The organism is Parapedobacter soli (assembly GCF_025460835.1).
Lineage (GTDB): Bacteria > Bacteroidota > Bacteroidia > Sphingobacteriales > Sphingobacteriaceae > Parapedobacter > Parapedobacter soli.
The window spans coordinates 57672-115342 of record NZ_JAMXAY010000006.1 but is presented as its reverse complement, the minus strand read 5'-3'; the positions used below and the strand labels follow the sequence as shown (position 1 = coordinate 115342).

General features: G+C 50.2%; 50 protein-coding genes (2 of these 50 cut by a window edge). 22 read left to right on the top strand and 28 right to left on the bottom strand.

The window, feature by feature from the left end; translation table 11 throughout:
* Positions 1-259, bottom strand: the 5' portion of a protein-coding gene (locus tag NGM62_RS04655; RefSeq protein WP_262246170.1) for a hypothetical protein. The gene continues 17 nt to the left of window position 1, outside the view; 259 of the gene's 276 nt are visible here — the first part of the coding sequence; the start codon lies at positions 257-259; its stop codon lies off the left edge, out of view.
* 469 nt (positions 260-728) lie between these two features.
* Between NGM62_RS04655 and NGM62_RS04650 the strand changes: the two genes are divergently transcribed.
* From NGM62_RS04650 to NGM62_RS04620, 7 genes are all read left to right on the top strand, one after another.
* Complete coding sequence (locus NGM62_RS04650) at positions 729-3872, top strand: SusC/RagA family TonB-linked outer membrane protein (RefSeq protein ID WP_262246169.1); 3144 nt, start codon at positions 729-731, stop codon at positions 3870-3872.
* Positions 3873-3900: 28 nt separating this feature from the next.
* A complete protein-coding gene (locus NGM62_RS04645; protein WP_262246168.1) occupies positions 3901-5508 on the top strand; it encodes a RagB/SusD family nutrient uptake outer membrane protein in 1608 nt (535 codons plus the stop codon).
* 338 nt (positions 5509-5846) lie between these two features.
* Positions 5847-7184 carry a tRNA lysidine(34) synthetase TilS gene (gene tilS / locus NGM62_RS04640; RefSeq protein ID WP_262246166.1) on the top strand — a complete coding sequence of 446 codons (1338 nt, stop codon included), beginning with the start codon at positions 5847-5849 and terminating at the stop codon, positions 7182-7184.
* Positions 7185-7188: 4 nt separating this feature from the next.
* The gene (locus tag NGM62_RS04635) at positions 7189-7671 is read left to right on the top strand and encodes a hypothetical protein (RefSeq protein WP_262246164.1); all 483 of its coding nucleotides are present in this window, start codon (positions 7189-7191) and stop codon (positions 7669-7671) included.
* Between the two features lie 148 nt (positions 7672-7819).
* Positions 7820-8116: a DUF4834 family protein gene (locus tag NGM62_RS04630; protein WP_262246163.1), complete on the top strand. Its 297-nt coding sequence runs from the start codon at positions 7820-7822 to the stop codon at positions 8114-8116.
* Positions 8117-8149: 33 nt separating this feature from the next.
* Positions 8150-9268, top strand: a complete 1119-nt coding sequence (gene recF, locus NGM62_RS04625) for a DNA replication/repair protein RecF (protein WP_262246162.1) — start codon at positions 8150-8152, stop codon at positions 9266-9268.
* A complete protein-coding gene (locus NGM62_RS04620; RefSeq protein ID WP_262246160.1) occupies positions 9261-9551 on the top strand; it encodes a DUF721 domain-containing protein in 291 nt (96 codons plus the stop codon). The genes recF and NGM62_RS04620 overlap by 8 nt, the downstream gene beginning before the upstream one ends.
* On the opposite strand, the gene NGM62_RS04615 is transcribed toward NGM62_RS04620, so the two are convergent.
* From NGM62_RS04615 to sucC, 6 genes are all read right to left on the bottom strand, one after another.
* Positions 9543-10253, bottom strand: coding sequence for a response regulator transcription factor (locus tag NGM62_RS04615; protein ID WP_262246159.1), 711 nt, complete (start codon positions 10251-10253; stop codon positions 9543-9545). The genes NGM62_RS04620 and NGM62_RS04615 overlap by 9 nt on opposite strands.
* A gap of 8 nt (positions 10254-10261) precedes the next feature.
* Positions 10262-11692: a sensor histidine kinase gene (locus NGM62_RS04610; protein ID WP_262246158.1), complete on the bottom strand. Its 1431-nt coding sequence runs from the start codon at positions 11690-11692 to the stop codon at positions 10262-10264.
* Positions 11693-11967: 275 nt separating this feature from the next.
* On the bottom strand, positions 11968-13134 hold the full coding sequence (nhaA, locus tag NGM62_RS04605; RefSeq protein ID WP_262246156.1) for a Na+/H+ antiporter NhaA: 1167 nt from the start codon (positions 13132-13134) through the stop codon (positions 11968-11970).
* Positions 13135-13179: 45 nt separating this feature from the next.
* Positions 13180-13800: an L-threonylcarbamoyladenylate synthase gene (locus NGM62_RS04600; protein WP_262246153.1), complete on the bottom strand. Its 621-nt coding sequence runs from the start codon at positions 13798-13800 to the stop codon at positions 13180-13182.
* A gap of 9 nt (positions 13801-13809) precedes the next feature.
* Positions 13810-15255, bottom strand: coding sequence for an asparagine--tRNA ligase (gene asnS / locus NGM62_RS04595; RefSeq protein WP_262246151.1), 1446 nt, complete (start codon positions 15253-15255; stop codon positions 13810-13812).
* A gap of 89 nt (positions 15256-15344) precedes the next feature.
* On the bottom strand, positions 15345-16535 hold the full coding sequence (sucC, locus tag NGM62_RS04590; RefSeq protein WP_262246149.1) for an ADP-forming succinate--CoA ligase subunit beta: 1191 nt from the start codon (positions 16533-16535) through the stop codon (positions 15345-15347).
* Between the two features lie 80 nt (positions 16536-16615).
* Here sucC and NGM62_RS04585 point away from each other — a divergent pair, with 80 nt between their 5' ends.
* The 5 genes from NGM62_RS04585 (at position 16616) to NGM62_RS04565 (ending at position 21026) form a co-directional block, all read left to right on the top strand.
* Complete coding sequence (locus tag NGM62_RS04585; protein WP_262246147.1) at positions 16616-17272, top strand: ABC transporter ATP-binding protein; 657 nt, start codon at positions 16616-16618, stop codon at positions 17270-17272.
* A gap of 13 nt (positions 17273-17285) precedes the next feature.
* Positions 17286-17774 (top strand): hypothetical protein, encoded by a 489-nt coding sequence (locus NGM62_RS04580; protein ID WP_262246144.1) that lies wholly within the window; start codon positions 17286-17288, stop codon positions 17772-17774.
* A gap of 32 nt (positions 17775-17806) precedes the next feature.
* The gene (locus tag NGM62_RS04575) at positions 17807-18457 is read left to right on the top strand and encodes an HAD family hydrolase (RefSeq protein WP_262246142.1); all 651 of its coding nucleotides are present in this window, start codon (positions 17807-17809) and stop codon (positions 18455-18457) included.
* Positions 18454-19908 (top strand): S41 family peptidase, encoded by a 1455-nt coding sequence (locus NGM62_RS04570; protein ID WP_262246140.1) that lies wholly within the window; start codon positions 18454-18456, stop codon positions 19906-19908. Before NGM62_RS04575 ends, NGM62_RS04570 begins: the two co-directional genes overlap by 4 nt.
* A gap of 107 nt (positions 19909-20015) precedes the next feature.
* The gene (locus NGM62_RS04565) at positions 20016-21026 is read left to right on the top strand and encodes a LacI family DNA-binding transcriptional regulator (protein ID WP_262246138.1); all 1011 of its coding nucleotides are present in this window, start codon (positions 20016-20018) and stop codon (positions 21024-21026) included.
* 118 nt (positions 21027-21144) lie between these two features.
* On the opposite strand, the gene lpdA (NGM62_RS04560) is transcribed toward NGM62_RS04565, so the two are convergent.
* Positions 21145-22533, bottom strand: coding sequence for a dihydrolipoyl dehydrogenase (gene lpdA / locus NGM62_RS04560; protein ID WP_262246136.1), 1389 nt, complete (start codon positions 22531-22533; stop codon positions 21145-21147).
* 181 nt (positions 22534-22714) lie between these two features.
* Here lpdA (NGM62_RS04560) and NGM62_RS04555 point away from each other — a divergent pair, with 181 nt between their 5' ends.
* A complete protein-coding gene (locus NGM62_RS04555; protein ID WP_262246135.1) occupies positions 22715-23017 on the top strand; it encodes a DUF3817 domain-containing protein in 303 nt (100 codons plus the stop codon).
* A gap of 2 nt (positions 23018-23019) precedes the next feature.
* Here NGM62_RS04555 and NGM62_RS04550 read toward each other — a convergent pair whose 3' ends face one another.
* The 8 genes from NGM62_RS04550 to NGM62_RS04515 form a co-directional block, all read right to left on the bottom strand.
* Complete coding sequence (locus tag NGM62_RS04550) at positions 23020-23409, bottom strand: acyl-CoA thioesterase (RefSeq protein ID WP_262246134.1); 390 nt, start codon at positions 23407-23409, stop codon at positions 23020-23022.
* A gap of 19 nt (positions 23410-23428) precedes the next feature.
* Positions 23429-24835: a dihydrolipoyl dehydrogenase gene (gene lpdA, locus NGM62_RS04545; RefSeq protein ID WP_262246132.1), complete on the bottom strand. Its 1407-nt coding sequence runs from the start codon at positions 24833-24835 to the stop codon at positions 23429-23431.
* A 91-nt stretch (positions 24836-24926) separates the two neighbouring features.
* A complete protein-coding gene (locus tag NGM62_RS04540) occupies positions 24927-25466 on the bottom strand; it encodes an azurin (RefSeq protein WP_262246130.1) in 540 nt (179 codons plus the stop codon).
* A 145-nt stretch (positions 25467-25611) separates the two neighbouring features.
* The gene (locus tag NGM62_RS04535) at positions 25612-27225 is read right to left on the bottom strand and encodes a response regulator (RefSeq protein ID WP_262246128.1); all 1614 of its coding nucleotides are present in this window, start codon (positions 27223-27225) and stop codon (positions 25612-25614) included.
* Positions 27226-27227: 2 nt separating this feature from the next.
* Positions 27228-27842: a chemotaxis protein CheB gene (locus tag NGM62_RS04530; protein WP_262246126.1), complete on the bottom strand. Its 615-nt coding sequence runs from the start codon at positions 27840-27842 to the stop codon at positions 27228-27230.
* A complete protein-coding gene (locus NGM62_RS04525) occupies positions 27835-28647 on the bottom strand; it encodes a CheR family methyltransferase (RefSeq protein ID WP_262246125.1) in 813 nt (270 codons plus the stop codon). Before NGM62_RS04525 ends, NGM62_RS04530 begins: the two co-directional genes overlap by 8 nt.
* A gap of 10 nt (positions 28648-28657) precedes the next feature.
* A complete protein-coding gene (locus NGM62_RS04520; RefSeq protein ID WP_262246123.1) occupies positions 28658-31606 on the bottom strand; it encodes a hybrid sensor histidine kinase/response regulator in 2949 nt (982 codons plus the stop codon).
* Positions 31607-31679: 73 nt separating this feature from the next.
* The gene (locus NGM62_RS04515) at positions 31680-32846 is read right to left on the bottom strand and encodes a hypothetical protein (protein WP_262246121.1); all 1167 of its coding nucleotides are present in this window, start codon (positions 32844-32846) and stop codon (positions 31680-31682) included.
* Between the two features lie 199 nt (positions 32847-33045).
* On the opposite strand from NGM62_RS04515, the gene floA reads away from it, so the two are divergent.
* The 3 genes from floA to NGM62_RS04500 all read left to right on the top strand — a co-directional run bounded on the left by floA (position 33046) and on the right by NGM62_RS04500 (position 35714).
* Positions 33046-34053, top strand: coding sequence for a flotillin-like protein FloA (gene floA / locus NGM62_RS04510; RefSeq protein ID WP_262246120.1), 1008 nt, complete (start codon positions 33046-33048; stop codon positions 34051-34053).
* Positions 34054-34614: 561 nt separating this feature from the next.
* Positions 34615-35139 carry a KdsC family phosphatase gene (locus NGM62_RS04505; protein WP_262246117.1) on the top strand — a complete coding sequence of 175 codons (525 nt, stop codon included), beginning with the start codon at positions 34615-34617 and terminating at the stop codon, positions 35137-35139.
* Positions 35136-35714: a Maf family protein gene (locus tag NGM62_RS04500; RefSeq protein WP_262246115.1), complete on the top strand. Its 579-nt coding sequence runs from the start codon at positions 35136-35138 to the stop codon at positions 35712-35714. The genes NGM62_RS04505 and NGM62_RS04500 overlap by 4 nt, the downstream gene beginning before the upstream one ends.
* A gap of 36 nt (positions 35715-35750) precedes the next feature.
* Here the strand turns inward: NGM62_RS04500 and NGM62_RS04495 are convergent, their stop codons facing one another.
* The 4 genes from NGM62_RS04495 to NGM62_RS04480 all read right to left on the bottom strand — a co-directional run bounded on the left by NGM62_RS04495 (position 35751) and on the right by NGM62_RS04480 (position 41224).
* Positions 35751-38312 (bottom strand): TonB-dependent receptor domain-containing protein, encoded by a 2562-nt coding sequence (locus NGM62_RS04495; RefSeq protein ID WP_262246113.1) that lies wholly within the window; start codon positions 38310-38312, stop codon positions 35751-35753.
* 110 nt (positions 38313-38422) lie between these two features.
* Complete coding sequence (locus tag NGM62_RS04490; protein ID WP_262246111.1) at positions 38423-38770, bottom strand: hypothetical protein; 348 nt, start codon at positions 38768-38770, stop codon at positions 38423-38425.
* 164 nt (positions 38771-38934) lie between these two features.
* On the bottom strand, positions 38935-40518 hold the full coding sequence (locus NGM62_RS04485) for a flotillin family protein (RefSeq protein ID WP_262246109.1): 1584 nt from the start codon (positions 40516-40518) through the stop codon (positions 38935-38937).
* 106 nt (positions 40519-40624) lie between these two features.
* Positions 40625-41224 (bottom strand): hypothetical protein, encoded by a 600-nt coding sequence (locus NGM62_RS04480; protein WP_262246107.1) that lies wholly within the window; start codon positions 41222-41224, stop codon positions 40625-40627.
* Between the two features lie 155 nt (positions 41225-41379).
* Here NGM62_RS04480 and NGM62_RS04475 point away from each other — a divergent pair, with 155 nt between their 5' ends.
* Positions 41380-41829 carry a PepSY-like domain-containing protein gene (locus NGM62_RS04475; protein WP_262246105.1) on the top strand — a complete coding sequence of 150 codons (450 nt, stop codon included), beginning with the start codon at positions 41380-41382 and terminating at the stop codon, positions 41827-41829.
* Here the strand turns inward: NGM62_RS04475 and trpA are convergent.
* The 8 genes from trpA to NGM62_RS04435 form a co-directional block, all read right to left on the bottom strand.
* Positions 41810-42592 carry a tryptophan synthase subunit alpha gene (gene trpA, locus NGM62_RS04470; RefSeq protein ID WP_262246194.1) on the bottom strand — a complete coding sequence of 261 codons (783 nt, stop codon included), beginning with the start codon at positions 42590-42592 and terminating at the stop codon, positions 41810-41812. The two genes, NGM62_RS04475 and trpA, sit on opposite strands and share 20 nt — an antisense overlap.
* Before the next feature lie 3 nt (positions 42593-42595).
* On the bottom strand, positions 42596-43780 hold the full coding sequence (gene trpB, locus NGM62_RS04465; RefSeq protein ID WP_262246103.1) for a tryptophan synthase subunit beta: 1185 nt from the start codon (positions 43778-43780) through the stop codon (positions 42596-42598).
* Positions 43773-44399: a phosphoribosylanthranilate isomerase gene (locus NGM62_RS04460; RefSeq protein ID WP_262246102.1), complete on the bottom strand. Its 627-nt coding sequence runs from the start codon at positions 44397-44399 to the stop codon at positions 43773-43775. The genes trpB and NGM62_RS04460 overlap by 8 nt, the downstream gene beginning before the upstream one ends.
* 51 nt (positions 44400-44450) lie before the next feature.
* Entirely contained in the window at positions 44451-45437 is a 987-nt protein-coding gene (trpD, locus tag NGM62_RS04455) for an anthranilate phosphoribosyltransferase (RefSeq protein ID WP_262246100.1), read from the bottom strand.
* A 267-nt stretch (positions 45438-45704) separates the two neighbouring features.
* Positions 45705-45926 (bottom strand): DUF2795 domain-containing protein, encoded by a 222-nt coding sequence (locus tag NGM62_RS04450; protein WP_002996718.1) that lies wholly within the window; start codon positions 45924-45926, stop codon positions 45705-45707.
* Positions 45927-46146: 220 nt separating this feature from the next.
* Positions 46147-46905 carry an ABC transporter ATP-binding protein gene (locus tag NGM62_RS04445; protein ID WP_262246088.1) on the bottom strand — a complete coding sequence of 253 codons (759 nt, stop codon included), beginning with the start codon at positions 46903-46905 and terminating at the stop codon, positions 46147-46149.
* Between the two features lie 43 nt (positions 46906-46948).
* Entirely contained in the window at positions 46949-47614 is a 666-nt protein-coding gene (locus NGM62_RS04440) for a lysophospholipid acyltransferase family protein (protein ID WP_262246086.1), read from the bottom strand.
* A 101-nt stretch (positions 47615-47715) separates the two neighbouring features.
* Entirely contained in the window at positions 47716-49089 is a 1374-nt protein-coding gene (locus NGM62_RS04435) for a dipeptidase (RefSeq protein ID WP_262246083.1), read from the bottom strand.
* 1169 nt (positions 49090-50258) lie between these two features.
* Here NGM62_RS04435 and NGM62_RS04430 point away from each other — a divergent pair.
* The 5 genes from NGM62_RS04430 to NGM62_RS04410 all read left to right on the top strand — a co-directional run.
* Complete coding sequence (locus NGM62_RS04430; protein WP_262246082.1) at positions 50259-53057, top strand: outer membrane beta-barrel family protein; 2799 nt, start codon at positions 50259-50261, stop codon at positions 53055-53057.
* A 5-nt stretch (positions 53058-53062) separates the two neighbouring features.
* The gene (locus NGM62_RS04425; protein WP_262246081.1) at positions 53063-53845 is read left to right on the top strand and encodes a GLPGLI family protein; all 783 of its coding nucleotides are present in this window, start codon (positions 53063-53065) and stop codon (positions 53843-53845) included.
* Between the two features lie 131 nt (positions 53846-53976).
* Positions 53977-54921, top strand: a complete 945-nt coding sequence (locus NGM62_RS04420) for a homoserine O-succinyltransferase (protein WP_262246080.1) — start codon at positions 53977-53979, stop codon at positions 54919-54921.
* A gap of 82 nt (positions 54922-55003) precedes the next feature.
* Positions 55004-55393: a hypothetical protein gene (locus tag NGM62_RS04415; protein ID WP_262246078.1), complete on the top strand. Its 390-nt coding sequence runs from the start codon at positions 55004-55006 to the stop codon at positions 55391-55393.
* A 106-nt stretch (positions 55394-55499) separates the two neighbouring features.
* On the top strand, positions 55500-57671 hold the 5' portion of the coding sequence (locus NGM62_RS04410; protein WP_262246077.1) for a TonB-dependent receptor. The gene runs 123 nt beyond the window's last position; 2172 of the gene's 2295 nt are visible here — the first part of the coding sequence; its start codon is at positions 55500-55502; its stop codon lies off the right edge, out of view.

Below are 57671 nucleotides of genomic sequence, written 5' to 3'. Positions count from 1 at the left end.
TATCGTCTTGGCTTAGCGGTTTGTTTACCTCAAAAGAAGGGTCGTCGGTTTCATATTGCTCGTCAAGATGCTTCTTTTTGGGCCGCCGGCCCACCAAGAACCCTACCACTGCACCAATAAAGAACATTGTACCCAGTACGGCGAGCTTCGGGACAGATCGCGTGCCGAATATCCAGAAGTCCACTTCGTCCATATTTTTCATTAAGATGACGGTAACCAACACGGTCAGTACGATGATGGAAATGGTTTTTGCGCTCATGGCTTTCTTTTGAATTTTATTACCAAAGTAACAAAATCTTTATCGAATACGGCCCCATAGCGTTAACATTTTTTAACTTTTTTGCTATTGATAATTTGATTATATGGCTAAACATCGTATTTTTGCAGAAGCGATAGAATTAGACACACATAAAGCACATTTTTAAGCACGCATTGATTGGATTCTTTCACTGATTTACTGTATAAATCGTTTGCCTGATGAATCAGATTGATTTGGTGGGATTGGTGCTGGTATATTAAAGCCAGCCTTTCGGCTTAGGATTGTTGCGTTGCACCTTAGGTTAACGTGAAGACAATGTTCGAAGAGAAATTTGCGGCGCCCGTATCATTGGCGGTGTCACAATTTCAGTTAAGATTTTATTCACTTATTATTAAACCCGGCGAGTAGGTCGCTGTGGTTAAATGATATTATTCTCAATTTTTTATTTTTTAACCAAATTCACAAACGCATGAAACAAAAATTACTATGTTTCTTTATGTTGGGGGTACTGCTGATCGGATCGGCGTATGCCCAAGACAGGAGAATCAGCGGGAGGGTTACGTCATCAGACGATGGTGAACCGATTGCTGGTGTATCCGTATTAGCTGTTGGCGCAAGCGTAGCCAGTCAAACCGATGGACTGGGTACATTTTCGATTACAGTCCCCTCTACCGTAAAGGCACTGGAATTTCGTTATTTGGGATACGTTTCCCAAACGGTTAACATCGAGTCCAGTGACTACGTAACGGTTGCCCTAGGCACCGATGCCACGACGTTGGAAGAAGTGGTGGTGACAGGTGTTGGTGTTGCCACTGAGCGTAAGCGGGTGGCGATAGCTGTTGAGTCTCTGGATGCTTCGGATTTACCGCAGGCACCCCAAGGATCATTGGACCAAGCGCTCGTCGGTAAAATTGCTGGTGCACAGATATCTGCAACTTCTGGCCAGCCTGGGCAACAGGCGTCGATTTTACTGCGTGGAATCAATACCCTGCAGGGAACACAACCTATGATTCTTGTTGATGGCGTGCAGATCAATGCAGGCGGTTCGACCATCGGGTCTGACCAAAACGTTTCTTCGCGTCTTTCCGATCTGGATTTGGCCAACGTTGAACGTGTGGAAGTGATCCAGGGTGCGGCAGCGGGAACGATATACGGAGCTCAGGGTGCAAATGGCGTAATCCAGATTTTCACCAAGCGGGGGAAAAGAGGGCAACGCCCGTCAATCACCATTAATTCGAGGGCTTCCTTTGACAATGCCCTTAGAGGTAACCTGGATTTTGCAAAAAAACATCGATACAATGTAGATGCGCAAGGGTATATCCTGGATGCATCTGGAAATCGGATCGTAAGAGACGATAATGGCGGATGGTCAATCCCAGGTAACCCGACCATCGATGGCGAATTGAAAAACGATAAGCCTTATATGGAACAAACTTATGACCACTTGGGGCAATTGTTTATATCGAACGCATTAACGCACAATACCAACGTAAGTATTGCCGGCGGTGGAGATGCAATTGATTACGCTGTCACTCTGTCCCACTTGAATCAACAAAGTATTGTTTATGGGAAAAACAAACGGTACAATGTTTCTACCAATTTGGGTGCCGAGCTGTTCAAGAATTTCACGGTGCGGAGCATTACGCAATTGGTACATGGCAATAATACAACCGGAGGGGTTACAGGTGCTAATAACATCTACAGTGGTATCGGCTCGGCCTCGTTGGCAAAGCCATATTGGGATCTGACCTTCAAGAATGCTGATGGACATTACGTTGCCGATCCCGAGAATTCGAACTCTGTAAATCCGTTTTACACGCAGCAGTTTAATCCATTGACGGGTGTTACCAACCGGATTGTACAGAACTTTAATCTTAACTATAAGTTCGAACGTTTTTTGGAGTTGGACTATAAGTACGGTATTGACAATACCCGGTTTGATTATACCGATTTTGTCAAGTACCAAGAAGATGTGCAAACACCGGGGGCCAAAATCCCCTCCACGACCGGTGCACTCATGCATCGGAATGACAATGATACTTATCAGAACTCATTGCTGAGTGCCTTTATCAGGACTGATTTTCAAAAAGACTTCGGCTCTGACTTGCCGATCCAAACCAGTACACACCTCGCGTTTGATTGGAGAAAAACCGATGAAAGCAGGATAACAGCCCAAGCATCGGGTTTTGCTGCGTTTCCGCCGTACACACTCCGTTCAGGCGATGAACAGTCTGTAGATGAATTTATTGGCGAATTCATTACGTATGGTTATTTAGTTAATCAGCGTATCGATTATGGTTCGCTGTTCGGTGTATCCGGCGGACTACGTGTTGACTATGCGTCTACGTTTGGTGGTGCGGATTTCAAGCCGTTTGTATTCCCCCGTGCAGACGCCTACTTCAATGTGGCTGATCTGATCAATTCTTCTTCCTTATATGAGTTGAAACTGCGTGGTGCATATGGTGCTGCGGGTACACAACCGGATTTTTATGCACGGCAAATCACCTTGGGACAGGGTAATATCGGAACTTCCGGATTTTTAGCCCTTGAATCTACCGCTAGGAACCCGAACCTCCAGGTGCAATCGTCTTATGAAACAGAGTTCGGATTTGATTTGGGTGCAAGGCTCAGTAACGGTGACTGGTTTAAGCGTTTGACGCTCAATACGACATATTGGTTCAGGACGAGCGAAAACGTGATTAGAACGATCGACCTGCCGCCATCTTCGGGTGCAACAGGTATTTTTGACAACGCAATTACCTTGAAGAGTGACGGTATCCAGATAGCACTCGACCTCGATGTGTTGGACAAGCCCAATGTAAACTGGACATTCGGAACCCGTTTCGGTGCCAGCAAAACCGTTGTAGATCAGATTTCTAACGGCAAGGATATTATTTTGGGATCGGGTGGTTCCGGTCAGTTTGTTCTACGTGAAGGTGCTCAGGTATCTACGTTCTTTGGATATAAGCCATTGAGCAGCATCGATGAAACGAATGCAGATGGAGAAAGGTATATCCCTGAGGCACAAGCAGGTGACTTCGAGGTGGTTAACGGTATCGTAGTCAATAAGAGTACGAAAGCGGTGCGGTTCACATCAGAAAATGTTGAAATAGGGAACCCTACCCCTTTATTTACAGCTACTTTTCTGAATAATCTGACGTTGTATAAAAACCTGAACGTCGGCTTCCAGTTGGATTGGTACTTTGGAAACGATATCTATAATCAGACCAAGCAATGGTTGTACCGTGACTATTTACATGCTGACCTAGACAAGGCGATTACTGTGAATGGTCAGAGCGGTGCATATGTAAACTATTACAACAGTTTGTACAATACCAACCAAAACAATGCTTATTTTGTTGAAGACGGAAGTTTCCTGAGGCTGCGTGATTTGACAATATCTTACAACTTTACCGATCTGTTAAAGAATACCAATGTATTCAAAAACCTTCAGTTATCAGTGACGGGAAGGAATTTGTTTACCATCACCAACTACACTGGCATTGACCCGGAAGCATCTGCATCATTTAACAGTGCTACAAGAAGAGGGTTGGATTTGCATTCGTTCCCGAACGTTAGGAGCGTTCAGTTTGGTGTGATGCTTGGGCTGTAAGATGTATAATTTGACAACAGAAGACATTATGAAAAAAATGAAATATTTGTCACTTGCCTTTGCAATGGTAATTGGAGCAAGTGCGTGTAATAAAGACAGCCTGGATTTGGTCAATCCAAACAGTCCGGGTATGGCATCCCTGCAAACGGAGGAAGGCATACGGCGTGCCGCATTGGGCGTGTATGATAAATTTGGTTTGGAATACTGGTGGCTCGCATTGCAAAATCACGACTTAATGGGTGATGCCTATTTTGCATCCGTCGGAAATTTTGGCTGGCGTTGGCTTAATCAGCCGACCTCTATGACATTGAGTAATGGAACAGTGCTTACACCGCCCCAGGGTGGTTCACAAGTCGATGAAGTGCTTAACCGTAACGGTAGAGCTTTCGGTGAAGATAATGCGCTGCAATACGAATGGCAAGCTATGTATTTGGTAAATAACCAGGCTAATCTGATTCTTGCGGCATTGGAAGACCCGAATTTGAGTTTTTCTGCGAGCGGCGAGATGAAAACAAATGTATTGCGTGCATGGGCGTATTGGTGGAAAGGCTTTGCCTATTCTAGGATCGGCTCACTTTATATTGCGGGTATTATTGCCAATACGCTCAACGAGACGAATAGTGACTTCGTGACACATGAGGAAATAATCGCTGAAGCCAACCGTAATTTTGATCAGGCAATTAGCGTACTCAACGGTATGCAGGGCGGCGAAGCATATAATGATTTCTTCACTTCGATTATTCCTTCTTTCACAAACGCAGGCAAAGGCGGTGCGGTATCTCCCCAGGAATGGATTCGGAATATCAACACTTACAAAGCGCGCAATTTAGTGGTAAACAAAGAAGTGTCTGAAATGACAAGTGCAGACTGGCAGCAGGTATTGACATTAACCGAAAGCGGTATGCAAGCTAATGACAAGACATTTACCATGCGGTCAGCTTTGCAGAACGACTTGGTGTCTGAAACAGCTTGGCAGCCCTTTCGGTCAACGGTTGATTTGTGGTCGCACATCAGTGAGCGCCTGATCCAGGATTACAAGCCTGGCGACAATCGGTTCGAACGTAATTATACGACGGAATACCCCACGTATCCAATTATTAATGCCCAGGCAAGAGGGTTTAACTACAGTACGCGCTATGGCTTTATCCGTATAGAGGACGGCGGTGATTATTCCACCCAGGTGGCTGGATTAGCTGAAATTACCATTGCAGGTGCGTATGAAGAAAATCAGTTGATGCGTGCTGAAGCATTGATCAGGACCGGGAACATTGACGGTGGATTGGAGTTGATCGATGAGGTGCGTGATTATCAAAATGCGCAGCTGGATGCCGTTGCCGGTACTGGATTAACTGAAGCTGAAGCTTTGGAAGAACTTCGCAGTGAAAGGCGGGTAGGCTTGTTGAATAAAAACGTTGCGTTCTATGACGCACGCAGATGGGGTGTTTTGAAACCTGTTTCAGAAGGCGGCGGCCGGAGCGGGGCGGTGGTATTGTATATTCCCTCAGGGGCTACTTCTTATGTTGTAGACGAGAATGCGACTATCGATTACAATTATTTAAGCTGGTGGCCAGTGCCTGATAACGAGATCGACCTGAACGAACCATCGGTCGGATCTGCCCCGGTGACTGTTCGGTAATTAGATTCCTGGCATTTTGCTCTTAGAGCAATGGCTATATAAGGGTGTCCGGCCTAGGCCGGACACCTTTTTTGTGCACCCAGCATGAGAGAACAGCTCTTGGGTGTAAATTCCTCACTTGCCTTTGCAGTGGGAAATGCTAGTCCAATGAAACCTGTCCGTCTACTTCATACTATTCCGCTTACAACGTAATACAAGCACCTCGGGAACTTTATCTGGTACAGGAAACCGGTCACTGGACGTATCCCGAACAGCAATCGAAGATACGGGAATGGCTCTTGTCGAAAAAATAAGCCCTATACATTGCCTTATACCCAATATGCTGTACCTTTGGTCGTATGAGTGTGCAGGAGCGATTTACCAGATACCTTGTTGAGGGGCAGCTTTGCAAAGCAGGTGAACGCATCTTATTGGCCGTGAGCGGTGGTAAGGATTCGGTACTGATGGCCCATCTTTTTGCTGACTCAGCCTGCGCTGTGGGCATTGCACATTGCAATTTCCGGCTGCGCGGTGCTGAGGCCGATGCCGACGAGGCGCTGGTGAACCGCCTGGCACGGCAGTTAGACGTACCGTTCTATGCCACGGCGTTCGATACAGCGGCTTACGCCGGCCAGCGGGGTATCTCCATCCAAATGGCTGCGCGCGATCTGAGGTATGAATGGCTGGAGACGATCCGAGCATCACAAGGGTATGATTACATCGCCATCGCACAACACCAGAATGACCACGTGGAAACACTGTTGCTTAACCTGGTGCGCGGTACCGGGCTGGGCGGACTCCGTGGTATCCAACCCAAGCGTGGCCGTATCATCCGGCCGTTACTCTTCCTCACCGCTGCCGAGGTGGCCGCCGAGGTATCCCGGCGGGGATTGGCTTACCGCGATGATGCGTCCAATTTCTCTACCAAGTATGCCCGCAACAAAATCCGGCTGGACGTCATTCCCAAGCTGAAAGAACTGAACCCAGCCCTGGAGCGGACGATAGCTGCAAATATGACCCATTTCTCAGATGCTTATATCGTATTGCAGCGGCATCTGGATGACTTACGAAGCCGGTTGTTCGTGGTGCACGAAGTGGAAGGGGCGGAGGAATGGCACATCCCCGTAGCCGAGCTGATGGCCCTTGATCCGCAACCGTTTTTACTGTATGAACTGTTTAAGCCTTATGGATTCACGGAAGCGGTGCTGGGCGATTTGGCGGCGGCGCTGCCGGGGATATCAGGCAAGCGATTTTCATCGCCGTCACATACACTGTATATAGACCGTGATAACGTAGTGATGCGGCGGAACCGCGCTGCGGCCGACGAAGTGGTGGCCATCGGGAGTGTTGGTGATCGTGTATCTTGGGGCGGGCACCGCTTCGAAGCAGCAATATCTACCGATATGGCTATACAAACTGACGCGGATGTTGCCCAGTTTGATGCCGGCCGCATCGTGTTTCCCCTGCAGATCCGCTCATGGCGTGCTGCCGATGTTTTTTATCCGCTGGGGATGGCAGGTAGAAAGAAACTCAGCGATTTTTTCGTGTCGTTAAAAATTCCGGTGTACCGCAAACATGAGGTGCCCGTGGTGGTGAACGGTAATGGTGATATCATTTGGGTGGCCCCTTACCGGATGGACAATCGGTATAAAATTACAAGCGAAACGAAAAAAGTGTTTACATTAGCACGTCTTTAATGCCATGGAGGAAGAAAAGCCGATTTATGTAGAAAACCAATACCTGGGGCGCGACCGCGGTTGGCTGAGCGTGCGGCTGGTGCTTGCCCTGTTTTGCTTCACCGCTTACTACATCAACATTGAGCGCGAGAGCGAAAGCCAGCTGTTCCTGTTGGTGGGCATTGCCATCCTATTCGTTTCCATTGTGATGATGTATATGTTACAATACCGCATCACGGTGAATAAGGGTTGTGTGAAACTGAGCGGACTATGGACTACCCGCTTGGTGAAGATAGACCTCAATAGCATTACGAAGGTGGAGCGCAAGCCGTACAGCAAGTTTTTCATCAACAACCCGGTTTATAACCTGCACCAAAAAGGGCGGATTAAGTTTTATGCCGGAGGGAAGGATGCGGTGTGGCTTACAGACCGCGACGGCCTGCAGTATATCATCGGTACGCAACGGCAAGTGGAGCTTGAGCAGGCCATCCTTAAGGCGAAGAGGTAGAGCTTGGTTAAATACTGGTCCCAAAGCACACCTCACTGCCGAAAGGTGCGGAATAGGTGGGTAAATGACGGCTTCGTAGCGGATTGCAGGCATTTGAAATACATCTTCGCTTGCATGTAAAACCATTTTTACCTAAGTTTGTATCAATATGGGATTGTTGAAATTTTTATTCGTCGCAATAGCCGTCCTGTGGTTGGTACGTGTGGTAGCACGGCTCCTTTTCCCATGGGCGATGCGTAAGATGGCAGAAAAGGTAATGGGCAACCCCCAAAGCCAATACCAATATCGAAACACGACCTTCCGTGGTGCGAAACCCGATGAACGGCAGCAACCCGATGGCAAGGTACGGATAGACTACATGCCACCGCAAAGCAAACCAAAAAACGGCGCCAAAAATGCTGGTGAATTTGTGGATTTCGAGGAAATCAAATCAACTAGTGAGTGATGGTAACGGAAGCCGTATCCTAAATCTAAAGTCGTGTGGCTGAAACAACTGGCTGTACTGAATTTCAAGAATTATACCGAAGTTACCCTGCACTTTGCGCCGGAGGTGAATGCATTTACGGGTGCCAACGGTGCCGGTAAAACCAACCTGCTGGATGCCATCCACTACCTGTCGCTATGTAAGAGTTTTTTCAACCCGATAGACTCCCAGCAAATCCGCCGGGATGCCGATTGGTTTATGGTGCAGGGCGAATTCGATAAAGATGGCCAGGCCGATACGGTGGCATGTAGCCTTAAACGCAACCAGAAAAAGCAATTCAAGAAAAATAAGAAAGCATATAGCCGACTGGCCGATCATATCGGGCAGTTCCCGCTGGTCATGGTGTCACCCAGCGATTCGGCCATCGTTACCGATGGGAGCGAAGAGCGCCGCCGCTTTGTGGATAACGTGATCTCGCAGACAGACCTTGCGTACCTCGATGGGCTGATTGCCTACAACAAATGCCTGGCCCAGCGCAACAGCTTGCTGAAACAGGCCGCCAGGGGCAGTAAGTTAGACAGCAGCTTGCTTGAAGTGCTCGATATGCAGCTTGTGGAATTCGGCGTGCCGATTTTCGAAAAACGACGGGCATTCATGGCAGAATTTATCCCTGAGTTCGACAACCACTACCGGTTCCTTACAGACACTGCCGAAACGGTGTCGCTGGTGTACGAATCGCAGCTGATGCACGCGCCGTTCGGCACGCTGCTGGAGCAATACTTAGATCGCGACCGGCTGCTGGAGCGGACAAACGTGGGTATACACAAGGACGATCTGCTCTTTACCATACATGGTGATATGCCACTCAAGAAATTTGGCTCACAGGGGCAGCAAAAGTCGTTCCTTATCGCACTTAAGCTGGCGCAGTATAGTTTCCTGCACCGCCAGAAGGGATTCAAACCACTGCTGCTGCTAGACGATATCTTCGATAAGTTGGACGATCACCGCACACGGAAACTGATGCAGATGGTATCGGCAGATGATTTCGGACAGATATTCCTAACCGACACGGATTCCATGCGGATAAACCGTATCTTTGATGAGATAAACCGCCGCGTCCGTATTTTTGAAATAAACAGCTGTACGGCACGCCAATTGGAAAAGAATGGGTAGGGGTGACGACATGACCATCAAGGAAGCCATCGAGAAAATGCTCGAGGTATACAAACTACGGCGCAAGTTTGATGAAACCGCGCTGGTGTCAGCATGGCCGCAACTGATGGGGAAAGCCATTGCCAACCGAACCAAACAACTGTATATCCGCGATAAGAAGCTCTTCGTAAAGGTAGAATCGTCGGTCATCAAAAACGAGTTGGTGCTGATGCGGTCACAGATCATCGGCCGTTTGAATGAGCACGTGGGCCATGTGGTGATCGAAGATCTGGTACTACTCTGACGCTGGAATGGAAAGGATAAACCCTACACCGTAAATATTTTCGATCCGCGCTCCCGACGATGAATACCGGAGGAGCTTGCGGAGCCTGGAGATGAACACATCCAGACTGCGCCCCATGAAGTAGTCGTTTTCGCCCCAAAATCGGATCAACAGGTCTTCGCGCTTTACAATGGTGTTACGGTGGGTATATAGATACTCCAACAGTTCGGCCTCGCGCAGCGTTACGGTGGTTTTTACCTGGCCATCCACCGAAAGGCTCAGCGCTTCTTTATTCAAGGTGATGTTGCCGATTTCAACCATCTCTGAAACCCGCTCCGGCTCGGCCGTATTACCCTTGCGCCGCACGATGTTGCGGATGCGCAATACCAGTTCGTCGATATCGAAAGGCTTGGTAATGTAATCCATTGCCCCCATGTCCAGCCCCAGCAGCCGATCCTTTTTTTCCTTGCGTGCGGTGAGGAACAGGAAATAAGCGTTTTTGTCGTGTGCCACGATTTTTTTGGCCAGATCGAAGCCATTGAAATCGGGGAGTTGGATATCAATGATGACCAAGCTGTAGTTCTCGTCTTGCCGTAAATACTCCTGGTAGGCGCTTTTGGCATCCACGCACCACGTGACGTCAAAGTTCATAGCCTCCAGGTATTGTTTGGTCACATTGCCCAAATCTACTTCATCTTCTACATATAGTAACTTCGGATTCATTGCATGCACTAACTTTTATAGGGTATGTGGATGGTGAATTGACTGCCTACATGCTCCTTGCTTGTTACGGATAGCGTCCACCCATGGCTTTTTATGCATTGGTAGGTGTAATATAGCCCCAGCCCCAATCCGGAAATATGCTGGGTGCCCCGTTGTTGGAAGCGGTAGAATTTCTCGAATACGTGCTCGATTTCCTTGTCGGGGATGCCCGTGCCATTGTCGGATATACGTAAATCAATGGTGTTGCCCGCAACCACGGTGTCTACTGAAATTTGCTTGTGCTCGCTATGGTTGTATTTGATGGCATTGTCAAACAGGTTCAATAGCATCGTGGTGAAGAAAAACTTGTTGAGCTCAACATGGAGCGGGAGAGGAACAGTATGCAAGGTGACAGCCGTGTTTTGCACGGATAGCTTCATGTTATAGTCCGTAATGATTTCGGCAAGCAAGTTGTTTAGCTCATGCGGCTCCTTTTGAAGGGTGGAGTTATCCATCGTGGTGATGTCCATCACCTGCTCAAAGAGCTTCTGCAAGCGCAGGGATTGCCGTTCGATGATTTTGGTGAGCGGCTTGATGTTTTCAGCGTTTGCCAGGATGTTGTCGTTCTGCATGTTCTTATTGGCCACGATGATGGTAGAGAGCGGCGTGTTGAACTCGTGTGTGATACTATTGACAAAATCCGACTTCATTTCGGCCAGTTTTTTCTGGCGTAGCCAATTGCGGTAGGTGACATAGTAAATAGATACCACACAGCCAATGGCGAATAAGGCGATGAGGAACGTCGGCATCATCAGTTTCATGATGCGCCACGAACGGTTACGGTGGTCGGCATGCAGCGAGAACGACATCCAGTAGTTGTAGTCTTCGGCGTTGCTGACCGTGATCTTGGCAATTTCGTTTTGCGGAAGCGGCGTTTTAAGGGCGCCGCCGATGTTGATGCCGATGGGCGTGTTCAGACTGTCGGGAACGAAAGGGGGCGGACTGCTGGCATGGTAGGCATTGACAAGCATCATGTTTTTGAAAACCAGCTGTATTGCGTTGATGGTAAGTAGGTATTCGAGGTCTTCATCCAGGCCGTACTCAGCTTTCACCGTTTCAAAGAGGCTGTCCATGGTGTTGCCTTCCCGGAGGGCTACGAACATGCTGTCCAGTACGAGGTTCTTTTCGTGCTCGAAGCGATCCGGGCCGCTGTGGTACGCGGCCTCCAGGGCGTGGATGTTGGTCATCAGGTACCTGTCTATGATGTCTACGCCACCCGGAAACACCTTATCGTTGCGGATACGCTGGGTGTACCGTTCGTTGATGAGGGTCTTCTCTACGGCTTGGTACTGTTCGTCTTTCAGCTTAAAAGTGTTGAAGGTAAGGTAGAATACCACCGAGGCCAATAAAATAAGCCCCATCAGCGAAACACCCTTATGTGTTGTTAATGAATACCGCATGTATTTGGTCTACCTGTTCTAATATGAGCGAATATAATAATGAAATCATGAGAATAAGTATCGTATGAGGGGGTATTTGGTTTTCATTAACATTTTGTTGGGCATTTGTTAACAGGCTCCGGTGAGCGAATGTATTACTTTTGTTATGTAAATGTAATTGTACCCTATCAAAACAAAATATATCCAAGTGTGGAATGGGCAGCTTTTGTTAATACAAAGGTTGCCCATTTCAATTTCGGTAACCGCCACCGGCATGGCCATGCACCGTAATTGGTTTACCCGGTAACGTATTTTTTCCCGATACTGCGCAGTACCACGTACCCGATAGTTCCCGAAAGGGCCGAAGCGACGAGGATGGCAAATTTGGCCTCTGTTTGATGGTACACGTCGTCAAACGACAAGAGTGCGATGAATATAGACATCGTAAACCCGATACCGCCCATTAAGCCGATAGCGAGAACCTGGAACCATTTGGTACCCTTGGGTAGTTCGCTAAGCCCCAGCTTCACCGAAATCCAGGAAAGCAACGTTATCCCGATAGGCTTGCCGATGAACAGCCCGGCAATGATGCCCATGCCCAACGGGCTGGCGAGGCCTTCCACCATACCGCTCTCAAATCGGATGTTGGTATTGGCCAGCGCAAACAATGGCATGATGATGAAGTTTACCGGTGTGGCGATTGCATGTTCTACCGTCTGAATGGGGGAAGGACCTCCCGTTTTACCTTTGATAGGAATGGCGAATGCCGTAAGCACGCCCGCAATGGTGGCATGGATGCCGGAGTGGTGGATGAAATACCAAATGAAGACACCGGGGATAAGGTAAACCCATACCGATTTGACGCCGATGCGGTTCAGCAACAGCATCGCGGCGAATATGCCGAACGCATAGAGCAGGTAGGTAGTGTGGAGCTCGGTGGTGTAGAAAATGGCGATAACAAGGATAGCCCCGAGGTCATCTGCAATGGCCAACGCGGTAAGGAGCACTTTCAGGGCGATGGGGACCCGTTTTCCCAATATAGACAATATGCCGATGGCAAATGCGATATCGGTTGCCATGGGGATGCCCCAGCCGTGGGCGGTCTCGGTGCCGGTATTGAACAGGGCATAGAGGCCTGCCGGAACCAGCATACCACCCAGAGCGGCGAAGATGGGCAGGGATGCCTTTTTTGCCGACGAAAGCTGCCCATGGGCCAGTTCCTGTTTGATCTCGATGCCCACCATGAGGAAAAAGAGGGCCATCAGGCCGTCGTTGATCCAAAGGAGCACGGGGTATTTAAGGTGAACCTGCGGTGTTTCAAAGCCGATTTGCTGGCCAAGCAGGGATTCAAAGCCCGGTCCCAAAGGGGAATTGGCAATAATCAGTGAGATAACTAAAAATACCAGTAGGGTGATACCGCTTGCGGAATCGGCTTCGAAAAACTGCTTGATCTGTTTGCGCATCTGTGAAAAATAATTATCGGTTACTGCTTAATCTGCTTCTTTCTGCTACATGAAAAGGCTGATATCACCCTTGCCCTCACGGATGATCTCGAACTCGCCCGATGTAACGTCTACCACCGTAGAGGCGATGTTGCCGCCGTAACCACCATCGATCACCATGTCCACCAGGTTGCCGTACTTCTCGTGGATGAGTTCGGGATCGGTGGAATATTCCACGATTTCGTCCTCATCATGGATGGACGCTGATACGATGGGGTTGCCCAGTTCGCGCACAATTTCCCGTGCGATAAGATTGTCTGGAACCCGGATACCCACCGTTTTCTTTTTGGAGCTCAGTAGTTTGGGTACTTGCCCACTGGCGTTGAAGATAAATGTGAATGGCCCCGGTAATGCTTTTTTCAATACCCGGAACGTGGTCGTATCAAACGGCTTGGTATATTGCGATATGCCGGTGAGGTCGTAGCAGATGAACGAGAGGTTAGCCTTTTCAGGCTTTATTCCCCGCAGTTCACAAACGCGCTCGATGGCTTTGTGGTTGTTGATGTCGCAGCCCAAGCCATATACGGTGTCGGTAGGGTAGATGATCAGTCCACCACGCCGCAATACCTCAGCCACCTGCTGGATAGCCTTAGGGTTGGGGTTTTCTTCGTAGATACGCAGTAACATCGTTAACTATCAAAATTCCGCGTTGTGCGGCGTGCGCGGGAAGGGGATGACATCGCGTATGTTGGTCATCCCGGTGACGAACAGCACGAGGCGCTCGAAACCGACACCGAATCCGGAGTGTGGCGCTGTTCCAAACCGGCGGGTATCCAGGAACCAGTCCATCTCGTCTGCCGGTATGTTCATCTCCTCCATCCGCTGTGTTAATTTGTCCAGCCGCTCTTCGCGCTGCGATCCGCCCACCATCTCGCCGATGCCGGGGAACAGGATATCCATGGCGCGGACGGTGTGCCGTCCTTCGGCGTCGGGCTCGTTCTGCCGCATGTAAAACGCTTTGATGTCTGCCGGGTAATCGGTGAGGATAACCGGTTTTTTGAAATGCTTTTCGACCAGGTACCGTTCGTGTTCCGATTGGAGGTCGGCTCCCCAGCCCTCGATGAGGTATTTGAATTGCTTCTTCTGGTTGGGCTTGCTGCGCTGGAGGATGTTGATGGCCTCCGTGTAGGTGAGCCGCTCGAAGCTGTTGTCCAAGCAGAAATTGAGTTTGGACACCAAGTCCATTTCAGACCGTTCGTTCTGCGGCTTGCTTTTCTCTTCTTCGAGCAGTCTGTTGCGTAAAAATTCGATTTCGTCAGGGCAGTGGTCGAGCGCAAATCGGATGACATATTTGAGCAGTTCTTCGGCCAGGTCCATGTTGTCTTCCAGCTCATAGAATGCCATTTCGGGTTCAACCATCCAAAACTCGGCAAGGTGGCGAGTGGTATTGGAGTTTTCGGCACGGAAAGTGGGGCCGAAGGTGTAGATATTGCCCAGGGCCATAGCCGCCAGCTCACCTTCCAACTGCCCCGATACGGTGAGGTTTGTCGGCTTCCCGAAGAAATCCTCGCTGTAATCTACCGACCCGTCGGGATTGCGTGGTATATTGTCGAGGTCGAGCGTTGTTACCTGGAACATCTCACCTGCACCTTCTGCATCCGACCCGGTGATGATGGGCGTATGCAGGTACACAAACCCGCGCTCGAAGAAAAACTGGTGTATTGCAAACGAAAGGGCTGTCCGTACCCGGAAGATGGCATTGAAGGTATTGGTGCGGAAACGTAGGTGGGCAATTTCACGTAAGAATTCGAGGCTGTGCTTCTTGGGCTGCAACGGGAACTTATCCGGGTCGCTGTCGCCCAATATCGCTAACGTCTCCACCTTTATTTCCACACGCTGACCCTTGCCCAGCGATTCAATCAACGGCCCGGTGACCGAAATCGCGGCTCCGGTAGTGATGCGCTTCAGCAGGGCTTCGTCTGTGTTCTTGAAGTCGACCACAGCTTGGATATTGCCTAGGGTAGAACCATCATTGATGGCGATGAACTGATTGTTGCGGAATGTCCGCACCCACCCTTTTACGGTAATCTGATGGCCGTAGTCGGTGGAGTTTAACAGGTCTTTTATACGAGTATGTTTCATTGTTGGCTAACGAGTATTGGGTATTGAGTTAAAAACAAAAACCTCCACGTGTTAACTGGAGGCTTTGCTGGAATATCTACAATCGTCAATTAAGACAAGACTTTCGTAACCAAATCGGCAGCTTCCTTGAGTAGAATCGCGGAGTATACCTCCAATCCGGATTCGTCAATCAGCCGTTTAGCTTCTTCTGCGTTGGTACCCTGCAACCTTACGATGATGGGGACAGGGATGTTGCCGATTTCTTTGTAGGCATCGATAACACCTTGTGCCACACGGTCGCAACGGACAATCCCACCGAAGATGTTGATCAGGATAGCTTTCACATTCGGGTCTTTCAGGATGATGTTGAATCCTGCTTTGACTGTCTGTGCGTTTGCGGTGCCACCTACATCGAGGAAATTGGCGGGCTCACCACCGGCCAGTTTGATGATGTCCATGGTAGCCATAGCCAAGCCGGCACCGTTTACCATGCAGCCTACGTTGCCGTCGAGTTTCACATAGTTGAGGTTAGACTCGCCCGCTTCCACTTCCGTGGGATCCTCTTCGGTAACATCACGCATGGCAGCATAGTCCGGATGGCGGAACAGGCCATTTTCATCGAGGTTCACCTTGGCATCAACGGCCAGTATCTTGTCGTCAGAGGTCTTCAGCACCGGATTGATTTCAAACAATGAGGAGTCGGTCGATTCGTATGCTTTATAGAGTGCGGCAACGAATTTTGTCATGTCCTTGAACGCCGCACCGTCCAGCCCTAGGTTGAATGCAACCTTCCGGGCCTGGAAGGGACGAAGGCCTACCTTCGGGTCGATTTCCTCTTTGAAAATCAGGTGGGGGGTCTTTTCAGCCACCTGCTCGATGTCCATTCCCCCTTCGGTGGAGTACATGATGATGTTCCGGCCCCGAGCCCGGTCGAGCAGTACGCTCATGTAAAATTCTTTCGTTTCACTTTCGCCGGGGTAGTATACGTCTTGTGCGATTAACACTTTGTTTACCTTCTTGCCCTCAGGTCCGGTCTGTGGCGTGACCAACTGCATGCCGATGATATCGGTAGCGCGTTGCTTCACTTCATCAAGGTTTTTGGCAAGCTTGACCCCACCGCCTTTTCCGCGGCCACCGGCATGGATCTGGGCTTTTACCACCACCCAGTCGGAATTGTAGTCTTCCTTCAACTTTTTGGCTGCTTCCACAGCTTGTTCGGGTGTTTCGGCTACGATACCTTCCTGTACCCTAACGCCAAAACTTTTCAGTATTTGCTTACCTTGATATTCGTGAATGTTCATTTGTGTGAAATTTGCCGTAAAAGTAGGGTTTTAATCGCGAATGGTCAAGCTAAACCACTAAAAATCCATACCTTCGCACCATGTTAAGCGCAAGGGGTATATACAAATCGTATGGCGCACTGCCCATTTTGAAAGGGGTGGACCTGGAAGTGGCTACCGGAGAGATTGTCAGCCTCGTCGGCGCGTCTGGTGCGGGTAAAAGCACCCTTCTCCATATCATCGGTACATTGGATAGGCCCGACCGTGGCACGGTATCGCTCCAAGGTACAGATATCAGCACGCTCACGCCTAAGCAGCTGAGCGCGTTCCGCAACGAGCACATCGGATTTGTCTTCCAGTTTCACCACCTGCTGCCCGAGTTTACGGCATTGGAGAACGTATGTATCCCGGCTTATATCAAAAAAGTATCGCCCAAAGCGGCTGAACAGCGGGCCATGGAATTGCTAGCGCTGCTGGGTGTGGCCCACCGGAAGGGCCATAAGCCGGGCGAGCTCTCCGGCGGTGAGCAGCAGCGTGTAGCGGTGGCGCGGGCACTGGTGAACCGGCCAGCGGTGGTCCTCGCCGACGAGCCGTCGGGCAACCTCGATTCGGAGAATGCCGCCGCGCTGCACCAGCTGTTTGTAGACCTACGCACACAGCTCAACCAAACGTTCGTGGTGGTGACCCACAACGAAGAGCTGGCCAGCATCGCCGACCGCATGGTGCATATCAAAGATGGGGTGATCCAACCGGACTAGCAGTGGGATACGTATGTCAGGCAGGATATTGATAACACAGGGTACTAGGCCGTTTGCCCAACGCGTGGGTAAACTGCTGCAGGTACAGTACGAGGTGCTGTTCGGCGCTGCGGATGAGATTCCGCAGGTGCTGCTGCGTACCGGAAATTACATGCAGTTTCCGCAGGTAAATGCAGCGGCTTTCGAGCATGTGATGCTACGGACCTGTTTGGACGGTGGGGTGGACGTGCTGATCCCGCTTGGCGAGCAGGAAATCCGCGCGCTGGCCCGCACACAGCAGCTTTTTGCTGAATATGGCATAGCGGTATGGGTTCCCGATGCCGGACACTTAGACGAACTTGGCATGATGAGGAACCCCGGCCGGCACTACCCGCTACTCGTGCTCGACCGCGGGACAGCCGTTGTGGGCGAACAGCCGCCAACGCTAACCCATACCATGTCGGGCGTGTTTGCCCGACTAGATTCCGCCCATGAGTTGGCATGGTGCTGCATTGCCGATTAAACCTATGTGAATGTTTTGAATCAAACTGATATATGTTGACTTACGCAAATATCGATGCCGGTAAAAAGGCACTGCTTTTTGAGGTGGACAATGTGTTGTTCCCAAAAAAGGATTATTTGCTGCAGGTGTATTACCTGTTTGCCAATTTGCTGGAATATACCGAGACCGTGCCGCCTGCCTCGGAACTCACGGGGTTCCTTAAAACAGCTTATGAGCACCATGGCGAAGCCGGGCTTTTTGAACGTGCGGCGGAAGCATTCGGCATTGACCCCAAGTATAAAACGCAGTTTGAGCGTATGCATCACACCGCGCGCCTCCCGGTAAAACTCTTGCTTTACCAAGCGATGCTCGACCTGATGCGTGACGCCCACGGTGACGGAAAAAAACTGTTCATTTTTACGGACGGCAACCCTGCCATTCAATTGAATAAGCTACAGTATGTGGAATGGAACGGATTGGAACGGGCGGTGACAGTATATTTCCAAGCGGAGCTCCGGGCAAAGGGGTACGAGCCGATCGACCATTTATTGAAAAAAAACGGACTGAAAAAAGACGATGTGCTCTATATCTACGCTAGCGACAGCCCCGGTATGGCCGCAGCCTTGGGTATAGACCATATTGCTGCCGCCCGTTTTCTGGAAACCTCATCGTCTGAGCAGCGCGCTTACCCGGATAAACAATGAACATGACCAAATTTATGCGCCTCGCAGCCGTGTTGCTGCTATTGGGTACCTCAGCCGGTTGCAACCGCCAGACGGTAGTACCCGAGCTGGAACGGCCCGCCCGACCAGACACCGACGAAGACCTGTTGAAGGACTCGGTGTACTATTACACCTACGGATTTTACTTGTGGCAGGCTGACCTGCCCGATTGGTTTAGCGACATACGCGGCCATACCCGCCAATATAACTCGGCAGACGCCGTATTGGAGGCATTGAAAGGGTATGCACGCGACGGTAGTGGCAACCCATACGACCGGTTTAGTTTCTTAGATCGGTGGGGTACTATAAATGCCGAAATACAGCTGGGATATGCGGGTAACTTTGGGTTTGATGTGCGCTACAATAACGATACGGACCTCTATGTGAAAAAGGTGGATACGGGCTCGCCGGCTTACCAGCGCGGCATTCGGCGCGGCTGGCAGATCGTGTCAATAAACGGCGTGAGCGACCTGTCGCTATCATCTATGGAGCAGGATAACTTTACTTTCCTCTTCGATGCATTGGATGCCAGCCAGATCAACCTCGTGCTCCGGACGCCCAATGGCGAAGAGGTAAGCGTAGGTATGCAACGGGCTAACTACCAGATACAACCTATCCTGAGTCAGGGGGTATACAGTGTGACAAACAAAAAAGTGGGGTATTTTGCTTTTGACTCGTTTGTATCTACGGTCAACAGTCGCGGCGGCACAACCTATGTGAAGGACCAGCTCGACCAATTGATAGCCCAATTTGAGGCTGAAGGTGTTGATGAGTTGATCGTAGACCTGCGGTATAATGGGGGTGGAGCAGTGGTGACCGCCGAGTACCTCTCGGACCTCCTTGCCCCTACGTCGGTTGGAAACGGCGTGATGTACACCAACAAGGTCAATAATGGCCTCGACGCTTTTCTGCGGAGCCAGGGTATTCGCGTCGATTTTTCGCCAGTGAATTTCAATAAGACCAATGGGTTAGACCTCGATAGGATTTACTTTTTGGTAACCGAAGGTACGGCGTCGGCAAGTGAGCTGCTCATTAACAACCTGACCCCCCATATCGATGTGAAACTGATCGGTGAACATGCAACTTATGGTAAACCCGTAGGTTTCTTCAACTGGGATATCTTGGGGGTAGACCTCTACGCGGTATCGTTCCAGACATTCAATTCGATTGGATATGGCGACTATTTTTCAGGGCTACATGTTGATAAGCTGGTGTTTGATGATTTGACACGGGACTTCGGCGATCCACGGGAAGATATGGTTGCGGAAGCACTGTACTATGCTGAAAATGGCAGGTTTTCATCGAATACACAAAGCCAGCAGTTGAACGGACTGGCACGCTATGGGACAATGCGCGCCCGCGAAATAAACCGTACGCTCGACCGGCATGGCGTGAAAGGGATGTATACTTTCAGCGCGCATGTAACTCCGTAACACGAACGTTGCCAGCGAACGTTGCCTCCCCTGTGCGGGCCTTCCGTCAATAATTCGTATATTGCGCTTTCCAACGGGGGTTGGACTGACCACTAAAGGGAAAGCTGATGAAGGAAAGTAAACCGGCAACGATTAAGGAGATAGCGAAACGGTTGAAGATTTCACCGTCTACGGTCTCAAGGGCACTGAATGACCATCCGAGTATCGGTTTGGTAACAACCATGCGCGTGAAGAAAATGGCCGAGGAACTGAACTATGAGCCTAACCAGACAGCTATTTTCTTTAAGCAGCGTAAAACATTTACCATCGGTGTGGTATTGCCGAGCCTATCGGAACCTTTTTTTTCTGCGGCCATCAGTGAAATTGAAAATGTGGCCAACGATAAGAATTATACGGTCATCATGGGGCAGTCGCTGGATGATGCCGACCGTGAATTCCGTATCCTGCAAACGCTGAAAACACACCGGGTAGACGGCGTACTGATGTCGATCGGTAAGAATACCCGCGAATACCCCTTCATGGAGCTGCTGGAGGCCGCCGGTATACCCGTTGTCTTTTTCGACTGCGTGCCCGATCTGGATGACATCAACAAGGTGGTGAGCGATTTGGAAACCGGCATGCTGGAAGCAATTGACATGTTTGTTTCCTGCGGCCACCGTGCCATATCGCTTATCAACGGACCACCGCTGCTGCCGGCAAGTGTTGAACGCATGCGCGCCTACTTGAAGGGGCTCGAAAGAGCAGGTATTCCGTTCAAGGAAGAGTATGTGGTAAATACCGACCTTACTACAGAAGGCAACGAGGCTGCGATATCGCAATTACTGGCCCTGCCGCAGCGTCCGTCGGCCGTGGTCTCTTTCAATGACTACGTGGCGCTTGATGTCATGAAGTTGGTCCGCGAAAGGGGGGTAACCCTCAATCAGGATATCCATTTCATCAGCTATGCCAATTACCCGCTTTGGACATATATGGAAAACCCACCCATGGCATCCATCGAGCAGTTCCCTGGAGAACAGGGGAAAAAGGCTGCGGAGCTCCTCTTCGAACTAATCGATGCCCCAGAGCGGCCGGAACCGGTGAAAGTTACCTTTAAATCGCACCTGGTGAGTAAGGCGTAGCGGTATTTAGGTGTTTAGTATTTAGTATTTAGTATTTAGTAAAGTCGTAAGTCATCCGTGGCCGGCCTTTTGGGGTGCTTGTGGTCAGGAATGACTTACGACTAAAAAACACGAAAAGCTACAAATGGATTACTTCGCCATAGGCGTCTGCAGCAGCCTCCATGATAGCTTCGCTCATTGTGGGGTGTGGATGCACCGCTTTGATGATTTCATGTCCGGTGGTTTCCAGCTTGCGTGCGACCACTACTTCACCGATCATCTCGGTCACGTTGGCTCCGATCATGTGCGCCCCTAGGAATTCACCATATTTAGCGTCAAAAATCACTTTGACAAAACCGTCTTTTGCCCCGGCGGCGCTTGCCTTACCCGATGCGGAGAATGGGAATTTACCCACTTTGACTTCATATCCCGCTTCCTTGGCCGCCTTTTCGGTATAACCCACTGATGCTACTTCGGGCGAGCTGTAGGTACAGCCGGGTATGTTGTTGTAGTCTATGGGAGATACGTCTAACCCTTTTATCTTTTCAACACAGGTGATGCCTTCGGCCGAAGCGACGTGGGCGAGGGCCTGTCCTTTTACTATGTCGCCGATGGCGTACACGCCCGCTACATTGGTCTTGTAGAAGTCGTCGACCACCACACGGCCTTTTTCGGTCTTGACACCGACTTCTTCCAACCCTAAGTTTTCGATGTTCGGTGTGATGCCTACGGCCGATAGCACGGTCTCGGCCTCGATGGTTTCCGTGCCTTTGGCGGTCTTGACCTGTACCTTGCACAGCTTGCCGGAAGTGTCTACCGACTGTACTTCGGAGCTGGTAAGGATAGTTATCCCAGCTTTCTTAAGGCTGCGTTCCAACTGTTTGGAAATCTCTTCGTCTTCTACCGGGACGATACGGTCGAGGTATTCCACCACGGTGACCTTCGTGCCGATAGCACTGTAGAAATAGGCAAACTCAACGCCGATAGCTCCCGATCCGATAACCACCAAGGATTCGGGTTGCTTTTCGAGGTTCATGGCCTGCCGATACCCGATGATGCGCTTGCCGTCCTGTTTCAGGTTGGGGAGCTCACGCGACCGTGCCCCGGTGGCCAATATCGTATGTTTCGCCGTGTATGTCTTGGTGCTGCCTGCGTCGTCCTTCACTTCAACCTGGCCACCTTTTTTGATTTTGGCGGTGCCCATGATTACATCGATCTTGTTTTTCTTCATCAGGAACTGGATGCCTTTGCTCATCCCGTCGGCGACACCGCGGCTACGCTTCACAATTGCACCGAAATCAGCTTCACCGCCACTTACCTTGATACCATAATCTGCGGCGTGGTTGAGGTATTCGAATACCTGGGCACTTTTGAGCAACGCCTTGGTGGGGATACACCCCCAGTTAAGGCAGATGCCGCCGAGTGATTCCCGTTCTACAATAGCAGTTTTTAACCCAAGCTGTGAGGCCCGGATGGCGGCCACATAGCCACCCGGCCCGCTTCCGATTACAATGATGTCGTAGTTCATATATTTTAGTTGCTTTCTTGAGATTGATTCACGTTTCAGTTGCTATTCCAAACCTTTATAGTGGTTACAAACTTACATAAATTTTTTTAAGAATATCTTACCGTCACATTTCAGTCAAAGCGATCCGCCAATCTTATTCGGGGCGGATAATTGGCTATCTTGCGGCCCAAAATGATGAACGATGCGTATAACGAAACAAACCTTGAAATGGTTCTGTAATATTGCCCTCATCGAGGGGATATCGATGGTGGTGCTGGTCATGTTTTCGGTATTGAAGCGCACCACCGACTACGACTGGGCGGTATTGGGGGTAAAATATGTCGGCTGGGCCCACGGTGCCCTATTTATTGCCTACGTATACCTGCTCTGGGCCTGTATGGACCGGTATAAATGGAAAATAGGCCGGGTAATCACATTCTTTTTGGCATCATTGATTCCCTTTGCTCCCTTCTTTGTAGAAAGGAAGCTGCGGCATGAAGGATAGCGCTAGGGCTTGTTGGCGGAATTGGCATAGGTGATTTCCGTCTTGCCATGCGGCGTGGGATTGCCATCTACATCGAGGTTTACAAACACCAGTTTGTCGATCGTCAGAATGCTTTTACGGGTGATTTTATTGCGCACCTGGCACGTCAGCGTGATGGAGGTGCGCCCGAAATGCGTGGCGGTGATGCCGAGCTCGATGATATCGCCTTTGCGTGCCGAACTCACGAAATTGATTTCGGAGATAAACTTGGTAACCACATGTTGGTTGCCGAGCTGCACGATGGCGTAAATGACGGCCTCTTCGTCAATCCATCGGAGCAACGTGCCACCGAAAAGTGTCCCGTTGGGGTTTAGGTCTTCGGGTTTGACCCATTTTCGGGTATGGAAATTCATCGTGGGATCAAGCTTAAACTTACATGTGGATGGCACGGTTATCCGTGGCGGCAAGCGCTGCTTCCCGGAATGCCTCCGTGTAGGTAGGGTGGGCGTGACAGATCCGCGCAATGTCTTCGGCCGAGGCCCGGTATTCCATGGCTACGGCAGCTTCGGCAATCATATCGGCTGCGCGCGGCCCGATCATGTGCACACCGAGTATCTCGTCGGTTGCGGTATCAGCCAATACTTTTACGAAGCCATCGGTATCGCCGCTGGCTTTGGCGCGGCCACTGGCTTTGAACGGGAACGACCCCGCTTTATATCGGTGCCCCTCCGCCTTCAGCTGCTCTTCGGTTTTACCAACACTGGCAACCTCCGGCCATGTGTATACCACACCGGGAATAAGGTTGTAATCGATATGCGGTTTCTGGCCGGCCAGCCGCTCGGCAACATATACGCCTTCGTCTTCTGCTTTGTGGGCCAGCATGGCACCCTTTACCACGTCGCCGATGGCATAAACACCTGCCACGGGAGTTTCGAGGTGCTCGTTTACGGGTATCTTTTTACCCCGGTCCTCCAGTGTGATACCGATATTTTCGAGTCCGAGCCCCTCCGTATAAGCGGTACGGCCCACGGCTACAATGCAGTAGTCACCTTCCCACTTAACGGCCTCTCCCTTGGCATTTTCGGCATTCACGGTTACTTTCTTCCCTTTGGCCGTGGCGCCCGTTACCTTGTGTCCCAGGTAAAACTCCATGCCAAGCGATTTCTTCAGTACGCGCTGCAGCTCCTTACCCAGGCCACCGTCCATTGTGGGGATGATGCTTTTTTCATATTCCACTACCGATACCTTGGCGCCGAGGCGTGCGTATACCGAGCCAAGCTCCAGCCCGATAACCCCTCCACCGATGATGATCAGGTGGTTGGGCACTTCGCTGAGTGCCAGTGCTTCCGTAGAGGTGATGATTCGTTTCTTATCGATAGGCAGGAAGGGGAGTGCCGTGGGTTTAGATCCCGATGCAATGATTACGTTTTTGCCCGTGATCTGCTCCTTTTTTCCGTCGGACGTGGTGATCTTCACCGTGTTTTTGTCGACAAATGAGCCAACGCCAACGAAACTATCGATTTTGTTCTTCTTGAAGAGGAACGCGATCCCGGCAACGTTCTGGGCAATGACATCATCTTTCCGGGCAACCATCTTCTTCATATCTACCTCCAGGTCGCTGAGGTTGATGCCGTGCCCCCCGAAATGGTGGGCCGCATTATGGTAATGCTCCGAAGAGTCCAGCAATGCTTTCGATGGAATGCAGCCTACGTTGAGACAGGTGCCACCAAATGTGTTGTATTTTTCGATGATAGCGGTTTTCAAACCCAATTGGGCACAACGGATGGCGGCTACATACCCACCCGGCCCGCTGCCGATGATGATGACGTCGTATTGCATGTGATGAAATTATTCAATTCGATTTCCCAAAGATACACAAAAAAAGACAGCCGATTGACTGTCTTTTCAATATTTTATGCTGAGTAATCGGCTATTCAGCAACGATTTTACCTTGCATTACACCGTAGTGGCCGGGGAAGCTGCAAAGGAATGGATATACACCCTTACTATCCAGTGTGAATTCGATTGCGTCCGTTTCTCCAGGGCCCAGGAGTTTGGTGTGAGCAACGATAGACGAGGAGAACGTTACGGGGATGTATTCGGAATCGACAGCTTTGATGGCTTCGCCACCAAACGCAGGTAAATCCGTTCCGGGCTGCAGCACAACAACGTTGTGGCCCATGGATTCCTTAGGCATTTCGCCCACATTCTTAAAGGTTAACTTCACGGTCTCACCGGCTTTAACACGGAAAAGTGTTTTGTCAAATTGCATCAGGTCGTTACCTTCCAGTGCGATCTCGTTGCTAACGGCAACATCTTCCAAACCGGGGATGTCTACTGCAGGCGCTGCTTGCTCGGTAGCCGCGGTTTCCGTTGTTTCAGTTGATGATCCTTCATTGGATTGGTTACCTCCGCAAGCGGCGGCGAGAACTGCTCCCGCAACCACGGGGATTAAAAAAAACTGTTTCATTTTTTGTTTAAATCTAGTGTTCAGATAATGCTTTATCTATATTAACAATGCAACCTGTTGTTTGTTTGCGCCCCAAAGGTAAGCGAATTTGGAATGCAACAAAAGTGTATTTATCACTAAAATGTAATTTAATGCATTTTTAATATCATGCAGTGGTTTCATTTTTCGTTTCTGTAAGCGTTCTGATGAGCTGATACAAGGCCACGGGGTCAAAAGGCTTGCCTACCACGGCGTCGGCCCCTGCAGCATAAGCCGCTTGCTGTTCGCGTTGGAGCACCGATGCCGAAATAGAAATGATGGGGATCTGCCGGATGTGCTCCCGCTTGTCTTCCCTGATTGTCCGGATGGCTTCGAAACCGCTCATCACGGGCATGTGGGCATCCATGAGGATCAGGCTGTATGGGGTTGTTTCGACCTTGTCTAGCGCTTCTTTCCCGTTTTTTACCGTGTCTACCACGATGCCCCACGTTTTCAGCATGTGAGTCACCATGAAGCTGTTCAGCTCATTGTCTTCGGCCAATAGGATAGTGACGTCGTTGAGCGGTGCCAGATCGGTGTATTGTTTTTTGTCTGATTTCGGTGCCGTATCCGAATCGGCCTCGTCAAACCAGCAGGTGAATACGAATTCGCTGCCTTTACCCAGTTCGCTGTAGGCGTGGATTTCACCCTGGTAAAGGATAACCAGCCGTTTCACGATAGCAAGCCCGAGGCCGGTGCCGCCGAAACGTTTGGTAATCCCTTCTTCGCCCTGTTCGAACGATTGGAAAATCTTGTCGATGGCATTGCTGTTGATGCCGATACCGGTATCTTTTACAGAAAACTGGATATGGACACGTTGATCCTCGCAGCCGAGCAGTTTGGCTTCCAGTATTACGCTGCCCTGTTCGGTGAATTTGATGCCATTGGAGATGAGATTGCTCAGTATCTGTGTAAGCCGAAGTGAATCGGCCAAGATGTGTTTGGGTAGCTTGCTGTCTACGATGGTTTGGAAGACAATCCCCTTTTGTTCCGCCTTGTAATTAAAGAGGTTGTTGAGCTCCTCGATGATTTTGCTCAATGATGTACGTGAGTAGTCGAGCCGCATTTTGCCCGAATCGATTTTCGACAGGTCGAGGATATCGTTGATAATGAGGAGTAATTGTTGGGATGCATTTTCGAGGTAGTCCAACCACTCGGATTGCTGGTTATTGAGTGGCGAGTTGCGGAGCATCGTGGTAATGCCCATGATGCCGTTGATGGGTGTCCGGATTTCGTGGCTCATGTTGGCAAGGAAATTTTCTTTCGACTTGCGCGCTTGGTCAGCTTCTTTTTTTGCGTTGACCAACTCGATATGGGATCGTTCGAGTTCTTCGTTTTTTCGTTTCAGCTCCCGCTGGATATACACTTGCTGCATAAACGATTTCACTTTTGCAACGGTAATATCGGGATTTAGCGGTTTGTAAAGGTAATCTACCGCACCACTATGAAGCCCTTTGAGCAGGAATTTGTCTTCTTTGGATATTGCTGTTACCATGATGGCCATGATCTGCCAGGTCTTTGGATTGTTTTGAAGCAACGAAACGAATTCGAACCCGTTGATTTCTGGCATCTGCACATCTACCATCGCAATGGCGACATCGTTGTTCCAACAGTATCGGAGTGCGTCGTTGGGTGAGGTGCTTCCCCAGATATCCAGGTTGTCTATATCCGCTAGCAGTGCCTTCAGGCTCAATACATTCTCTTCTTTGTCGTCTACAATAACTAACTTCAATTTCTCCATGACTAATTCCTAAAAGTATAGTTGCTCAGCTGTTTGCTGAATATGATGAGTTCATCGTTTCTGAGGATCAGGTGGACACCCCCCAGCGCTACGGCTGCCGCAGGCATCGTGTCGATTTCCGCATAGCGGGGGTCCTGTGCGATGCATAGCCCGCCTGCACGGTGGATTGACATCATGCCCATGGCGCCGTCTTTGTTGGCTCCTGATAGCAATATTGCAGCGGTGGCTGGCCCGTACACGTCTGCTGCGCTCTGCATAGTCACGTCGATCGAGGGCCTGCAGAAATGAACGGGCTCGGAAACGTCCAAAGACAGGCTGCGGTTGGGTTCCACCAGCAGGTGGTATCCGGCAGGTGCGAAATATGCGGTGGCAGACTCAATCGGCTCTTTGTCGGCTGCTGCTTTGATACCGATAGCACATTTATCGGCAAGCTTCTTTTCGAGGTGCGTTTCATACCGGGCATTCCGGTGGATGACCGCCAAGACACCATAAGGGAGGGTCGGCGGCAGTGCTTGAAGTATATGCGTCAACAACTCAAAACCGCCGGCCGAACAGCCTAGAACGAGTACTCCGGTGCGTTGGAGCTTGTAGACGATATGTGTACTTAATTCAAGCAATTTTTTGGTAAATATTATATGTTTTATTGATTATACGGAATTTATTTTTCAGATCATTCGAGGCGAGTGTCTCCTTGGCGCCGAGGCAGAGGAAACCGAATAAAGTTAGGCTTGCGTGGAGCAATTCGGTTATTTTATATTGGAATGCTGTATCGAAATAAATGAGCACGTTGCGGCAGGTAATCAGTTGGAACTCATTGAAGACGCCATCGGAGATGAGGTTGTGTGTTGAAAACAAGATGTTCTTACGGAGCTCGTGCCGGATAACCGCGGCATCGTATTTCGCTGTATAGTATCCCGACAGTGAGCTGTTCGGCTCAGTTTGCAGGTAATTATCGGAATATGTCTTCATTTTTCTCAGGTCGATGACTCCCTGTTTGGCACGTTCTATAACCGCTGTGTTGATGTCCGTACCATAGATGAAAGAGCGGTTGTACAATCCTTGTTCGCTAAGTACGATGGCAAGGGAATAAACTTCTTCACCCGTCGCACATCCCGCACTCCATACCTTGATATGCGGGAAGGTTGCTAGGTAAGGGCATATTTCCTCGCGTACGCTTTTGTAGAACGGCGGATCGCGGAACATCTCGGTCACGTTGACCGTGATCTCGATAAGGAATTTGTTGAAGAAACCCGGTGAATTCACTAAGTTGTATTTCAAGCCGGCAAAGTCAATGTCGTAAATCGTTAGGATACGCGATACACGGCGTTTGAGGGACGCACGCGAATAGCCGCCTAAATCGAAACTATAGACGTTGTCGACCAGCGCTATGAGCTCTTCGATGTGTCCGAATGATATTGCCATTACCTGTTACTTAACTTAGCCATACCCGTATCAGTGAAAGCAGCTTTTTTATGTCAACCGGCTTCGCGATATAGTCGTTGGCACCGGCATCAAGTACGCGCTGGCGGTCGTCCGGCATTGCTTTGGCCGTTATGGCAATGATGGGTAGCTCCGAGAACTTCTTGTTTGCTCGAATTTCCGCAATCGCTTCATAGCCATCCATTTCGGGCATCATGATATCCATCAAAACCAAGGCGATATCAGGATTGCTTTGCAGCACTTCCAACGCTTCGCGCCCATTGTTGGCTGTGTCAACAGCCATTTCATACGGCGCAAATACCATGTTCAACGAAAAAATATTCCGCATATCATCATCCACCAGCAAGATACGTTTTCCCGTCAATACATCATCCATTTGGATGGGGTTTGATCCGGGGTGTACCGACTGGAGCCGATCAGCCGTGGGGTTGTCGTCGTTCAGTCTGTTTATGAACAAGTGCACCTCGTCTAGGATACGGGTATTGGATTTGTCCGATTTCAGCACCATGGTTTTGGCATGCTCCAGAATATGGCTGGTCATTTCGGATGTGAGTTCCATGGCGGTATTGATGATTACCGGTATATCGCCATGTTGCGGCTTGCTCTTTATCGTGTCTAGCAGGTCAATCCCCGAAATGTCGGGGAGGTCGAGATCCAATACGATGCAATCGTAATGCTCGCCCGATTCCAGGGAGTCGAGCGCCTCCCTGCCGGTGAAGGCCTGCGTTACGTCCACGCCGCTGTTCAGTAAGAAGTCTTTTAGATTATCGCTTTGTATCTCATGGTCTTCCACCACGAGCACTTTTTTCAGCGGCGTTGCTATAATCTGGTGCAGGTGGATGAATACCTCATCCAGTGATTTCTTATTAACCGGTTTTTCCAGGAATCCTACCGTATCGGCTTCGATATCGATACGTTTCCGATGATCGGCCGACATCAGGTGTACCGGGATATTCTGGGTGGCTGGATTGCTCTTCAATTTTTTGAGTACCGTCCATCCGTCCATTACGGGCAGCATAATGTCGAGGATGATGGCGTCGGGCCGTAAATCGGCAGCCATTTTCAAGCCTGTGTCGCCCTGATTAGCGACCAGTGTTTCAAAGCCCCTTTCTTTGGCATACGTCGCTAAGATATCAGCGAAAAAGGCGTCGTCTTCAATAATCAGTAGCCGTTTCGGCCCGGTGGTGTCCGTTACCGATGGCCGTGGTGTCACAGCCATTGTTTTTGGGGCCTGCGCTAGCGCGGGGCCAGCTGTATCGGCCATCTGCGGATCGTGGCGTAGCGGCAGGAATAAGGTGAAGGTGCTGCCCCGGCCCAATTCGCTTTCCAGCTGGATGTGGCCACCAAGCAGTGCGGCTAGCTCCTTGGAGATAGACAGCCCGAGCCCGGTGCCACCGAATTGGCGGCTCGTGGAGCCGTCGGCCTGTTTGAATGCCTCGAAAATCAGCTGCTGTTTCTCATCGGAAATGCCCACCCCGGTGTCTGACACGGCGATTGCCAGGGCTTGGTCGGCCAGGGTGAACCGCAGTTCTACCCGCCCCTCTTCTTTCGTGAATTTGAAGGCGTTGGAAAGTAGGTTCCTGAGTATTTGCCTTAAACGCTGCTCATCGGAAGTGATGGCAGCGGGTACACCTTCGTCCACCGAAATACGGAAGTCGATTGATTTACTGTCGGCAACGCTCCCGAAAAGGTCGAGCATGTCTTCCGCGATCGACGATAAGGCGATGGATTCCATCAATAATTCGACATTCCCCGACTCGATTTTCGACAAGTCCAAGATATCGTTGATGAGGCCGAGCAAATCCGATCCTGCATTGTGGATAACGGAAGCATATTTCACCTGTTCGGCGTTGAGGTTGCCGTTTTTATTGTCTTCCAGCAACTTGGCAAGGATGAGGATACTGTTGAGTGGTGTGCGCAGTTCATGGCTAATATTGGCCATAAACTCCGATTTATATTTGCCCGATTGTTCCAACTCGTCGACCTTCATGGCGAACGACTGTCGGGCGAGTTCCAGGGAGACGTTGTGCTCTTCCAGGAGGTGGGCTTTTTCTTCGAGCTCCAGGTTGGTGTGCTTGAGTTCCTCTTGGTTTACCCGCAATTCCTCTTGTTGTGCCTCCAGCTCTTCGGCCTGTTGCTGGGTCTCTTCGTAAAGGTGGGTGAGGGCGGCATGTGCGTACGACACTTTACTGGCTACCGCCAATGTAATGCCCGCCCGGTCGAGGAAACGGAGGGTTTTCTTATCCACCTCGCGGAAAAAGCCGATTTCCATCACGCCCAGCACTTCTTCTTCGTATACCAAGGGTTGGATAACAATATTTCTCGGTTGGGTATGGCCTAATGAAGAGGTTACAGTGAGGTAGTTTTCAGGTATGTCGGGCAAGACGAATTGTTTTTTTGCCGAAATGCTTTCGCCAATAAGACCTTGCCCAGTTATGATTTTTGGCTGTATATCAGGAGTCTCAACGGCGTAAGACCCCGCATGGACATACACGTCGCTACTGGAGGCACTACGGAGGTAAATCATCCCTACCTTTGCCTGTACGTGCTGGCAGACTATCCGGATGGCATTTATAGCAATCTCCTTTTCGCTACGCCCGCCGCGCGTGTGGTCGTCGAGGCCTGCCAAACCATTCAATATCCAGTTGTCATCCTCTTTTTCTCTGGAGAGCCTGCTTAAATCGCGGTTAGCCTTACGGGTGTGGAGGGCGATTTTCTTATAGTGTTCAAATGTCTTAGTGATGTAAAACAGTAGCCATACCACGAGTGCAAAAACGAGTACCGCGGAGACGAGAAATGTAGTGCGTATGCTGGTAAGGGTAGTGTGGACGATGTCTAACTGCTTGAATAGTAAAAGTAGGTAGGAGAGGCTGATAAGCAGTATAGCGATCAACAAAGAGAAACCAATATAAATGTGTGCCCTGAACGTTAGTCTTTTCATGATCGTTTTCCCCATTTGTTGCAAAAGTACAAAAAGTCGAGACATGAATAGTGTCCCGCTTTTCATCTTGGCGCTAGAGTATCGGATACCTCTCGAACGGTTTTGTAGGGTCAAATAAGTATCGGTATGTGTGGTGGGTTTTATATATAGTCCCGCCGATATACCGTGCCACGTTCATCATTTTCGGGTTGAAATCGCCAATCCAGTTCATCTGCAGCTCTTCATATCCCGTTTGTGCGGGGTCTTGTACCACTTTGGCGGCGGCCACCACGAGGGCGGCTTCCACACCTTTGCGTTGGTGATCGGGCACCACACCGAAAACGATGCCAAACATCGTCTTGCAGCGTTTCCGCCATTTATTCCAAACAAAAAGGAGTTTGCCCCATAAAGTCAATTTGCCGTCCATGTATTTTACGATCAGTTGGTTTACATCGGGTATATTGACCCAGAATGCCACCGGCTTGCCTTGATAGTAAGCAAACCAGATAATTTTGGGGTCGACAACCGGCTTCAGGCTTTGCATGAGCTTATGTGCATTTTCGATGCTCATGGGACTCACCCCCTCGTGCCTTGCCCAAGCTTCGTTATACACCGTGCAGAAGTCTTCCGCAGCTTTGCCGAGGTTGTTGCGGCTTATGTGGCCGAAGGTATAACCTGCATCTTGCAAGGTGCTCATCGCTTTTTCACCCACTTTGCTCGATAGCTTGGCAGCGATTTCCCGGCGGTAAGTGAATTGCTTGAAGTACAGCTCGAAGCCATAACTTTCGAATAATTTTTGGTAATAGGGCGGGTTGTAGTTGCAGCAATAGCACGGTGCGTAGAAACCATCGACGAGCAGGCCCCACCAGCGCTCGCGATTGCCGAAATTGATCGGACCATCCATAGCTTGGATACCTCTTTCCTGCAACCATTCCTTTGCGGTGTCAAAAAGTAGGTTGGCCGCCTGCTGATTATCGACGCACTCGAAAAAACCGCAGCCCCCCACGGGGAATTCATCCCGTTCGAATGTGTTGGTGCTGTAAAACGCGGCGATGCGGCCGATGTAACGACCTGTGCCGTCGCGGAGCAGCCACCGGGCACATTCGCCCGTATGGTGGCGTGGGTTGGTCTCCGGGTCGAAAACATGGTGCACATCGTTGTCGAGCGGCCGGATGTAATGCGGGTCATCTTTGTACAAGGGGAGAGCCATCGTTACGAACGATTGGGCCAGCTGTTTTCCTATAACGGGTATGATATCCATATATGCTGTCGAATCGATTCAATCGGTGCTAAAAATAGCGGTTTGTTCCCGTTTCCACAAGTTTCACGGTGTTTGCTTTGGCGGAAGCGGTGCCCGCTCCCGGTATTGCCGGGAGGAAAAGGTTTGAGTTTTTTGAGTTAGCTGCAAAAAAGTTGTACCTTTAGGAGCAATAAACGCATTTTAAAACGTATTTGACCTTATGGATCCGAGTTTCACCCCCATTTTGATTATTGTAGGAGCTATTGTTGCTTTTTTTATACTGCTGTACCTCCTCCCCGTAAATCTCTGGTTTACTGCCCAGTTATCTGGTGTCCGTATCAACCTGCTCAACCTGTTGCTGATGCGCTTGCGGAAAGTTCCGCCGGCATTGGTGACCAATGCCATGATTACGTCTACCAAGGCGGGGTTAGACATCACGTCGAATGAAATCGAAACCCACTTTTTGGCGGGTGGGAATGTCAATAACGTTATCAAAGCATTGATATCTGCGGACAAAGCTAACATCCCATTGGATTTTAAGCTGGCGACGGCTATCGATTTGGCCGGCCGGGATGTTTTTGATGCTGTGCAGATATCGGTAAATCCGCGGGTAATCAACACGCCGCCCGTGGCTGCCGTGGCAAAAGACGGGATCCAGCTCATTGCCAAGGCGCGGGTAACGGTGAGGGCCAACATCAACCAATTGGTGGGTGGTGCCGGCGAAGAGACCATCCTCGCCCGGGTAGGAGAGGGGATCGTCTCTACGATCGGGTCGGCATCAAACCACAAAGAGGTTCTGGAAAGCCCCGACCGTATATCAAAAACTGTGCTTTCCAAGGGGCTGGATAGCGGAACGGCATTCGAAATTTTGTCTATCGATATTGCTGACATTGATATCGGCGAGAATATTGGAGCGAAGTTGCAGACCGATCAGGCGGAGGCCGACCTGAAAGTAGCGAATGCACGTGCAGAAGAACGCCGTGCCATGGCCGTGGCATCTGAACAGGAAATGCGGGCAAAAGCACAGGAGGCGCGGGCAAAAGTAATCGAAGCAGAAGCGCAGGTGCCCCTTGCGATGGCCGAAGCGTTCCGCAATGGCAACCTAGGGGTCATGGACTACTACCGGATGCAGAATATACAAGCCGATACCGATATGCGCGGATCCATAGCAAAACCGGGCGGAGACACGGGGAAAGGCAGTGGCGGTAGTCTACATAAAAAAGGCTAAGCCATAGCAGTTAGGTGAATGGCCGCCTGTTGATTGCAACAGGCGGTTTTTTTGTGGCGCCGTTGGCCGAGGAAATCAAACGATGTCGTGAAATAACGATAACGGGGTAGAAAGATAACGGGGTAGAAAAAAACAAAACCCCGGTGATGGGCACCGGGGTTTGTTACTAACCAATTATAAACCTAAATTATGAAAAGACAATCTAAATCCCCGGTATCACCCGGGTTAAAATCTTACTGCAAAAGTACGCAACTTTTTTTATTCCTAACAATAGTTTTGTAAATAAATTGTCAAAAGAACTTTTGCTGAATGTGCCTTAAAAACTATCGTATGCATATTCATGATGATATAATCAAAACGCATGCCAAACTTCAACAATATTCACTTAGTGTTCAAATAACACTGTTTCAGCCTGATGTTGGACATGGACATTCTCGTGTGCCTGCCATGACACCTGTCATAAAATCAGACGGGGTGTCTGGATCTGCCAACGGAATGTTTTTTTGACAGTGCATTTTCAGGTTGCGGATTTTATTTTAAGTTTGGCCCATATTACAGGGTATGATGTTATTTGATCGGTTTAAACAGGTGCGGGCATTTGTTTTCGCTTTTGAAGGCGTATGTGCCGAAAGTAGGCTTTGGGTATCGGCCCAAGGTGATCGATGGTATGCCTTCGATAGCAGGGATCGCTATGCGCTGCAACTGGCGGCGTCCCGCTATCCCGTTGCCGTTGTCGGGGGGAGTGTGTATCCCGCCGGGGTAGGGCAATGGTTGGACGGATTGGGTGTCGTAGATTTATTTTTCGGTATTGACGACCAACGTGCTGCCTTGAGCAATTGGATGACTGGCAACGGGCTCGATGCCGACAGTGTGTTGGCCATGGGTAGCGATATGGCAGATTTAGCGTTTATGGCCGATACGGGATTCGGTGCCAGTCCCGCCGATGCGGTTCCGGATGTGAAGGCTGCATCTGCTTATATATCGCGCTGCAATGGCGGTGCGGGTGCCGTGCGGGATGTTATCGAGAAGGTAATGAAGCTCCAGGGAACATGGAGCGGCGGTCATCGTCTAAAAATACGGTCATGATGAAAGTTATCCTCGCTTCGCAGTCGCCCCGCCGCCGTGAATTGCTTTCATCGATGGGAGTGTCTTTCGAAGTATCGGTGCGCGCTGTAGATGAGCAATTCCCGGATGGGTTCGACCCGGTGGACGCCGTGCGCCATATTGCCGAAAAGAAAGCTGCTGCTTTTGTGGGAGCGGTAGCAGATGAGCTGGTCATTGCCGCCGATACGATTGTTGCGGTCGATCGGCAGATCCTCGGCAAGCCAAAGGACCGTACCGAAGCCATCGGTATGCTGATGAGCTTATCGGGCCGGAAACATGAGGTCATCACGGCGGTATCCTTGTTGCATAATGGTCTTATTCAGACTTTCCATGAAGTTACGGAAGTCTATTTCCGGGTCTTGTCCGACCAAGAGATAGATTACTACATCGACCAATTCAGACCTTACGACAAAGCAGGGAGTTACGGTATCCAGGAATGGATCGGAACGGTGGCCATCGAGCAGATTGTGGGATCCTACACTAATGTGGTGGGGTTGCCGACTCAACGGTTGTACCGTGTTCTCAAAACATCCTATCCGGACGCCGTAATTCCCTGATTGTGGTGCATCATGGTAATCCTGGCATGATCGGCATCAATTGATGCTGAACCTCACTCCAGCATAAAACATCCTACCTGTGAGCGGGCCCCACAGCAGGGAGGTGTCGAAAAACTCACTGAACGGTTGGTCTGCTGCCAAGACCGGATTTTGCTGGAAGAAATTTGTCAGGTTTTCGCCGCCTATATACAGGTCGATCGGCCGTGCTTTCCCAATCGTTTTGCTCACCTGCGCATTCATGGTTACGTACGACTTCGAATAATCGGGCATCCGGTAGTCGACCGGATTGGCTACCGTTGATGGCAGCCTTTTCTGACCTGTGATATTCAGCGTATAATCGAAATGCCACCCGCCACTGTGGGTATTGTATGCTAAGTTGAGGAAACCGCGGTGTCGTGCTACGAGCGGCTTTTGCAACAACTCATTCCCGTAGGTGGTTTTCACGTCGAAAAAGCGATAAGCCATCCGCGTTTCAAAATGGGGCAACGGCATGAACCGCAGCTCTGTCTGCAGGCTGTTTGAATAGGATTTCCCATCCAGGTTATAAAAAGCCAATTCGCGGGGGTTTTCGAAGTCTACGACCACTTGGTTGGTGAAATCGTTCCGGAAAAACTCGGTGCTGAAAGAAGCCTGTCGATTGAACATCCGGAAAGATTGGTCGAAGCTGATACCCGTATTCCAGGCTACCTCCGGTTTAAGCCCGTACGCATTTTCTGCGGTGTTGGCAGCCGCAATTCGGACCGAACGGGAGCTGGCCAATGCAGCCGTATTCTCGGCGAAAATATTGGCCGTCCGTTGTCCGCGGCCGCCGCTGACCCGGAACGTGGTGCCTGTTACCGGCTGGTAGCGCAGGTGTACCCGCGGCGTGGCAAACCAACCATATAGGCTGTTATAATCACCACGGATCCCGGCTACGGCATCGAATTTATCTGACGGGCTGTATGTGTATTCGAAGAACCCGCCCGGCACCACCTCGGTGCGTCTGAACTGATCCGCCATGTACCGCTCGTCATAGCGATCGTATTGCATGCTGAGCCCTGTACGGTATTTATGTACCACCGTACCGATGATGTCCTGGTAGATCAAGTTGGCGTAGGCGTTCTGTTGGTCGGCATCGTAAGTGCGTATGCCGAAATAAGAACGCTGATTGTACGCAGTACCCGATAGTTGCAGCCCGATGCTGCGTTGGGTGTTGTGGGGAAAAACATAGCCGATTTTGGCAAATGCTTCGTATCGCTCAATATCGAAAGCAAGGCCGTAGCGGTTCTCGGTCAGTTTATCGGTTGTGGGGTTGAAGTCGATCTCTCCCCCAGTACGGTCGTCGCTGAGGAATTTCACCCCGAATTGGAGGATAAAGCCCTTGCCATCTTCATACTTCCAGCGGCCCACTCCAGAGAAGATATTACCTATCGGAGCGTCACGGAAGCCATTGTTGCTGAAGTTCATGTGTTTGTTGTACATGAAGTTATCGTGCAGCAACAAACTGCCTGCCCAGCGTTCGTTAAACTGGTGGGAAAGGTTGAGGTTCACGTCGGTACGCCCCATGTTATTGCCATAGGCATTGAAAAATAGCTTTTCGGATGTACCGGGTTTTTTCAGTTCCACGTTGATTTGTCCGGCTATGTTTTCGAAGCCGTTCACTACCGACCCGATACCTTTGCCGATCTGGATAGACTCGATCCAGGTGCCCGATATGCTGTTCAGCCCTAGCGGGGTAGCCAATCCACGCGGCCCGGGGAGGTTTTCTACGGTGAGCTGGGTGTAGGTGCCGCTGAGCCCTAGCATCTGGATTTGTTTACTGCCGGTTACGGCATCGCTGTTCACCACATCTACCGATGCATTGGTTTCGAAGCTTTCACTCAGGTCGCAGCAAGCGGCCTTAAAGAGCTCTTGGCCGGTCAGCATTTCCAGCCGGGTGGGGCTAAGTGCGGCGATGTAGTTTGACCGGCGCCTGGCCGATACGGTCACCTCGGCCAAAACATTGTCTTTGGCGGTGACCACCACAACCTCATGTGGATCGGTTACCGGGACGGTATCGGGCTGTAGACCTACGTATGAGATGATAAGTTGCTTGCGCCCTGCCTCATGTGCAATCCGGAATACACCCGATTCGTCAGAGCGCGCATTTATCGATGGGGCCTCCAGCCAACGAACGTTCGCATGTTCGATGGGGGTTAATTCGCCGCGGTTGTTTTCCTGCATGATGATACCTGTAACCGTATGGCTGCCGTGCGCATCCTGCCCGCCGGTTTTATGCGCGTTTTTTTCGTCGTGGTATTGGCAGCAGGCAGGGAGCGCCTCGTACGCCGCTTGCGAGGCGGTACTGCCATCCACATCGTGGCCGGCGGCTAGGATGCGCCGCTTGGCTGCTTCTACGTCGTACGTGGCATCATGGTGTAGGGTAAGTAAGCCAGTGCCCGCATTCCAATCGGCCTTTATCAATCCGCTGCTATCGGCAGCCTGTTCAATGCGGGCTTCGCACATGCCGCACATACCGGCAACGGTAAAGGTTGATGTATTGTCTTGCGCTACTGCCGGCCATGCGGTCGCTGCCAGCAGCATGCATAAGATGATATTCGTTTTGATGAAATAAGTCATTGTCGTATTTGATTTTAATCCTAAACATCTTCTAAAAACGGGATGTGAACCACGCACAGCCCGATGAACGACGGGTTTTTACCGTGTTCACGCAAGTTGGATGTATAAAATCAAATGCGGTAGGTGCAGTGCCGGATGAATAGAGGAGTGGTCTCGGCATGCGGTGCGGTGATTGTTGGCTCAGCCGCGTGGTGATTGTCTATGGGGAAGACCGATGCCTGTACCAGCATAAAGACCAATAGCTCCAACGACTGGATCTTCAGTAGGTTCTTATCGCTGCTGGGCAGGTGCTCTCCCGTTGTTTTCTGTACGTCTACCTGGATGTCCTGGCAATGGTCGTGCGACGGGGCATCGTTGATACAATGTTGCGTGTCAACGCAATCGGAATGGGCATCGTTTTGGTGGTGGTTGAGGCAGAGCGTACAGTCTTCATGGTTGGTGGTATGCTCTTGTTCCATGGTTAAATGCTGGAGTTTACCGCAGCAATAATGTAGGTGTACAGTGGCTCCCGTTGCTGAAAAAGCATATACGAATACAAGCCATATGGTGAACACCTTTGACATGGTAGGGCAAAGATAAAGAAAAACCCCACAGGTTTCAATATCCCTGCGGGGTTTTTAGCTTATTTTACTTCTTCGGCATCTGTTATGCCGTCGTCGGGGCCATCCTTTTTCCGCTTTTTATGATTTTCGGTATCGGTTGTGGTCGGCTTGTTTTTAGCCTCGCCGAGGTAGTTGGGGAGTTCCATCCCAGCCATATCGAAGATATCTTTCAGTGGCGGTACGGATTTATATAATCCCGAAACGAAATTAGCGGTCGATGTTTTGCCGTCCTCGTTGGAGCCGGTTCCACCGTCCCACACAGTCACCTTGTCGATCTTGATGTTCTTGATGGCTTCTGTTTGCAGCTTGACAAGCTCGGGGAGTTTATCGGTAATCAACAGCAATACGGCATCTTTGGGATTGTTTCCGGCGGATTTGACAATTTCATTAAGCCCTTCTGCTTGTTTGGTAAGCATTTCGTATACCCCCCGTGCTTCAGCTTCCAGCTTAGCAAAAATGGCGTCTGCTTCGCCGCGTGCTTTTTCGCGCAATTGTTCGGCTTCGGCCTGGGCTTCGATGATGGCTTTTTGCTTTTGGATTTCTGCCGCCACCACGATAGAGGCGTTTTGGGCTGCGCGGTCCCGCTCGGCCCGTGCGTTCTCGGCCCGTTGTTCGGCCTTGTATGCCTCTTCAAGGGCCAGCGCTTGCTGCACTTTCTCGGCAGCTACCGCCTTTTTCAGTGCTTCGGCCTCCCGTTCCCGGCGCTCGGCCTCCGAATCGGCAATTTGTATTTTCGAAAGGTTCTCACCCTGCACGGCGATGGCGTTTGCGTCGGCTACTTTCACACGGGTATCGCGTTCGGCTTCCGCCTTACCGATGTTCTCGTCGCGCAGTGCGCCGGCAATGTTCACTTCCCGGTCTTTGTCGGCTATAGCAACCTCGATATCTCGGTCCCGCTGCATTTCTGCCACCTTGATGTCTCGTTCCTTTTCAGCTTCTGTTTTTCCCACATCGCCCAGCCTTTCCTGTTCGGCCACCCGGATTTTGGCTTCATTGATGGCCTTTGCGGCCGCCTCTTTACCCAACGCATCGATGTAACCGCTTTCGTCTTTGATATCGGTAACGTTTACGTTGATCATCTTCAACCCGATCTTGTTGAGCTCGGCCTCCACATTGGTGCCGATATTATGCAGGAATTTGTCGCGGTTGTTGTTGATTTCCTCGATATCCATCATCGCCACCACAAGGCGCATCTGCCCGAGGATGATGTCTTTCGCAAGTTCGTGGATTTCGGGGCGCTGCATGCCGAGCAGACGCTCTGCCGCATTCATCATCACGGTTGGCTCGGTAGAGATACCCACCGTATAGCGGGAGGGTACATCTACACGGATATTCTGTTTGCTGAGCGCGCTGGTGAGGTTTACCTCGATAGAAATCGGTGTGAGGTCGAGAAACGCATAATCCTGGATGACCGGCCAGATGAATGCGGCGCCGCCATGGATGCATTTGGCAACACGGGTGAGGTCGGAGGCGTTTTTCCCGACCTTCCCATAAACGACCAGGATGCGGTCTGATGGGCAGCGCTTGTAACGCTTGAACAACGATACGATAAATACGAAGACAATGATGATGCCAACGGCAATCGCGACTAATATAAACTCCATACGGCTTTCAGTGTTAGTTGGTGCAAATATATGTGTTAATAAGCAGTTTTTCGTTATCAATTGTACATTGGCCGAATGATATCCGGGCTACCGAATCGATCCATTATCAGCCTTTACCTGTTACCAGCAGGATGCTTTCGTTTACAATGCCGATTACAGTAACCGGCTTCCCTGTCGGGATGTCCTCCTCATCGTCAGTAAGCGCGCGGAGTTCCCGTAGGGATCCCTGTACCCGGATATGCACCTTGCCGTAGCCGCTGCGTATGGCCGGGATGCGCAAGTATGTTTCGGCTTGCTTGTGCAGCGCGTTCTGAATCTGCAGTGTGCCGCTTGAACGCAGCTTCGCCATCTGTGAAAAGAGGTAGAACATGATCAACACGATAATAACACCGGATAGGGTAGACCAAATAACGACCTGTGCTAACGGAAGGTCGGCTTTCAGGCAGCCCAATCCCACCCAACCGAAAACGGTGAAGAAAGTAATGAAGTTCTTGACGGTGAAAAACTGGTAATCAATGCCGCTGTCTCCGTCCACGTATTCATCCGAATCGCCAAAGGCCCCGTCATCATCACCGCCACCGCCAACGAAAGCGAGGATTGTCTGGATGACAAACATGAAAGAGAATAGTAAGGCGATTGCCCAAAAGAACTTCTCGATGCCCCCGAGCGCCTGCCACCATGTGGCTATGGATAGTGTTATGTTCATTTCCTGCCTAGATTATAATGAAGCCGTGTGTTTGTCTATTGGATGTCAAATTTGAGAAGATGTTACAACAATTCCTAATTTCCAAAATTTTTCCTGTTTTCAATGTTTCATTTGTAGTTGAAAAAAAATTGTAATCGATAATAAAAAGTAATACTATGAAAAAATTACTGTTAGGCTTATGTGTTTTGTCGCTGGCATACCTACCGGGCAATGCCCAGGGGGTGCGGCAGCGCGGTGTACCTGCGGTGGTGCTGAATGCTTTTCAGCAGCAGTTCCCGAAAGCACGGCAGGCGGAGTGGGAGAAGAACCGCGACGGAAATTACGAGGTGGAATTTGATGTCGGCTTGTTCAGCCGCGACCATCAGGCGATAATCAGCCCGGAAGGGAAGATACTGCGCCACGAAGAAGAGCTATCCTCCTATTCGCTGCCCGATGCTGTGAAGGAGCAGATCAAGGTGGAATTCGACGGGTATCGGGTGGACGATGTGAAGAAAGTCGAAGCCGGCGGTATCACCACCTATGTGGTGGAGCTGGATAGCCGATTCGGCGATCTGAAAGCCGTTTTCGGGGCAGATGGCAAAATCATTAAGGAACGGATGGACTGAGTTGCTGGATAAACGGGGCGATTTTCGTGCTATACTCCGGGTCATCCAGCAGCTTCACGAATGCACTGCCTACGATGGCACCGTCGGCATGGTCGGTGGCATGTACAAACGTATCGTGGTTCGAGATGCCGAAACCGATTACCGTTGGATTATCGAGTTCCATAGCCCGGATGCGGGAAAAATAACTTTCTGTATTTTCCGAAACCGTTAGATTCTTGCCCGTGGTGGCAGAAGAGGAAAGTAGGTAAATAAATCCGGTGGATAACCTATCGATTTTCCGGATACGTTCCTCGGATGTTTGCGGTGTTACCAAAAAGATGTTGCTCAATCCATGTGTTTCAAATACCGTTTGGTATTGTTCCTCATACTCATACATGGGCAAATCGGGTATGATTGTGCCGTCTACACCCACGGCTGCGCACGCTTTGCAGAAGTTCTCAACACCGTATTGCAGTACCGGGTTCACGTATCCCATCAGAAATACAGGGATATTCACCCGCTTGCGTAAATCTTTCAGTTGATCGAAGAGTACATCCAGTGTCATGCCATTGCGCAGGGCCATTTCGGAGCTATGCTGGATGACGGGTCCGTCGGCAACGGGGTCGGAGTAGGGGAATCCTATTTCCAGGAAATCGACCCCTGCTTTTTCGAGTGCCTCGGCAATGTCAACCGTGCTGTTGAGCGTCGGGTAGCCTGCCGTATAATAGATGGATAGGATGCGTTTGTCGCCTTTGTTGGCAAATAAGTTCTTAATGCGGTTCATCATCTAAAATCCAAAATACTTCATGTAATTGTCCAAATCTTTATCACCACGCCCGGAGAGGCATACAACGACGTTGTCGTTGGCTGCAAAGGTCATTTTCTCCAGCTGGGCCAGTGCGTGGGCACTTTCTATGGCCGGGATGATGCCTTCCAGCTGGGTGAGCAATAGGCCGGCCTGCATGGCATCGTCGTCTGTGGCGCTGGCATACGTTGCCCGTTTTGTTTTATGCAGCCAAGCATGCAGCGGTCCGATGCCCGGGTAATCCAGTCCGGCCGAGATTGAATACGGTTCTACCACCTGCCCATCATCGGTCTGCATCAAGAGCGACCTGCTGCCGTGCAGTACGCCCTCGCGGCCGAGTACTGTGGTTGCCGCCGATTCGCCGGATTCGACCCCTTTTCCGGCTGCTTCAACGGCAACCAGTTTCACCTCGGGCGAGTCCAGGAAATGGTAGAACATACCGGCGGCATTACTGCCACCACCTACGCAGGCAATGGCATAATCGGGTGTCTCGCGACCGGTTTTTTCGAGCAGCTGCTTCCTTGTTTCGGCCGATATGACCGACTGGAAGCGGGCCACCATATCCGGGTAGGGGTGCGGCCCAACCACTGACCCAATGATGTAGTGCGTGTCTACCGGATTGTTTATCCAGTCGCGCATGGCCTCATTGGTGGCGTCTTTGAGTGTTTTGCTGCCGGAGGTGGCTGCCACCACCTCCGCACCCATCATTTTCATCCGGGCTACATTGGGAGCTTGCCGCTGGATGTCTATCGCGCCCATATACACCACGCACTGGAGGCCTTTGAGGGCGCAGACCGTGGCGGTGGCCACACCATGCTGGCCGGCACCGGTTTCGGCAATGATGCGCTTTTTTCCAAGCCGTTCGGCAAGGAGGATCTGGCCGATGGTATTGTTTATTTTATGGGCCCCGGTATGGTTGAGATCCTCCCGCTTTAAGAAGACATTGGCGCCATATCGGTCTGACAGGCGCTCGGCGAGGTACAGCGGTGATGGCCGCCCCACGTAGTCACGCAATAGTTGGTCGAATTCCTCTTGGAAGCCTGCACTTTGGATGATGGCAAGGTACTGCTGCCGTAGCTCCTCCACGTTGGGATACAGCATTTCGGGGATGTAGGCTCCACCGAAATCGCCGTAATAACCATTGTCGTTTACTTGATACTTACTCATTGCTGATGGTCTGTAGCGTATTTTTCAATAATATAATGTCTTTGACGCCGGGGGCGGTCTCGAACCGGGAGTTTAAATCCAATCCATAAAGACGTCTATCGTTAATACTTAGCGCGTCTGCGATATTTTTGGCACTGATACCGCCGCTCAGGAAAAAATGTTTATTGCCCGTGTACCCGGCAAGCAGCTTCCAGTCGAAACGCTTGCCCGTGCCGCCGTATTGGCTGCTTTGTGTGTCAAAAAGGTAATGGTGTGCTACGGGGTCGTAGGCCGTTAATGTTGCCCACTCGAACTGCTCACTGATGCCGAAGGCTTTGATGATTTCCACGCCGAGATCCGCGAGCTCCGCACAATATGCCGGCGTTTCCGCACCATGCAGTTGCACTGCCTGGAAATTGTATTGTTGGATCGCGGCTTTCACCTCATGGATCGCTGCGTTGACGAAAACACCCGTCTTCTTCACCCCGTTCAGTTTAGCGACCCACCCGGCATCCAGTCGGCCGATGTACCGTTTGGAACCGGGGTAGCAGATGAAACCTACGTAATCCGGACCCAAAGCAATCACTTCCCGGATATTATCGGGGTGCTTCAAGCCGCATATTTTTATTTTCGGTTTCATTCGCTGATTGCGGGCAGTGCAGGTCGTGCGACCTCCCGTGCTGCCGGTGTTTTACGCTATTAATTTTTTAAAACTTTTTTGGGCTTTCTTCCCCACCAGCGACGCTTCTGCCTCGTAGTAGCAATCACCAAAACTCTTTTCGGGGTTGATGGTCTGTATGGCAATGGCTGCATTGGCCAATACCACATTGTTCTGTTCGGTGGTGCCTTCCCCATTGAGTACCGATGCAAATATCCTGGCTGCCTCCTCTACGGTCTCACCACCATGTATACGCTCGGCCGCTATGGGTGTAAATCCCAGTTGATCGATGCTGTAGATGTGTTCGCCTTTGTTGCTGATGGTCTTGAAATTGCCGGTCAGCGAAACCTCGTCGTAGCCATCCAGCGCATGGAGAATGGTGTATTGCTTGTCGGTTTGCTGGTAAAGGTAAGCGTATAACCGCGCAAGTTCCAAGTTGAATACCCCAACGGATTGGTAGTACGGGTTGGCCGGGTTTACCAACGGGCCAATCATGTTGAAAAATGTCTTCACTCCCAATTCGCGGCGTATGGGTGCTACGGTTTTCATAGCTGGGTGGAATAACGGGGCGTGGAGGAAGCAGATGTTTGCCTGCTCCAATTGACGGTCGATAGTGTCTTTATCATTGGTGAACCGGTAGCCGAGGAATTCCATCACGTTGGAAGATCCGCAGCCGGATGACACACCGTAGTTGCCGTGCTTGGCTACGTGGTAACCGGCACCGGCCACTACAAAAGAGGCCAATGTGGAGATGTTGAATGTGTTTTTGCCATCACCGCCCGTACCGCATAGATCGATGAGCTTGTGACCTGGGAATTCCAGTTGCAGGCAGAGGTCGTACATCGCATCACGGAAGCCTTCCAGTTCTTCTACACGGATACTCCGCATGCCGTATGCCGTCATGAATGCCGCGATTTGGGAGTTGTTATACTTCCCCGAGGCGATGTTGGTCAATATCTCATACGCCTCACGCCGCGTGAAGGTTTTGAATTCGAAAAGGTGGGCCAGTATTTTTTTCATATCGTCTAATATCCATAAAAAACGGCCTGCCGATGATGGGCAAGCCGCTATAAAGTTCAGTAACTATTACTTACAATAGGAGGTTGCCACAGCGTTAATTGCTATGCCACCACCAGGTAATATGTCCTTTCGTAACGTTCATTTCCGTTGTGAGGCAAATATGGGTTTTTGTTTTGAAAGATGCAAGGGAGAAAACTTTTTTTAGGTACTAAAACAAGGGGGAGAAAACAAAACCGCCCCGTACTCATCGTGCGGGGCGGCTATCTCTTAGTATTCATCTTCGTTGAAGAAGAAGTCATCCTTGGTAGGATAGTCTGGCCAAATCTCTTCTATATTTTCATAGGGCTCACCGTCGTCCTCCAGGGCTTGCAGGTTTTCAATAACTTCAACCGGTGCGCCAGAACGGATAGCGTAGTCAATCAGCTCGTCTTTCGTTGCCGGCCAGGGTGCATCTTCTAAATGTGAGGCTAATTCTAGTGTCCAGTACATAACCTTTCAATTTAAGCTTTTCAATTTTGCGCAAAAATATAATATTTATAGTATGATTTTGAAATTTTTTGTCAATAATTTGTCGTATTGGTGTAATTGTTTGTTTATCAGCTTATTATTGTTCTGTTAAAGCTCCTTTTTTACATAAAAATGGCTAACGGAAAGGACTTGTGATTTCCATTTGAATCGATTGGCCGACCTAATGCAGCGGGGATATCGGTTAGATGTTCTCGAAATCGGAGCCCTTTTCCCGGAGTGTAGCCAGCCGGGGCGATACGCTTCTGATGTCTTTATTGGGGTGATCGTCTTCAATGAGTCCATCGCGCATGCGTACAATGCGGTGGGCATGCTGGGCGATATCCTCTTCGTGTGTTACCAGGATTATGGTGTTGCCTTTGTGGTGAATTTCTTCCAGCAATCCCATGATTTCCACGGAGGTTTTCGTGTCCAGGTTGCCCGTGGGTTCATCGGCCAATATGATGGAAGGGTTATTGATCAATGCCCGCGCTACTGCCACCCGTTGGCGCTGGCCACCCGAGAGCTCATTCGGTTTGTGATCTACCCGGTTGCCCAATCCCACACTTTCCAATGCCCGTTGTGCCATTTCATTCCTTGTTTTCTTGCCGTAGCCAGCATAGATAAGGGGGAGGGCCACATTATCCAGCGATGTGGAGCGGGGTAATAGGTTGAAAGTTTGGAATACGAACCCGATTTCCTTATTTCTCACGTCAGCAAGTTCGTCGTCGGTCATGTCGCTCACATTGATGCCGTTGAGGATATATTCCCCCCGAGTGGGCGTATCCAAACAGCCTAGGATATTCATCAGTGTAGACTTGCCTGATCCTGACGGGCCCATGAGCGCTACGAACTCCCCTTTGTTGATCTGGAGTGTTACGGATTTAAGTGCATGGATGGTCTCCGCACCGATTACATACTTACGTCCGATGTCGGTGACTTGGATGAGCGGCTGCTGCGACATATATTCGTTCTTTTTGTGGTAAGACGCTCTAATATAGGAAAAGTTACAGTCCGCCCTGTCTCTCCCAGTGTTTTTTTATGAGCGCATGCACTTCGTCGCGCAACTGGTCGGCGTCCTCCGGCCGGTGGCCGGTGGTATCGATCGGAGCAAACACGTCGACCAGCACCGTGCCGGGCCTGCTGCCGAACCGCTTGGCATCATCCCAGAAGATTTTCCATGCGTTATGGATGACGACCGGTACAATGGGTACTTTCCTTTCGATAGCGAGTTTGAATGGGCCGTTTTTAAAGTCATACAAGTGGGGAGGAAACTCCTCGCCGATATGCCCCTCGGGGAAGATAACCACGCTCCTGCCTTTCTGCAATTCGCCGCCAGCCCGTTTGAACGCCCGGAAAGCTGATATGTTGCTCTTTCGGTTGAGGGGGATATCGATGGTGCGGAAAAACATGCCGGTTACTGGGTTGTTGAGCAATTCGATTTTTCCTATGAATGAAAAATCGGTAGGGCAGAGCAGTACCATCGCGGTAATGTCGAGGTTTGAGGTGTGGTTGGCACAGATGATGCACGGCGTTGACCAATCGATGGGCTTCTCGTAGCTAAACCGGTAGCGTATCCCTACGCATACGGAGCTTAACCGGCCGATAATGCGGCGGCATCGGGCGATTTGACGGGAATGACGCCCGGGATTCTTGGCCCATACATAGAGCATCGGGTAGCAAAGCACAAAGAAAAATAAAACAGATGCCAAATACAGGCATCTGTGTGTTTTTTTCAACAAACGTAGACTGCCGTTCACGTGTGTAGCTATTCTTATTGTTGGCTCAACTCCGCAAAGTACTTATGGAAAAGCGGGATGGTCTCAATTCCCTTGAGGTAGTTTGCGATGTCGTACTTCTCATTGGGCGAATGCAGGTTGTCGCTATCCAACCCGAACCCCATCAGCACTGTTTTCAGTCCGAGCTCATTCTCAAATAGCGAAACAATCGGGATGCTCCCGCCGCCACGGGTGGGTATGGGTTTCTTCCCAAAAGCCTCTTCGATGGCCTTCTCTGCCGCACGGTATGCGGTGCTGTCGGTTGGTGTCACTGCCGGCTGTCCGCCGTGGTGCGGGGTAACCTTGACAGATATATATTCCGGCGCAATGCGCTTGAAATGATCGGTGAAAAGTTTGGTGATTTTATCCGAATCCTGGTTAGGTACCAGCCGCATGGAGATTTTGGCCTGCGCCTTGGATGGGAGTACGGTTTTGGCGCCTTCGCCGATATAACCACCCCAGATGCCGTTAAGCTCCAGGGTTGGCCGTATACCCGTACGTTCAATCGTTGTGTATCCTTTTTCACCCCAAAGGGCTTTGATGCCGAGGTCGGATTTGTATTCGGATTCGTCAAAGGGGGCAGCGTTCAGCGCCTCACGTTCAGCTGCATCCAACTCAACCACGTCGTCGTAAAAGCCAGGAATGGTGATGTGGTTGTTTTCGTCGTGCAGGGAAGCAATCATTTTGGCCAGGATGGTGATGGGGTTGGCTACCGCACCGCCGTATACGCCCGAGTGCAAGTCGCGGTTCGGGCCGGTTACCTCTACTTCGAGGTACGACAGTCCGCGCAGCCCCGTTTCCAACGAAGGCGTCTCCAGGCTGATCATCGCCGTATCGGAAATTAATACCACGTCGGCTGCCAACCGCTGTTTGTTGGCCTTTACAAAAATACCTAGGTTATCCGATCCCACTTCTTCTTCGCCCTCAATCATGAATTTGATGTTGCAGGCAAGGGTGTCCGTGGCCTGCATCAATTCGAAAGCTTTGACATGCATATAGAACTGCCCTTTGTCATCACATGCACCGCGTGCAAAGATTTTACCATCGCGTATGGTGGGCTCAAAGGGCGGCGTTTCCCACAACTCCAACGGGTCGGGCGGCTGCACGTCATAATGGCCATACACCAAGACGGTAGGTTTGGCCGGGTCAATGATTTTCTCGCCATACACGATGGGATGGCCAGCGGTAGGACATATTTCCACGTTGTCGGCACCCGCATCACGCAGTTTTTGGGCAACGTATTCGGCAGCCTTCTGGACGTCACCTTTATATTTCGGATCGGCACTTACCGACGGAAAACGGAGTAATTCGACCAACTCATCCAAGAAACGTTGGGTATTCGCTTCTACATATTTTTTGATTGTTTGCATATCTCAAGGCTTTGCCGCAAACTTAGCTAATTTGCCAGAAATAGGCAAGTTAGCGATCTCTCACCTGCCTTAGAAAAACGGTATGCTAGGTGAAACTTAGCTAATTTGCCAGAAATAGGCAAGTTAGCGATCTCTCACCTGCCTTAGAAAAACGGTATGCTAGGTGAAACTTAGCTAATTTGCCAGAAATAGGCAAGTTAGCGATCTCTCACCTGCCTTAGAAAAACGGTGTGCTAGGTGAAACTTAGCTAATTTGCCAGAAATAGGCAAGTTAGCGATCTCTCACCTGCCTTAGAAAAACGGTGTGCTAGGTGAAACTTAGCTAATTTGCCAGAAATAGGCAAGTTAGCGATCTCTCACCTGCCTTAGAAAAACGGTGTGCTAGGTGAAACTTAGCTAATTTGCCAGAAATAGGCAAGTTAGCGATCTCTCACCTGCCTTAGAAAAACGGTGTGCTAGGTGAAACTTAGCTAATTTGCCAGAAATAGGCAAGTTAGCGATCTCTCACCTGCCTTAGAAAAACGGTGTGCTAGGTGAAACTTAGCTAATTTGCCAGAAATAGGCAAGTTAGCGATCTCTCACCTGCCTTAGAAAAACGGTGTGCTAGGTGAAACTTAGCTAATTTGCCAGAAATAGGCAAGTTAGCTATCTCTCTCCTGCCTTAGAAAAACGCTATGCTAGGTGAAACTTAGCTAATGTGCCAGAAATAGGCAAGTTAGCTATCTCTCTCCTGCCTTAGAAAAACGCTATGCTAGGTGAAACTTAGCTAATTTGCCAGAAATAGGGAAGTTAGCGATCTCTCACCTGCCTTAGAAAAACGGTGTGCTAGGTGAAACTTAGCTAATTTGCCGAAAACAGGCAAATTTGTATCACGTAGATAAGATTGGCCGGTTATGTAACATTTCGCTGCGGAGTGCGTCAGACTAATGACAGCCTAACGATATCGGGGCCTTTTTGTCACATTTTAGTGCACATACATAGGGCTTGTGTGTCTACTATTTTTTCGTCGTTTTACGGTAAATACGGAAATCAAACTTATCCAATCGGTATATTTTGCTAAAAAATGTTAAAATAATAGTGAAAAACATAAAAACTATTTTTTTAGTTATATATTTGCCGTCGGTCGGAAACCAATGGGTGTCCTTATATATTATAGCATAAAAACCACTATGAAAAGATCGCTTGTTACGCTCATTATGGCCTGCGCTTGCTGGTTGTCAGTGTCTGCCCAAGAGGGGAGATCTATCACGGGCACGGTCGTAGATACGGCTTCGGGACAAAGGTTGGCCAAATCGTCTATTGTACTAGTCCATGCCAAAGATTCGATGCTGTACCGATTCACCCGTTCGGGCGAGCAGGGCGATTTCAAACTCGGTAATCTAGATACGGGCGAATACATGGTGTTCGTAACATTTCCGGAGTATGCCGATTATGTGGAGCGCTTCACATTGGATAGCACTACTACGGTAATGGATTTTGGTCATGTAGGGCTTGTGTTGCGGTCTAAGTTGTTGGAAGAAGTATTGGTGAACCGAAGCCAAGCCATCGTGATCCGTGGCGATACCACCGAGTATGATGCTGCGAGTTTTACGATACAGCCCAACGCCAAGGTGGAAGATCTTCTTAAGCAGCTGCCCGGTATACAGGTAGACCAGGATGGCAAGATTACGGCGCAGGGGCAGACAGTAAATAAGGTGCTGGTTGATGGTGAAGAGTTTTTTGGCGATGACCCTACGCTGGTGACCCGGAACCTGCGGGGCGATATGGTAGATAAAGTGCAGCTGTACGACAAGCGGAGCGACCAGGCGGAATTTACCGGCGTGGACGATGGCGAGCGCTCGAAAACAATCAATATCAAACTGAAAGAAGATAAGAAGAAAGGGTATTTCGGTAAAGTGGATGCTGGGGTAGGGACAAATGACATGTACCAGGGACAGGCCATGTTCAACCGTTTTAATGATAAGCAGCGGTTTTCCGCTTTCGGTACTCTGGGAAATACGGGCCGCACCGGGCTCGATTGGCAGGATGCCGACCGGTATGCGCCCTCGGGGAATACAACGTTAACGGAAGACGGGGGCATCATGATTTCCTTTAGTGGCGGGCAAGACGAAATCGAATCGTGGGGCGGCCGTTACGATGGGCACGGCATACCATCTGTATGGAATGGCGGTGCTTTTTACAGTAATAAATGGAATGACGGCAAGAACTCCATCAACGGGAACTATAAAATCGGTGAGCTGGGAGTCAAAGGAACCGGCAATACCATAACCCAGAACAACTTGCCCACGGGGACCATTAACACTGAATCTGACCAGACGTTCGACCGTCGGATTTTCCGTCAACGCGGCGGAGCCATCTTTGAAGCCCAGTTTGACTCGACTTCCAACTTAAAAGTAACGCTCAATGGGGCGCTCAGAAACGGAGAAACAACCGAGTTTAATGAATCGGAAGGTGCCAATGGAGCAGGGCAGCTACTCAATGAATCGGTACGCCGTACCAATAATAAGACCGACGGGCAGGATGTGTACCTGTCTGCATTGTGGACGAAAAAGCTGCGGAAGGCCGGGCGCACCGTCTCATGGGAACTCAACGAAACCATCAACCAGAATAAAGCGAACGGATTCCTCTATTCCGAAAACTCGTTTTATAACGATGGAGGCGGAGTGGATAGCTTGCTGGTGGTCGATCAGATGAAGATCAACGATACGCGGAACTCGGTGTTTAATTCGAACATCACGTATTCCGAACCGTTCACCAATACACTTTCACTTGTGTTGAATTACCGGCTTTCGGCCACTAACGGCACATCGCTCCGCCAGTCGTTCAATCCGGTCGGCACCGGGAGCTATACGGATTTGGATTCGCTATACAGTAATGATTTCAAGTTAAACCAGATGGCCAACCAATTGGGAGCGATCTTTAATTTCAAAAAAGGGAAATCGACACTCAATTTCGGCACGCGCGTAAGCCGTGTGCAGTTCGACCAGACCGACCGATATGTCAACGATCGGTTTGAGCGGAGTTTCACCAACTACAATCCACAACTGCGCTGGCAATACCGGTTTTCGCAACAGAAGTCGTTCAACATTTCCTATAACGGCAGCAATACCCAGCCCACGATAAACCAGATACAGCCGGTGCTGGTAAACGACGACCCGATGAACATCGTTCTCGGTAATCCCAACCTCAAGCCATCATATACCAATAGATTCAACGTGTGGTACAATTCATTTAAAGTGCTCGGCAATCAATACATCTATTTCTCCGGTAGTTTTTCGAACACCAACAATGCGATTGTGAGCAATACCTATACCGATTCGGTGGGGCGTAATACGTTCCAGTATGCAAATCTGGGCGATGAGACACCGATGAACTACTACTTTTATTCTAATTTCAGTAAAAACCTCAAAAAGTGGAATCTCAACGTGGGTGTTGGGTTAAACACAAACGGCAATATTTATTATAACCTGGCAAACGGTGAACTGAACAAAACCAAGAGCTCAAGCTATTCCGGGTCGGTTTACCTGCGCCAATACATCCAAAAGAAATATGATTTCAATATCAGCTTCGGGCCTAGCTATAACTTGGGGCAGTCTTCGCTTCAGCCCGACAGGAATAACAATGGTTGGGGAATGAATGGCCGCTATTCTTTCAACGTTTACCTGCCATGGAAATTCCAGATCAGTTCAGAGGGTAATTACATGTATACGGCAGCCACGCAATCGTTCGATGAAGATTTCGAGCGATTTACCGTTGATGCATCCGTGAGCAAGAAGTTCCTGAAAGATGAGACACTCCGGTTTTCCGTGGGAGTTAATGATATTTTCAAACAGAATACGGGCTTTAGCCGTTCAGCAAGCAGCACATATATTACCCAAAATCGCTATACTACCATTACCCGTTTCCTGATGTTTTCCCTCACGTGGGACTTTAACAAAATGGGTGGCGGCACATCCATCCAAAACTAAAGAACATGAAGATAAAGACGTTTCAGTTATTCGCTTGTTTGTTTGCATTGGCGTTTTGTATCCAGTCGGCACAAGCACAATACGCCCGGTTTGTGGAAAGCGGGGTAATCGAATTTGAAAAACGCGTAAACATGTATGCCAAGATCCAGAACCGGGTAGGCAGCAGCAGCTTCATGGAACAGGCATTCGAGCAATACAAGCGTACAAACCCCCAGTTCAGGACGTTCAAATATAACTTGGCATTCGATGGCGCCAAGACAAAATTCTGGCCGCAAGACAACCAAGCAGCATCTTCCGGCGGCTTTTTTGGCGGTGATCCCTCCATCGACATAGGCAGCACTATCGTTAGCGACCTGCTGGCCCAGCAAAGCACCAGCCAGAAGAGCATCTATGAGGAAACCTATTTGATTACCGATAGCTTACGCCAGATCCAATGGCGTTTTACCAACGAATCGCGCGAGATAGCAGGTTACGAATGCCGCAGGGCGAATGCATTGGTGCTCGATTCGATCTATGTAGTAGCCTTTTACACCGATCAGATTCCAGTTTCCGGTGGCCCGGAGTCATTCACTGGTCTACCCGGTATGATATTGGGGGTAGCGCTTCCCCATGAGAACGTGACCTATTTTGCTACGAAGGTAGACGACCGTCCGGTATCGGCCAAAGAGTTAGCAGCCCCCACCAAGGGCAAGGCGGTAAACTACCGCGAGCTCAGGGAACAACTGGAGTCTAGCCTGAAAAACTGGGGCGACCACGCACAGTCCATATTGAAGGCCATGCTCCTCTGATCCGGATTGCCATTTCCCGGAGGCATGCCTTGTTTCCCGCTGAAGGTGCGCGCTTTCAACGGCAGGGGAATCGATAAATATCAAAGAATTTGTCTAAATTTGTACCTCGATTAAGGTGCAAGGAAAAAAGCATGCCAGTAAAGATACCAGATAATCTCCCAGCGATAGCGCAACTGAAGAGCGAGAATATTTTTGTGATGGACGACCTTCGGGCAAACACACAGGATATCCGCCCCATGCGCGTCATCATCCTCAACCTGATGCCGCTGAAAATCTCAACGGAGACCGACTTCATCCGCTTGCTGTCTAACAATCCGCTGCAGGTAGAGATTGAGTTCCTCCGTTTAGACACCCATACCCCCAAAAATACCCCCATGGAACATCTGGAGTTGTTTTATAAGGGTTTCAAGGAGGTGTCCGATAATTATTACGATGGGATGATAATCACGGGTGCGCCGGTAGAGCTATTGGCGTTTGACGACGTGTCGTATTGGGATGAAATGAAGATGATTTTTGACTGGGCCCGAACACATGTTACCTCTACGCTCTACATCTGTTGGGCGTCGCAGGCGGCACTATACCATTTTTACGATATCAGGAAAGTGCCTTTGGATAAGAAGTTGTTCGGCGTTTTCAAGCATACCGCACTCGACAAAAGACACCCGTTGTTCAGGGGCTTTGACGATGAGTTTTATATCCCCCATAGCCGCCATACCACACTTGCAGATGACGATTTGGAGGCAGCAACGGAAGTCGAAATCCTCGCCAGATCGGAAGAGGCCGGGGTAGCTATCGCTGCATCACGTGGAGGCCGGGAGTTTTACCTGACCGGGCATTCGGAATATGCCCCGTGGAACCTCCACGAGGAATACGTAAGGGATTTGGAAAAAGGAGCCGAGATCGCTATGCCACAGTATTATTATGCCGGAAACGACCCGGAAAACGGACCCGTTGTCCGCTGGGCCGGCCACGCGAACCTGCTCTTCAATAACTGGTTGAACTACTTCGTTTATCAGGAAACCCCATACGATTTGTCCGAAGTCGCCCATCTTGGTGCGATTAAACCCCACAGTTAATCACACGCCTTGCGGGAAACTTCCCTAAAATCTGTTAGCGGCGCTTTAAATTGTAACGTATAAGTACTATCTTCGCCGAGCGATGGCATGCTTTGCTAAATACAAAAAAATAGGGGCTGTCCTTTTGTTGGGGATGGTACTCTTGCAGTCATTCAGTAAGGCGATCATCGTAGGCGATTATTACCTGAACACCGCAAGCTATGCAGCAAGATGTGAAAACAAGGCATTTGTAGAACTGCACTGTAATGGCCAATGCCTCATGGCAAAAAAGCTTAAGGAGGTAGCGGAGAAGGAGCAGAAGAACCCCGAGCGGAAAGCGGAGAGCCACAACGACTTTTACATTTTCAAACTAAATGCCTACGCCGTGCCGGTCCAAACCTTTTACGATAATCGGCAAAAAGAGTTTCAGGTCCTGCCTGAACCCGCGACAGTAGATCGGCCCCATTTCGTTTTCAAGCCGCCCATCGGCTAGTCTTTCATTGATGTGCCACACTTTTAGTGGCAGTAATTGCATTTCGTATTCAATAGTAAGGTACGTACATAGTACGTATGCACATCCTTGTAAAAGACATTTATTGATGAAGTATTTTCTAGCAATCGTTGCTATCGTGGCCGCACTCCACCTGAATGCGCAGCCATATACCGTTAAAGGACATGTTTATGACCTCCAAGAGCACCAAGCGCTGGTGGGAGCCACCATCGAAGCAATCGGCACCGAGGCAAAGACAGTGTCTGATGAGACGGGTTATTTTGAACTAAGAACGCACCGGCCCGATGAAAAGCTCCGCATATCGATGGTCGGTTACCGCACCCAGATGGTGCAGCCAGCGGTAGTGGACCAGACCTTCAATATCCAGCTTCAAGCTGATGCGGTTTCGTTGAATGAAGTGCGGGTGACTGCCTTCGGCGTCCATAAAACGAATAAAGAAACGGCCGGGTCCATTGCCGTTATCCACCGTGCGCAGATACAGCAGGGAAACGGCGTGTCGCTCCAGCCTGCACTCAACGGGGTGCCGGGTGTCAAGATGGATCAGAGTACGCTTTCTGAATCGCGTATTTCCATCCGCGGAAACGGTGTAAGGGCACAATGGGGAATCCGTAATATAAAGATTTATGTAAACGATATCCCGGTTACCGAGGCCGACGGCACCTCGCGGATGGAGGCGCTGGATGTAAACGACATCGGGCAGGTGGAGATCATAAAAGGGCCGGCTTCCAGTATCTACGGCGCCGGCACAGGAGGTGTGATCAACTTCAGGCTGCAACGCGCACCCTACGCCCAGCAAAGTTTGGAAGTATCCGGGCTGGTAGGTGCGTATGGGTTGGGCCGTATCGCTACGACCTATCGTAATGGCGGCGAACGGATGAATAGTTACGTTTCTTATGGCTGGCAGCAGTTCGACGGGTACCGCGACCATAGTAATGACATGCGGCGCTTCCTCGCGGGCAACTTCCAGTTCTTCCCGTCCGACAAGCGGTCCATTACCGTACTGTTGAACCGAACCACCCAGCACTCCCAGATCCCGGGGGCACTCAGCAGGCAACAGGTGGAAGAAAACCCCAGGCAGGCTGCGCCCGGTAACCTGGAAAAGCAAGCCGGAAGATACCAGAACTGGACCCGCATCGGTATGGGCCAACAGTACCTTTTCAACGATAGGCTATCCAATTCGACCAGTATCTTTACCTACTTCTATGATTTGGACCATCCGTTGGCCTATGCATATATCCGGAACTATTACCAAAGCTATGGCGGCCGGACACGGTTTACGTACGAGCCCGGCTTCAGTGTGCTTCCAACTACATTTACGGTTGGTGCAGAGTTCAACCAAGCCAACACCAAAGGGGCCCAATATGTGAATGAAGGTGGCAAAGAAGGTGCAATGAATGGGAACACGGATTACAAAAACACATTGTACTCCCTTTTCTATCAGTCTGAAACGGCAATCACATCCAAAACTACCCTGGCACTCGGCATCAGCTTCAATGGCCTTACCTACGATGTGAACGATTACCTGCTCCCTGAGCGGAGCGGCATCAAACGGTTCAACGTGCAAGCCTCCCCCCGCATTGCGCTAAGCCACCACTTCGGCGAGCTACTCTCGCTGCACGGCAGTGTCAGTTCAGGGTTCTCGCCGCCCTCGGGCTCGGAAATAAAAAATGAAGACGGTTCCATCAATACCCGGCTGCAAGCAGAAAAGGGCATCAACTATGAAATCAACGCCAAAGGTAATTTAGTGCGCAGCCGCTTAGCGTACGATCTGGCCTTGTTTAAAATGGACATGAAGGGGGAGCTGATTGCACAGTCCGTTCAGCAAGGTATCACGGTTTATAATAACTCGGGCCGCACCAGCCACAACGGTGCCGAATTGGCACTCTCATACCTCCTGATCAATAACGATGGCGATAGGCAAATCACGCTGCTGAGACCGTATGCAGCGGTAACGTATTCCCATTTCAAGTTTGAGGATTACAAAATCCTCGATGGTGGCGGCGAGGTCCGGGCTGTTTACGACGGGAATGACCTCGTAGGTGTCGCACCCTGGGTGGTGAGCGCGGGGCTCAATGCCGAAACCAGGGTAGGGATATACGTTTACGGCAGTTACTTCTTCAACGACCGTGTCCCGTTGGACGATGGGAATACCGCATACAACCCGGCCTATCACGTGTTGAACGCGAAGATAGGTTTCAAGAAGAACCTGTTACGGCATCTCGCGGTAGATGTTTATGCAGGCCTCGACAATATTGCGAAT

Coding starts and splice junctions, on each gene's coding strand:
- NGM62_RS04650 (WP_262246169.1), top strand. CDS start 729: ATGAAACAAAAATTACTATGTTTCTTTATGTTGGGGGTACTGCTGATC.
- NGM62_RS04645 (WP_262246168.1), top strand. CDS start 3,901: ATGAAAAAAATGAAATATTTGTCACTTGCCTTTGCAATGGTAATTGGA.
- tilS (WP_262246166.1), top strand. CDS start 5,847: ATGAGTGTGCAGGAGCGATTTACCAGATACCTTGTTGAGGGGCAGCTT.
- NGM62_RS04635 (WP_262246164.1), top strand. CDS start 7,189: ATGGAGGAAGAAAAGCCGATTTATGTAGAAAACCAATACCTGGGGCGC.
- NGM62_RS04630 (WP_262246163.1), top strand. CDS start 7,820: ATGGGATTGTTGAAATTTTTATTCGTCGCAATAGCCGTCCTGTGGTTG.
- NGM62_RS04620 (WP_262246160.1), top strand. CDS start 9,261: ATGGGTAGGGGTGACGACATGACCATCAAGGAAGCCATCGAGAAAATG.
- NGM62_RS04615 (WP_262246159.1), bottom strand. CDS start 10,253: ATGAATCCGAAGTTACTATATGTAGAAGATGAAGTAGATTTGGGCAAT.
- NGM62_RS04610 (WP_262246158.1), bottom strand. CDS start 11,692: ATGCGGTATTCATTAACAACACATAAGGGTGTTTCGCTGATGGGGCTT.
- nhaA (WP_262246156.1), bottom strand. CDS start 13,134: ATGCGCAAACAGATCAAGCAGTTTTTCGAAGCCGATTCCGCAAGCGGT.
- NGM62_RS04600 (WP_262246153.1), bottom strand. CDS start 13,800: ATGTTACTGCGTATCTACGAAGAAAACCCCAACCCTAAGGCTATCCAG.
- asnS (WP_262246151.1), bottom strand. CDS start 15,255: ATGAAACATACTCGTATAAAAGACCTGTTAAACTCCACCGACTACGGC.
- sucC (WP_262246149.1), bottom strand. CDS start 16,535: ATGAACATTCACGAATATCAAGGTAAGCAAATACTGAAAAGTTTTGGC.
- NGM62_RS04585 (WP_262246147.1), top strand. CDS start 16,616: ATGTTAAGCGCAAGGGGTATATACAAATCGTATGGCGCACTGCCCATT.
- NGM62_RS04580 (WP_262246144.1), top strand. CDS start 17,286: ATGTCAGGCAGGATATTGATAACACAGGGTACTAGGCCGTTTGCCCAA.
- NGM62_RS04575 (WP_262246142.1), top strand. CDS start 17,807: ATGTTGACTTACGCAAATATCGATGCCGGTAAAAAGGCACTGCTTTTT.
- NGM62_RS04570 (WP_262246140.1), top strand. CDS start 18,454: ATGAACATGACCAAATTTATGCGCCTCGCAGCCGTGTTGCTGCTATTG.
- NGM62_RS04565 (WP_262246138.1), top strand. CDS start 20,016: ATGAAGGAAAGTAAACCGGCAACGATTAAGGAGATAGCGAAACGGTTG.
- lpdA (WP_262246136.1), bottom strand. CDS start 22,533: ATGAACTACGACATCATTGTAATCGGAAGCGGGCCGGGTGGCTATGTG.
- NGM62_RS04555 (WP_262246135.1), top strand. CDS start 22,715: ATGCGTATAACGAAACAAACCTTGAAATGGTTCTGTAATATTGCCCTC.
- NGM62_RS04550 (WP_262246134.1), bottom strand. CDS start 23,409: ATGAATTTCCATACCCGAAAATGGGTCAAACCCGAAGACCTAAACCCC.
- lpdA (WP_262246132.1), bottom strand. CDS start 24,835: ATGCAATACGACGTCATCATCATCGGCAGCGGGCCGGGTGGGTATGTA.
- NGM62_RS04540 (WP_262246130.1), bottom strand. CDS start 25,466: ATGAAACAGTTTTTTTTAATCCCCGTGGTTGCGGGAGCAGTTCTCGCC.
- NGM62_RS04535 (WP_262246128.1), bottom strand. CDS start 27,225: ATGGAGAAATTGAAGTTAGTTATTGTAGACGACAAAGAAGAGAATGTA.
- NGM62_RS04525 (WP_262246125.1), bottom strand. CDS start 28,647: ATGGCAATATCATTCGGACACATCGAAGAGCTCATAGCGCTGGTCGAC.
- NGM62_RS04520 (WP_262246123.1), bottom strand. CDS start 31,606: ATGAAAAGACTAACGTTCAGGGCACACATTTATATTGGTTTCTCTTTG.
- NGM62_RS04515 (WP_262246121.1), bottom strand. CDS start 32,846: ATGGATATCATACCCGTTATAGGAAAACAGCTGGCCCAATCGTTCGTA.
- floA (WP_262246120.1), top strand. CDS start 33,046: ATGGATCCGAGTTTCACCCCCATTTTGATTATTGTAGGAGCTATTGTT.
- NGM62_RS04505 (WP_262246117.1), top strand. CDS start 34,615: ATGATGTTATTTGATCGGTTTAAACAGGTGCGGGCATTTGTTTTCGCT.
- NGM62_RS04500 (WP_262246115.1), top strand. CDS start 35,136: ATGATGAAAGTTATCCTCGCTTCGCAGTCGCCCCGCCGCCGTGAATTG.
- NGM62_RS04495 (WP_262246113.1), bottom strand. CDS start 38,312: ATGACTTATTTCATCAAAACGAATATCATCTTATGCATGCTGCTGGCA.
- NGM62_RS04490 (WP_262246111.1), bottom strand. CDS start 38,770: ATGGAACAAGAGCATACCACCAACCATGAAGACTGTACGCTCTGCCTC.
- NGM62_RS04485 (WP_262246109.1), bottom strand. CDS start 40,518: ATGGAGTTTATATTAGTCGCGATTGCCGTTGGCATCATCATTGTCTTC.
- NGM62_RS04480 (WP_262246107.1), bottom strand. CDS start 41,224: ATGAACATAACACTATCCATAGCCACATGGTGGCAGGCGCTCGGGGGC.
- NGM62_RS04475 (WP_262246105.1), top strand. CDS start 41,380: ATGAAAAAATTACTGTTAGGCTTATGTGTTTTGTCGCTGGCATACCTA.
- trpA (WP_262246194.1), bottom strand. CDS start 42,592: ATGAACCGCATTAAGAACTTATTTGCCAACAAAGGCGACAAACGCATC.
- trpB (WP_262246103.1), bottom strand. CDS start 43,780: ATGAGTAAGTATCAAGTAAACGACAATGGTTATTACGGCGATTTCGGT.
- NGM62_RS04460 (WP_262246102.1), bottom strand. CDS start 44,399: ATGAAACCGAAAATAAAAATATGCGGCTTGAAGCACCCCGATAATATC.
- trpD (WP_262246100.1), bottom strand. CDS start 45,437: ATGAAAAAAATACTGGCCCACCTTTTCGAATTCAAAACCTTCACGCGG.
- NGM62_RS04450 (WP_002996718.1), bottom strand. CDS start 45,926: ATGTACTGGACACTAGAATTAGCCTCACATTTAGAAGATGCACCCTGG.
- NGM62_RS04445 (WP_262246088.1), bottom strand. CDS start 46,905: ATGTCGCAGCAGCCGCTCATCCAAGTCACCGACATCGGACGTAAGTAT.
- NGM62_RS04440 (WP_262246086.1), bottom strand. CDS start 47,614: ATGCTCTATGTATGGGCCAAGAATCCCGGGCGTCATTCCCGTCAAATC.
- NGM62_RS04435 (WP_262246083.1), bottom strand. CDS start 49,089: ATGCAAACAATCAAAAAATATGTAGAAGCGAATACCCAACGTTTCTTG.
- NGM62_RS04430 (WP_262246082.1), top strand. CDS start 50,259: ATGAAAAGATCGCTTGTTACGCTCATTATGGCCTGCGCTTGCTGGTTG.
- NGM62_RS04425 (WP_262246081.1), top strand. CDS start 53,063: ATGAAGATAAAGACGTTTCAGTTATTCGCTTGTTTGTTTGCATTGGCG.
- NGM62_RS04420 (WP_262246080.1), top strand. CDS start 53,977: ATGCCAGTAAAGATACCAGATAATCTCCCAGCGATAGCGCAACTGAAG.
- NGM62_RS04415 (WP_262246078.1), top strand. CDS start 55,004: ATGGCATGCTTTGCTAAATACAAAAAAATAGGGGCTGTCCTTTTGTTG.